This window comes from Psychromonas sp. SP041 (assembly GCF_000470315.2).
GTDB lineage: Bacteria > Pseudomonadota > Gammaproteobacteria > Enterobacterales > Psychromonadaceae > Psychromonas.
The window spans coordinates 1-50,590 of sequence record NZ_CBRF02000012.1 but is presented as its reverse complement, the minus strand read 5'-3'; the positions used below and the strand labels follow the sequence as shown (position 1 = coordinate 50,590).

The 50,590-nt window shown below is 36.3% G+C and carries 50 protein-coding genes, 1 tRNA gene and 1 rRNA gene; 17 read left to right on the top strand and 35 right to left on the bottom strand.

Annotated features, from left to right (window positions below; all coding sequences use genetic code 11):
- Positions 1-343 precede the first annotated feature (343 nt).
- The 7 genes from ybgF to ybgC are packed head-to-tail and all read right to left on the bottom strand — an operon-like array spanning position 344 to position 5,681.
- Complete coding sequence (gene ybgF / locus SP041_RS08495) at positions 344-1,087, bottom strand: tol-pal system protein YbgF (RefSeq protein ID WP_137297572.1); 744 nt, start codon at positions 1,085-1,087, stop codon at positions 344-346.
- A gap of 6 nt (positions 1,088-1,093) precedes the next feature.
- Entirely contained in the window at positions 1,094-1,651 is a 558-nt protein-coding gene (pal, locus tag SP041_RS08490; RefSeq protein ID WP_137297571.1) for a peptidoglycan-associated lipoprotein Pal, read from the bottom strand.
- Between the two features lie 28 nt (positions 1,652-1,679).
- On the bottom strand, positions 1,680-2,996 hold the full coding sequence (tolB, locus tag SP041_RS08485) for a Tol-Pal system beta propeller repeat protein TolB (RefSeq protein WP_137297570.1): 1,317 nt from the start codon (positions 2,994-2,996) through the stop codon (positions 1,680-1,682).
- Between the two features lie 9 nt (positions 2,997-3,005).
- On the bottom strand, positions 3,006-4,166 hold the full coding sequence (gene tolA, locus SP041_RS08480; protein WP_137297569.1) for a cell envelope integrity protein TolA: 1,161 nt from the start codon (positions 4,164-4,166) through the stop codon (positions 3,006-3,008).
- A complete protein-coding gene (tolR, locus tag SP041_RS08475) occupies positions 4,167-4,598 on the bottom strand; it encodes a protein TolR (RefSeq protein ID WP_137297568.1) in 432 nt (143 codons plus the stop codon).
- A 5-nt stretch (positions 4,599-4,603) separates the two neighbouring features.
- Positions 4,604-5,287, bottom strand: a complete 684-nt coding sequence (gene tolQ / locus SP041_RS08470) for a protein TolQ (RefSeq protein WP_137297567.1) — start codon at positions 5,285-5,287, stop codon at positions 4,604-4,606.
- Positions 5,277-5,681: a tol-pal system-associated acyl-CoA thioesterase gene (gene ybgC / locus SP041_RS08465; RefSeq protein ID WP_137297566.1), complete on the bottom strand. Its 405-nt coding sequence runs from the start codon at positions 5,679-5,681 to the stop codon at positions 5,277-5,279. The genes tolQ and ybgC overlap by 11 nt, the downstream gene beginning before the upstream one ends.
- A 328-nt stretch (positions 5,682-6,009) precedes the next feature.
- Here ybgC and cydD point away from each other — a divergent pair, with 328 nt between their 5' ends.
- A complete protein-coding gene (cydD, locus tag SP041_RS08460) occupies positions 6,010-7,821 on the top strand; it encodes a cysteine/glutathione ABC transporter permease/ATP-binding protein CydD (protein WP_137297565.1) in 1,812 nt (603 codons plus the stop codon).
- Entirely contained in the window at positions 7,821-9,623 is a 1,803-nt protein-coding gene (cydC, locus tag SP041_RS08455; protein ID WP_137297564.1) for a cysteine/glutathione ABC transporter ATP-binding protein/permease CydC, read from the top strand. The genes cydD and cydC overlap by 1 nt, the downstream gene beginning before the upstream one ends.
- 534 nt (positions 9,624-10,157) lie before the next feature.
- Here the strand turns inward: cydC and cydX are convergent.
- The 8 genes from cydX to SP041_RS08415 form a co-directional block, all read right to left on the bottom strand.
- Positions 10,158-10,274, bottom strand: a complete 117-nt coding sequence (gene cydX, locus SP041_RS08450; protein ID WP_137297563.1) for a cytochrome bd-I oxidase subunit CydX — start codon at positions 10,272-10,274, stop codon at positions 10,158-10,160.
- A gap of 14 nt (positions 10,275-10,288) precedes the next feature.
- Positions 10,289-11,428, bottom strand: coding sequence for a cytochrome d ubiquinol oxidase subunit II (cydB, locus tag SP041_RS08445; RefSeq protein ID WP_137297562.1), 1,140 nt, complete (start codon positions 11,426-11,428; stop codon positions 10,289-10,291).
- A complete protein-coding gene (locus SP041_RS08440) occupies positions 11,428-12,993 on the bottom strand; it encodes a cytochrome ubiquinol oxidase subunit I (protein WP_137297561.1) in 1,566 nt (521 codons plus the stop codon). Before SP041_RS08440 ends, cydB begins: the two co-directional genes overlap by 1 nt.
- Positions 12,994-13,873: 880 nt before the next feature.
- On the bottom strand, positions 13,874-14,884 hold the full coding sequence (gene ruvB / locus SP041_RS08435) for a Holliday junction branch migration DNA helicase RuvB (RefSeq protein ID WP_137297560.1): 1,011 nt from the start codon (positions 14,882-14,884) through the stop codon (positions 13,874-13,876).
- A 106-nt stretch (positions 14,885-14,990) separates the two neighbouring features.
- Positions 14,991-15,614, bottom strand: a complete 624-nt coding sequence (gene ruvA / locus SP041_RS08430) for a Holliday junction branch migration protein RuvA (protein WP_137297559.1) — start codon at positions 15,612-15,614, stop codon at positions 14,991-14,993.
- Positions 15,615-15,747: 133 nt separating this feature from the next.
- The gene (gene rarD, locus SP041_RS08425; protein WP_137297558.1) at positions 15,748-16,635 is read right to left on the bottom strand and encodes an EamA family transporter RarD; all 888 of its coding nucleotides are present in this window, start codon (positions 16,633-16,635) and stop codon (positions 15,748-15,750) included.
- A gap of 129 nt (positions 16,636-16,764) precedes the next feature.
- The gene (gene ruvC / locus SP041_RS08420; RefSeq protein WP_137297557.1) at positions 16,765-17,286 is read right to left on the bottom strand and encodes a crossover junction endodeoxyribonuclease RuvC; all 522 of its coding nucleotides are present in this window, start codon (positions 17,284-17,286) and stop codon (positions 16,765-16,767) included.
- Positions 17,287-17,494: 208 nt separating this feature from the next.
- The gene (locus SP041_RS08415; RefSeq protein ID WP_025562525.1) at positions 17,495-18,436 is read right to left on the bottom strand and encodes a LysR family transcriptional regulator; all 942 of its coding nucleotides are present in this window, start codon (positions 18,434-18,436) and stop codon (positions 17,495-17,497) included.
- A gap of 106 nt (positions 18,437-18,542) precedes the next feature.
- Here SP041_RS08415 and SP041_RS08410 point away from each other — a divergent pair, with 106 nt between their 5' ends.
- A complete protein-coding gene (locus SP041_RS08410) occupies positions 18,543-19,178 on the top strand; it encodes a carbonic anhydrase (protein WP_025562524.1) in 636 nt (211 codons plus the stop codon).
- Between the two features lie 83 nt (positions 19,179-19,261).
- On the opposite strand, the gene SP041_RS08405 is transcribed toward SP041_RS08410, so the two are convergent.
- The 3 genes from SP041_RS08405 to SP041_RS08395 form a co-directional block, all read right to left on the bottom strand.
- Positions 19,262-19,636 carry a hypothetical protein gene (locus tag SP041_RS08405; RefSeq protein WP_025562523.1) on the bottom strand — a complete coding sequence of 125 codons (375 nt, stop codon included), beginning with the start codon at positions 19,634-19,636 and terminating at the stop codon, positions 19,262-19,264.
- A gap of 200 nt (positions 19,637-19,836) precedes the next feature.
- Positions 19,837-20,253, bottom strand: coding sequence for an alternative ribosome rescue aminoacyl-tRNA hydrolase ArfB (arfB, locus tag SP041_RS08400; RefSeq protein ID WP_025562521.1), 417 nt, complete (start codon positions 20,251-20,253; stop codon positions 19,837-19,839).
- The gene (locus SP041_RS08395; RefSeq protein WP_025562520.1) at positions 20,253-20,870 is read right to left on the bottom strand and encodes a tRNA-uridine aminocarboxypropyltransferase; all 618 of its coding nucleotides are present in this window, start codon (positions 20,868-20,870) and stop codon (positions 20,253-20,255) included. Before SP041_RS08395 ends, arfB begins: the two co-directional genes overlap by 1 nt.
- A gap of 32 nt (positions 20,871-20,902) precedes the next feature.
- Here SP041_RS08395 and rrtA point away from each other — a divergent pair, with 32 nt between their 5' ends.
- Positions 20,903-21,505: a rhombosortase gene (rrtA, locus tag SP041_RS08390; RefSeq protein WP_025562518.1), complete on the top strand. Its 603-nt coding sequence runs from the start codon at positions 20,903-20,905 to the stop codon at positions 21,503-21,505.
- 176 nt (positions 21,506-21,681) lie between these two features.
- Here the strand turns inward: rrtA and SP041_RS21355 are convergent, their stop codons facing one another.
- From SP041_RS21355 to flgJ, 4 genes are all read right to left on the bottom strand, one after another.
- Positions 21,682-23,343, bottom strand: a complete 1,662-nt coding sequence (locus SP041_RS21355) for a flagellin (RefSeq protein WP_025562517.1) — start codon at positions 23,341-23,343, stop codon at positions 21,682-21,684.
- A gap of 301 nt (positions 23,344-23,644) precedes the next feature.
- Entirely contained in the window at positions 23,645-25,132 is a 1,488-nt protein-coding gene (gene flgL, locus SP041_RS08380; protein WP_025562516.1) for a flagellar hook-associated protein FlgL, read from the bottom strand.
- Between the two features lie 93 nt (positions 25,133-25,225).
- On the bottom strand, positions 25,226-27,235 hold the full coding sequence (gene flgK / locus SP041_RS08375; protein WP_025562515.1) for a flagellar hook-associated protein FlgK: 2,010 nt from the start codon (positions 27,233-27,235) through the stop codon (positions 25,226-25,228).
- The gene (gene flgJ, locus SP041_RS08370) at positions 27,228-28,247 is read right to left on the bottom strand and encodes a flagellar assembly peptidoglycan hydrolase FlgJ (protein WP_025562514.1); all 1,020 of its coding nucleotides are present in this window, start codon (positions 28,245-28,247) and stop codon (positions 27,228-27,230) included. Before flgJ ends, flgK begins: the two co-directional genes overlap by 8 nt.
- A gap of 198 nt (positions 28,248-28,445) precedes the next feature.
- Between flgJ and SP041_RS08365 the strand changes: the two genes are divergently transcribed.
- Complete coding sequence (locus tag SP041_RS08365) at positions 28,446-29,771, top strand: Na+/H+ antiporter family protein (RefSeq protein WP_025562513.1); 1,326 nt, start codon at positions 28,446-28,448, stop codon at positions 29,769-29,771.
- 213 nt (positions 29,772-29,984) lie between these two features.
- Here the strand turns inward: SP041_RS08365 and SP041_RS08360 are convergent, their stop codons facing one another.
- From SP041_RS08360 to SP041_RS08315, 10 genes are all read right to left on the bottom strand, one after another.
- Entirely contained in the window at positions 29,985-31,109 is a 1,125-nt protein-coding gene (locus SP041_RS08360; protein ID WP_025562512.1) for a flagellar basal body P-ring protein FlgI, read from the bottom strand.
- Positions 31,110-31,153: 44 nt separating this feature from the next.
- The gene (gene flgH / locus SP041_RS08355; RefSeq protein ID WP_025562511.1) at positions 31,154-31,831 is read right to left on the bottom strand and encodes a flagellar basal body L-ring protein FlgH; all 678 of its coding nucleotides are present in this window, start codon (positions 31,829-31,831) and stop codon (positions 31,154-31,156) included.
- Between the two features lie 13 nt (positions 31,832-31,844).
- Positions 31,845-32,633 carry a flagellar basal-body rod protein FlgG gene (flgG, locus tag SP041_RS08350; RefSeq protein ID WP_025562510.1) on the bottom strand — a complete coding sequence of 263 codons (789 nt, stop codon included), beginning with the start codon at positions 32,631-32,633 and terminating at the stop codon, positions 31,845-31,847.
- A 38-nt stretch (positions 32,634-32,671) separates the two neighbouring features.
- Complete coding sequence (locus SP041_RS08345; protein ID WP_025562509.1) at positions 32,672-33,418, bottom strand: flagellar basal body rod protein FlgF; 747 nt, start codon at positions 33,416-33,418, stop codon at positions 32,672-32,674.
- A gap of 228 nt (positions 33,419-33,646) precedes the next feature.
- Positions 33,647-35,017, bottom strand: coding sequence for a flagellar hook protein FlgE (flgE, locus tag SP041_RS08340; RefSeq protein ID WP_025562508.1), 1,371 nt, complete (start codon positions 35,015-35,017; stop codon positions 33,647-33,649).
- Positions 35,018-35,032: 15 nt separating this feature from the next.
- On the bottom strand, positions 35,033-35,728 hold the full coding sequence (locus SP041_RS08335) for a flagellar hook assembly protein FlgD (RefSeq protein ID WP_025562507.1): 696 nt from the start codon (positions 35,726-35,728) through the stop codon (positions 35,033-35,035).
- A gap of 10 nt (positions 35,729-35,738) precedes the next feature.
- Entirely contained in the window at positions 35,739-36,158 is a 420-nt protein-coding gene (gene flgC, locus SP041_RS08330) for a flagellar basal body rod protein FlgC (protein WP_025562506.1), read from the bottom strand.
- Positions 36,159-36,179: 21 nt separating this feature from the next.
- Positions 36,180-36,581, bottom strand: a complete 402-nt coding sequence (gene flgB, locus SP041_RS08325; RefSeq protein WP_025562504.1) for a flagellar basal body rod protein FlgB — start codon at positions 36,579-36,581, stop codon at positions 36,180-36,182.
- A 287-nt stretch (positions 36,582-36,868) separates the two neighbouring features.
- Positions 36,869-37,702 carry a protein-glutamate O-methyltransferase gene (locus SP041_RS08320; protein ID WP_025562503.1) on the bottom strand — a complete coding sequence of 278 codons (834 nt, stop codon included), beginning with the start codon at positions 37,700-37,702 and terminating at the stop codon, positions 36,869-36,871.
- A gap of 123 nt (positions 37,703-37,825) precedes the next feature.
- Positions 37,826-38,740: a chemotaxis protein gene (locus tag SP041_RS08315; protein ID WP_025562502.1), complete on the bottom strand. Its 915-nt coding sequence runs from the start codon at positions 38,738-38,740 to the stop codon at positions 37,826-37,828.
- Between the two features lie 98 nt (positions 38,741-38,838).
- On the opposite strand from SP041_RS08315, the gene flgA reads away from it, so the two are divergent.
- The 3 genes from flgA (at position 38,839) to SP041_RS08300 (ending at position 40,367) form a co-directional block, all read left to right on the top strand.
- Positions 38,839-39,528 (top strand): flagellar basal body P-ring formation chaperone FlgA, encoded by a 690-nt coding sequence (gene flgA, locus SP041_RS08310; protein ID WP_025562501.1) that lies wholly within the window; start codon positions 38,839-38,841, stop codon positions 39,526-39,528.
- 74 nt (positions 39,529-39,602) lie between these two features.
- Positions 39,603-39,923: a flagellar biosynthesis anti-sigma factor FlgM gene (gene flgM / locus SP041_RS08305; RefSeq protein ID WP_025562499.1), complete on the top strand. Its 321-nt coding sequence runs from the start codon at positions 39,603-39,605 to the stop codon at positions 39,921-39,923.
- 24 nt (positions 39,924-39,947) lie between these two features.
- Entirely contained in the window at positions 39,948-40,367 is a 420-nt protein-coding gene (locus SP041_RS08300) for a flagellar protein FlgN (RefSeq protein WP_025562498.1), read from the top strand.
- A gap of 140 nt (positions 40,368-40,507) precedes the next feature.
- Here the strand turns inward: SP041_RS08300 and SP041_RS08295 are convergent, their stop codons facing one another.
- The gene (locus SP041_RS08295; protein ID WP_025562497.1) at positions 40,508-40,981 is read right to left on the bottom strand and encodes an LPP20 family lipoprotein; all 474 of its coding nucleotides are present in this window, start codon (positions 40,979-40,981) and stop codon (positions 40,508-40,510) included.
- A 230-nt stretch (positions 40,982-41,211) separates the two neighbouring features.
- Entirely contained in the window at positions 41,212-41,970 is a 759-nt protein-coding gene (locus SP041_RS08290; RefSeq protein ID WP_025562496.1) for a FlgO family outer membrane protein, read from the bottom strand.
- Positions 41,971-42,179: 209 nt separating this feature from the next.
- On the opposite strand from SP041_RS08290, the gene SP041_RS08285 reads away from it, so the two are divergent.
- From SP041_RS08285 to SP041_RS08245, 9 genes are all read left to right on the top strand, one after another.
- Positions 42,180-43,337 carry a flagellar assembly protein T N-terminal domain-containing protein gene (locus SP041_RS08285; protein WP_025562495.1) on the top strand — a complete coding sequence of 386 codons (1,158 nt, stop codon included), beginning with the start codon at positions 42,180-42,182 and terminating at the stop codon, positions 43,335-43,337.
- A gap of 65 nt (positions 43,338-43,402) precedes the next feature.
- Positions 43,403-43,478 (top strand) — tRNA-Arg (locus SP041_RS08280).
- Positions 43,479-44,124: 646 nt separating this feature from the next.
- On the top strand, positions 44,125-45,090 hold the full coding sequence (locus SP041_RS08275) for a TRAP transporter substrate-binding protein (RefSeq protein WP_025562494.1): 966 nt from the start codon (positions 44,125-44,127) through the stop codon (positions 45,088-45,090).
- A gap of 42 nt (positions 45,091-45,132) precedes the next feature.
- A complete protein-coding gene (locus tag SP041_RS08270; protein ID WP_025562492.1) occupies positions 45,133-45,693 on the top strand; it encodes a TRAP transporter small permease in 561 nt (186 codons plus the stop codon).
- The gene (locus SP041_RS08265; protein WP_025562491.1) at positions 45,693-46,997 is read left to right on the top strand and encodes a TRAP transporter large permease subunit; all 1,305 of its coding nucleotides are present in this window, start codon (positions 45,693-45,695) and stop codon (positions 46,995-46,997) included. The genes SP041_RS08270 and SP041_RS08265 overlap by 1 nt, the downstream gene beginning before the upstream one ends.
- 4 nt (positions 46,998-47,001) lie before the next feature.
- Complete coding sequence (locus SP041_RS08260) at positions 47,002-47,550, top strand: winged helix DNA-binding protein (RefSeq protein WP_025562489.1); 549 nt, start codon at positions 47,002-47,004, stop codon at positions 47,548-47,550.
- Between the two features lie 18 nt (positions 47,551-47,568).
- Complete coding sequence (locus tag SP041_RS08255) at positions 47,569-48,324, top strand: 5-oxoprolinase subunit PxpA (protein WP_025562488.1); 756 nt, start codon at positions 47,569-47,571, stop codon at positions 48,322-48,324.
- Entirely contained in the window at positions 48,315-48,998 is a 684-nt protein-coding gene (gene pxpB / locus SP041_RS08250) for a 5-oxoprolinase subunit PxpB (RefSeq protein ID WP_025562487.1), read from the top strand. The genes SP041_RS08255 and pxpB overlap by 10 nt, the downstream gene beginning before the upstream one ends.
- 16 nt (positions 48,999-49,014) lie before the next feature.
- A complete protein-coding gene (locus tag SP041_RS08245; RefSeq protein ID WP_025562486.1) occupies positions 49,015-49,938 on the top strand; it encodes a biotin-dependent carboxyltransferase family protein in 924 nt (307 codons plus the stop codon).
- 532 nt (positions 49,939-50,470) lie between these two features.
- Here the strand turns inward: SP041_RS08245 and rrf are convergent.
- Positions 50,471-50,586 (bottom strand): 5S ribosomal RNA (gene rrf, locus SP041_RS08240).
- Positions 50,587-50,590: the final 4 nt, after the last annotated feature.

The following is a 50,590-nucleotide window of genomic DNA, read 5'->3' as shown; positions in this document are numbered from 1 at the left end:
ACGGCCCATATATAAACTATATGGCTTGGTTTTAATTTCTAATTCACTTTAAATTAAAAGTGCCTTAGCAGCTCTACCAACTGAACTAAACACCGATATACAAGATATACGGTTTGGTTTTAATTTAAGATCTATTTGAAAATTAAATAGATAAATAGCTCTACCAACTGAGCTTTTCATTAAAAGTTACAACATGAACTAAGTCACATGTCCCTCTCAACTGCGGCGTATAATATAGAAATTTTTTAATAGCGCAACAAAAAATTGCGACTTTTAATTCATCTGCCGAGAAATTAAACAATATATAATTCTCACACTATAAAATAGAATTATATGAATAAAATTAAAGCGCTTTAAGACGTTTATCCGCTAAGCTCGCAGCAGAAGAACTTGGGTATTCAGTAATCGTTTTTTGATAATATGATTTAGCAGAGTCAATTGCCCCTGAATATTCATCAATAATACCAATTTTAAGCAAAGCATCAGCGCGTTTATTCGATTCAGGATATTGCTCTGTCACGACTAAAAAAGCAGTTTTAGCTTCTTTACGCTTTTTCTCTTTATATAAAAGCTGTCCTAACCAATATTGTGCATTAGGTACATAGCTTGATTTAGGATGATCAATAACAAAGGCTTCAAAAGCAGTAATAGCTTGTTGATATTGTTTGTCATTAAGTACTAAATTTACAGCTGATTGGTATGCGCTTTTATCAGTTCCATCACCAGAAGATAAGTTAGAGTCTGGTACAGAATTAGATTGATTGGTTGAAGAGCCTTGCTGACGTTCATCTAACATTTGATAGAGATTACGTTGGCGGTCTTCTATTTGCTCTAATTGATTATTAAATACTTCAATCGAACCTTTGATTTGATTAACTTCTTGTCCAAGCTGATCAATTTGAGTTTGAAAACGAATTTGCATTTTATTGCGAATTGTCATCACACGGGTCAATTCATCCATGCGTTTGAGTAACTCAGCATTACTTGCTGTGCTAACAGTTGCATCAGAAATAGGTGCTGCAGCATAGATGGACGTAGAGAAAAAAGCGGCCAAAAGAATGGCCGCTGTAGTATTACGTTTTTTCATATAAAATTAGTAAACTAATTCTGCACGACGGTTTTCAGAACGAGCCATCTCATTATGTCCAAGATTAACTGGTTTCTCTTCACCGTAGCTTACAACTGTAATTTGACTTGCTGCAACACCCATGTTTTCTAGGTAAGTTGAAACAGCTAAACCACGACGTTCGCCTAGTGCGATATTGTATTCAGGTGTACCTAATTCATCAGCATGACCTTCAACCGTAATTGATTTGTCAGTGTTGTTTACTAAGTATTTTGCATGTGCATCTAAGATTAACGCGTACTTAGGAGAGATCACAGATTGATCGAACTCAAAGTTGATTGTAGTTTCTAAGATTGCACTTGTGTACATTTCAACTAATTTCTCTTCAGCAGTTAGTGCAATTGCTTGAATAGTATCAGTTTGTACAGCATCTTGAGCTGCTTGTTGTGCCGCTGCTGCATTTGCTGCTGCTTGATCAGCAATGCGTTGAGCTTCTGCATCAGCATCTGAAGTTGAAGAACAAGCACTGATAGCTAACATTGGTAAAGCAATCAATAAGCCTTTTGTGATCATAGAACGATTCATTTTATTTCCTTAGTACGTTTATATTAAATTATTGTAAAAATGGCGACCATGCTGGTGATTTAACTTCACCATTATTCGCTGGGATATTCGCTTTAAATCGACCATCCATCGAAACTAATGCTAAGCCCTGCTTATTTTTATAAACAGTGCTGTAAATAATCATACTGCCATTTGGGGCAATACTTGGAGACTCATCTAACTGTGTTTTAGTTAAAGTTCTTAACTCACCAGATTCAAGGTCTTGCACGGCAATCATATAATTTCCATTATGACGACTAACCATTACAAGATTATCACCATCAGGGGTAACTGTACCACCTAAATTAATATCTCCCTGCCAAGTAAGACGTTTTGTTTCACCTGTTGTGAGCGACACTTGATAAATCTGTGCTCTTCCCCCACGTTCAGAAGAAAATATAATAGAATTTCCATCTGGTGTCCAATTAGGCTCCGTATCTATGACACGATTATTTGTTAATCGTTTCAATGCTTTTGTTTTTATATCAAATGTATAAATTTCTGGCTGCCCGTCTTTCGACAATACTAAAGCTAATTTAGTTCCATCAGGAGACCAAGATGGTGAACCATTAATTTTAGGGAAAGAAGTCATTAACTCACGTTTTTGCGTATACAGATCTTGTACATAAATTTGAGAACGACGCTTTTCAAAGCTAACATAAGCTAGCTTACGTCCATCTGGTGACCAAGATGGTGACATAATTGGTTGCTTTGAACGTAAAACTAATTTTTCACCTTCTCCATCGTAATCCGATATACGTAATTGATAAGGATGAGAGCTACTTCTATCAATTGCAACATAAGCGATGCGCGTTAGAAAGGCCCCTCTTTCACCCGTTAATTTTTCGTAAACAATGTCACTAATACGGTGTGCGTATTGACGAAGTTGTGTTGTTGTTACTGTATTACGACGTTTATCCATAATAGGATCAAAATCAGGCATATTAACATTGCCAGTCAATATATCTAATAACTCAAAGGTAACAACATATTTACCAGAAGTCGTTTCATCTGGTTTAACTTCCCCCATCACAATCGCTTCTATACCGAGTTGTGTCCAAGCAGCATAATCAACATCTTTGCTGCTTGATGGTGTTTTAGGCATTTTCTCAATAGATAAAGGACTAAATTTACCACTACGTTGCAAATCTGCAGCAATAATTTCAGAGAAGTTTTGAGGCTTTTTACCTTTGCCTAACCATTTAAAAGGGACAACAGCGATCGGACGCGCACTGTTAACACCTTCTGTAATTAAAATTTCTAATCGAGCTGATGCGTTAAAAGAAACCGCTACCAGTATTAATGTCATCATAAAACGAGCAAGCATGGTCATTCCTTATAGTTCTGGCTCTAATGTAATATCAAAATCCCGAAATTGTGAACTAATTTCAGGGTCTTTAGGAATAGGTAAGGTCTTAGCTTGTAATGTTGCTCGGCGAGCTGAATCACACAATCTCTTGTCGCCTTTACTCATTCTTGCGCTAAGTACTAAGCCGTCTGGTGCTAATTTAATCGCTAAAGTACAAGTACTGCCTTTCATACTAGAGTCAACCTTCCAGTTTCGGCTTATTTTAGAACGAATCAACGCTTGGTATTTCGCTATTTCTGATGTTTGCTGAGCGCTTCTTGCACTTGAAAAGTCATCTGAAAATTCCGCTTCCATTTGTCTATCTAATTCTTCTTGTCTTAGTCGCTCTTTTTTAGCAGCAGCCGCTGCAGCTTTACGCTTAGCGTCTTTTTCTGCTTTAACCTTTGCATCTTTTGCCGCTTTTTCTTTAGCTGCTTTCTCTTTTTTAGCCTTTTCCTTCGCTGCTTTTTCTTTTGCTAATTTTTCTTTTTCAGCCTTCTCTTTTGCAACTTTTTCGTTTTCTGCTTTTTCTTTTGCAGCTTTTTCGTTTTCTGCTTTTTCTTTGACAGCTTTTTCTGCTGCAAGTTTCTCAGCGTTTAATTTTTCAGCTTCGACTCGCTCAGCTTCTTTTTTAGTCGCTAATGCTTTTTTCTCGGCTTCTTGTTTTTGCTTTGCTGCGTCTTCCACTTTCTTTTTTTCTGCTAAGACTTTTGCCGCTTCTTCTGCTTGCTTTTTCTCTTGCAATGCTTCAGCTGCCGCAGCTTTTTCTGTTTCAATGCGTTTAGTTTCTTGCTCTTTGCGTAATACTTCTTGTTGTTTACGCTCTACGGCTTCTTTTTCTGCTTTTATTTGATCGTCTTTCTTTTGTTGAATTAATGCTTCTTGGCGCTTTTCTTCGACTAATTCTTTTTCTTTTAACTTACGTTGGTCATCAGTTTTTTGTTGCTTAGCACGTTTTTGTTGATCTGCATTCTTTGCTAGGTCATCAAGCATCTGCTGATTAATAATAGTTGCATCAATAATCGAGACAACTTCTTTAGGCTTGTCTTTTGGCAAAGAAAATTCAACACTCATTAGCAATATGCCACCAATAATAAGGTGCAAAGAAAATGCGGTAATGAATGCAATAATATTTGTACTGTTTTTCATCTATTCGTCAGGCTCTGTCATTAAACCCAATGATGGCACACCAGCTTGCTGTAACAATACCATCAAGTTAACAACGGTTTTATAATCAACATCACCGTCACCTTTAACAATAAATTGAGTTCTAGGATCAACTAATAACTGTTCTTCAACTAATCGAGTCATTTCATTATTATCTAGCGGTGTGTCTGCATTTTCACCTGCACTCAAATAATATCGACCTTGTTTGTCTATAGAAGCAATTATCGGTGGTGTCGTTTCTTCTGGTAATGCTTCAGAAACTGCTTGTGGAAGATCCACTTTGACACCTTGGGTCACTAAAGGTGCTGTAACCATAAAGATAATCAGTAATACCAACATAACATCGATATATGGCACTACGTTTATTTCAGCTATAACCCGTTTACGCCTAGGTGAACGATAAGAATGTCGCATAATGCTTACTCACCTTCAGTCATAGCTTGACGTTGTAAAATAGAAGTAAACTCTTCCATTAAATTAACGTAAGAAGCTTCCAACTGTCCGACTTGTGTTGAAAATTTGTTGTACGCCATTACAGCAGGAATAGCGGCAAATAGCCCCATTGCTGTTGCAATCAATGCTTCAGCAATACCAGGTGCTACCATAGATAGAGTCGCTTGTTGAACTTCACCTAATGCGATAAATGAATTCATAATACCCCATACGGTACCAAATAAACCAATATAAGGACTAATAGAACCGATGGTTGCAAGCGCAGGTAAACCCGCTTCTAATTCATCCATTTCACGAGACAATGTCACTCGCATTGAACGATGAGCACCTTCAATAACACCATCAACATTACGACCAGGCATGCGATGTAGACGAGAAAATTCTTTAAAGCCCATGTAAAATATTTTTTCACCACCATTAACTCGTTCACTACGAGCGGCAGTTTCTTTGTATAAACGGCTTAAGTCATGACCAGACCAAAAACGTTCTTCGAAATGTTTGAGTGTATTTTGGGCTGCTTTAAGCATTCTTGAACGAGAAAAAATCAACGTCCACGAATAAATAGACATGCCTAATAGCAATAACATTACCGACTTTACAAGCAAACTTGCTTGTAAGAATAAACCTAAAAATGACATATCAGCGTGCACGGGTAATTACCTCAATTATTTCTGTTGGAATAGCGGTTGGTTTCATTTTTTGCAAATTTACGCAAGCGATTAGAGTATCTGCTTGACAAAGAAGTTCCCTGTTTTCATTAAAAACTTTTTGCTGAAACATTAAACTCGCCTTGCGATGAGATAGAACCTCTGTCTCAACGCTTAAAAGTTGGTTAAAGCGAGCAGACTTAATACAATCCATATCAACTTTCTTAACCATAAACGCAATATTTTGTTCTAAAAGTGTATCTTGTTGGATATCAAATTCACGCAAGAATTCGGTTCGGCCTCTCTCAAAAAACTTTAAGTAATTTGCATAGTAAACAACACCGCCTGCATCTGTATCTTCATAATAAATTCGAACTGGTAATTTTGAAGTTAACACATTTTTCCCATTTGTTAGTATGAATTGAAGTAAATAATAGGTTATTTTTTCTTAAATTAAAAATCATATCAAACACTGATATAACAAGTACTTTTTATCCCTGTGTTAACTTATCTAACTACTCAGAAATAAGGTCGATAGAATAACTTAACAGTCATTAATTATAATATTTATAAAAGCCGATATTTCACCTAAAAGAACCTCTTCACTGTAAACTAATTCAAGTTGAATTTAATAGGTGCACTGAGTATTGTATCTGGATAAATAACGGGTCTAAAACATAACATTATATGTGACAATAATTATAACACTATAACGAGCTATATAAATGGATATCACCTTAGAAAAAAAACTTACAAAATGGTTAAAAGAACAAAAAAAATCTTGCGGTTTTTTTCTCAATTTAACTATTTTTGTAGGTGTATTAACTGGCTTTTCTCTTATATTACAAGCTTACCTTATTGCCACTATCATTCATGGAATGGTTATATTAGAACAACCTAAGATAGCATTCAGCGATGAGTTTATAATGTTATTATGTTTAATTCCAATCAGAGCTATTTTAGTGTTCGCGCGTGAACGCACTAGTTTCGAAGCGGGAAAACGTCTTCGCTTACAAGTTCGTAAACTGGTATTAGATAAACTCTGTGAATTGGGTCCCGCATACATTAAAGGCAAACCAGCAGGAAGTTGGGCAACTATTGTATTAGAGCAGATAGAAGACCTACAAGACTTTTATGCCCGTTATTTACCACAAATGTTGTTAGTAGGCTTCATCCCCTTAACGATATTAATTGCCGTTTTCCCTCTCAATTGGGCTGCTGGGTTAATTTTATTAGCGACCGCGCCACTTATTCCTATCTTTATGATCTTAGTAGGTAAAGGTGCTGCTGATGCAAACCGTAAAAACTTCAAAGTGTTAACACAATTAAGCGGACATTTTATGGATCGCTTGAAAGGTTTAAAAACACTTAAATTATTTAACCAAGGTACGGTCGAATTAAAAAACATTGAATCTGCATCAGAGTCATTTAGAGCAGGCACCATGTCAGTCTTACGTTTAGCATTTTTAAGTTCGGCAGTATTAGAGTTTTTTGCAGCAATTTCTATTGCAGTACTGGCCGTCTATTTCGGATTCAGTTTTTTAGGAGACCTAAATTTCGGACATTACGGTGAAAGCATCACGCTTTTCACTGGCATTTTTATATTGATGCTAGCGCCAGAGTTTTACCAACCGTTACGCGATATGGGCGCTCATTACCATGCAAAAGCACAAGCGATTGGTGCCGCCGAAGCCCTCAAAGAATTGATTGAATACGAGATACCAGTACCGCAACAAAACATCAGTAAGATACAAAACCAAATTAATCTTAATGATCCACTTACATTGCAAGCAAATCAACTCTGTGTTTATAGCTTTGACGGTACTCAACTTGTTGGTCCAATAAGCTTTTCCTTACAACAAGGTGAAAATATTGCATTTGTTGGCCCCAGTGGCTCAGGTAAAACTAGTTTAATGAACGCTCTGTTAGGCTTTCTTCCTTATCAGGGATCTTTGCTGATTAATGGTGTTGAACTGAATACAATTGATAAAGCACAATGGCGAAAAAATTTAGCTTGGTTAGGTCAAGACCCACAACTTTTTTATGGCAGTATTAGAGAAAACATCTCGATGGGTGACACCTCTTTATCAGATGCAACAATACAAGAGTCGTTAGAAAAAGTAGGTATATGGGACTTTATTAATGAAAAAGAATTAAGCCTAGATTACCTCATCGGTGAGCAAATGGCGGGTCTTTCAGTTGGCCAAGCTCAACGTATTGCATTAGCGCGAGCTTTAACTAAAAATGTTCAACTATTTTTATTAGACGAACCGACAGCAAGTTTAGATCAACATAGTGAGCAAGTCATCTTTAATACTATTGCTAAAGCGACACAAAATATGAGCAGTATAATGATAAGCCATCGTCTCGACCAATTACAAAACATCTCAAAAATAATCGTATTGGATAAAGGAAAGATAGTACAACAAGGAAACTTTGAAACCCTCAATAAAACGGAAGGTTTATTTAAAAAAATGCAACTAGATATAACAGATATTAACTCCCTTACTTCAATCAAAACAAAGGGAGCAATATAATGAAAGTGCTACTTCCTTTTATTCTGCTTTTCAGAAAACAATGGTTAATGATGTCTGTTGGCTTAGTGTTAAGTATTCTAACGTTACTAGCAGGTATCGGTTTATTGTCTTTATCAGGGTGGTTTTTGTCTGCTTCAGCTATTGCAGGGTTAACATTACTGGCTACACAAAGCTTTAATTACTTCACTCCTGCTGGCGGTGTACGCTTTCTATCGATACTACGAACAGTGAGTCGTTACGGTGAACGTTTATCAACACACCAAGCCACGTTTAAACTGCTGACTCAACTGCGGGTATGGGCATGGAGTAAGTTATTACCACTTAGCGCGTCAAACATGCAAGGTAAAAGACAAGGCGAGATACTAAATCGACTAGTCTCTGACATAGATGCATTAGATCATTTATATTTACGTTTACTCACCCCCTTATTTAGTGCTTTTTTTGTATTGATTGCCATGTTTCTGTTTGTTGCTTGGTTCGACATTCAAATGGCATTGATATTATGTATTAGTTTATTAGGACTCTGGTTAGTATTACCGGTACTTTTCTACTTTTTAGGACGCCGACCAGGGATACTTCAATTAGAAAGTAAGCGCCAATACCGAGTGCAATTATTAGCATTTATACAAGGCTTTTCAGAAATATCTTTATTTGCTGCCACAGATCGCTTTCGTAAACAATTAACACAGTCCGAGCAAAAATTATTAGCTAATCAGCAAATGGTTGCTAATGTCATGGCATTTAGCCAAGCGCTATTAGTTTTATGTCATGGTTTTATCGTACTTATTATTTTATACATAGCATCATCAGGTTTTGGTGAATATCAACCACCAGGAGCGATGCTCGCTATGATTGGTTTTATGGCATTAGCGAGTATTGAAATATTATTGCCTATTGCAGGCGCTTTCCAACACTTATCTTCTTGTATTAATGCGGCAACAAGAGTGAATGATTTATTAGAACAAACACCTGATATTGTTTTTAATGAACAAAGTACACATCAGATCAGGCAAGGTAATATTAACCTTAGCAATATTAACTTTAATTACACAGATGAAACGAACAACAGCGCAACATCAAGGGTATTACACAATATAAATCTATCAATTAAAGCAGGAGAGAAAGTCGCTTTATTAGGACGAACAGGTTGCGGAAAATCCACTTTATTATCACTCATCACAAGAGAGTGGTTACCTAACACTGGCACAATAGAAATTGATCATCTAGTCACCGAACAATACTCTCAAATAGCATTAACCTCGGGTATTTCTGTCGTAAGCCAACGAGTTTATATATTTTCAGGCACCTTACGAGAAAACTTAATACTTGCCCAACCAGAAACAGAACAGCAAATATTTAAAAATGCTGCAGAGCAAAAAATAGCACGAGATATTAATGATAAAAAACTACACTCAATACTTAACACTGTAGGTCTTAGTAATTTAACAGAAGGAGATCAACCTTTTGAGACTTGGCTAGGTGAAGGCGGTAGACAGTTATCTGGCGGTGAACAAAGACGTATTGGTGTCGCACGGGCACTGTTACACGATGCACCGATATTGTTGCTCGATGAACCCACTGAAGGATTAGATAAACGCACTGAACGCGATATATTAAAACTATTATTTGAATTCGCTCAAGATAAAACACTTCTCATGATCAGTCATCGTTTAACAGCAATGAATAAAATGGATAAAATTTACTTAATGGAAGATGGCACGATACGTAATAGTGGCTCGCATAACGAACTCATACAAACAGATGATTATTATGCAAGTTTACATAACCAGTTAATCCGTTAAGTTAGTTTTATTGTGTACGAAGCTGTCACTCATTAAGCAGAGTAAATAACTTCAGTTATGGATAAGAAAAGCGATATAACACCGCTATTTTATCGGATTTCTGCGTTAAATTATCTATCAATAACCCGTTATTGCTTCAATAATTCGCTTGAACCACGCAAAACTAACGGCACTGACTAGTAAAAAATAGTACCTTATGATTTTAAATGTAACCTTCTGGTTTTAAATGAAACTCTGCTTCCATTAACCAGAATTTAGGTTAATTAGTTAATGTTATTAGGATAAATAGCGGTTTAAATTAAAAAGCTAATGAGGAATTAACGAGTAAGAATAGTTATTTATTTTGTACGGTATATGGAATAACTAAGGATTGATTAACAAGATAAAGTCGCCTAACGACTTGTTTGATTGAGATTTAAACTTGTATTTCAATAACGAATTACTTAAATAAAAAATGCGGTTGTCCCATTAAAAACAACCGCACTTTCTTAACTAACATTGACTCGAAATAGAGACATCGAGTCAATGTTCATATTACTCTTTTTCTTGCTCTTCTTTTTCATTAGCTTCAGTTTGTTCGTACCATAATCCATTAATAATACCTAATGAACAAGCCAGTAACACACCTAAAATCCATGCAAAATACCACATGATATAACCCTCAATTAATATGCTGAATGTTTATATTTAGTTAAAAACTCTTTACCTACACGTCCAAACATTTTGATATAACCAAAACTCGTATATAGTAAAATAATAGGCAAAAATATTGCCGCTGCTATAGTCATTATACCTAACGTAATTTCACTTGATGTTGCATCCCAAACAGTAAGGCTATGACTTGGATTTAAACTCGAAGGCATAATAAATGGGAACATGCTAACTGCACATGTTAATAACACGCCAAATTGCGTAATACTCGTTGCAAAGAATGCAAAGCCACTTCGTTTAAAGAAACTCATTACAAAAGCAATCAACGGAAAGGACAAACCAACAAGTGGTGCAATCATTGTTAGTGGGTAATCACTGTAGTTTTGTAACCATCCACCAGGCTGCATTTCTACCACTTTGACTAACGGGTTAGAAACACCATCAAAATTAATAGCAGAAGTAATCACAAAACCATCAAGTCCTTTCGCTACCCAAACACCTGCAATAGCAAATAATACCGTCACTGTTGGTGCAATAATCAATGTCACTTTACGGGCACGTTCATACAACGCACCTTCTGTTTTCATTTGTAACCAAGTAGATCCTTGAAGAACAAATAAACACAAGGTGAGCACGCCAACTAACAATGCAAATGGGTTCAATAAAGCAAAGAAACCACCTTCATAATTAGCACGTAAAAATTCATCGAAGACAAAAGGAACACCTTGTAAAAGATTACCAAAAGCCACACCAAAAATAATAGGAGGAACCGTACTACCAACGAAAATCCCCCAATCCCAACTCGTTTTCCAACGAGGGTCAGCGATTTTACCTCGATAATCAAAACCAACCGGTCTGAAAAACAAAGCAAATAAGGTGAGCATCATAGCAACATAGAAACCAGAAAAGGCAGTTGCATAAACGGCAGGCCAAGCGGCAAAAATAGCCCCTGCAGCTAACACTAACCAAACCTGATTACCTTCCCAGTGCGGTGCAATACTATTGATCATCATTCGGCGTTCATCATCACTTTTACCGATAACAAGTAAAAGTGTACCAACCCCCATATCAAAACCATCGGTAACCACAAAACCAATTAGCAATACGCTAATCAACACCCACCAAATTAATCTTAACGTTTCGTAATCAAACATTATTTTAACTCCTGTTGATTTTCAAGCTGCTCAAAATGATACTTTCCTGTTTTTAAACTGCTTGGACCAAGACGTGCAAAACGAACCATTAAAAAGACTTCAACAATCAGTAACACTGTATAGAAACCTATAATTGAAATGATACTAAACCAAACCTGTTCTACGGATAAAGACGACGTAGCCATATGAGTTGGTAGTACTTCTGCTATTGCCCATGGTTGACGACCAAACTCAGCCACAAACCAACCCGCTTCAATCGCAATCCAAGGTAATGGAAGACCGTATAAACAAATTCGATTAAACAGTTTATTTTGACCAATACGATTTCTAGCCGACTGATACAATGCAAACAAGAAGATACCTAACATCGCAATGCCCGCTCCCACCATTATTCGGAATGCAAAGAACATAGGAGCAACGCCTGGAATACTGTCATCAACCGCCATTTTTATTTGCGCTTCTGTCGCATCAACTACATTTGGAGCATAACGTTTAACCAGTAAACCATACCCTAGGTCGACCTTAGTCTGTTCAAAAGCCTTAATATTTTCTGGTGTGTTATCACCCGCACGTAATTTTTCAAGTAACCCATAAGCGACCATACCATTACGAATTCGCACATCATGCTCAGCCATTAATTCTATTAAGCCTTTCACTTCTCCATCAAGAGAACGTGTTGCAATAATGCCTAAAGCATAAGGAATTTTAACCGCATAATCAGTACGTTGCTCTTCTTGGTTTGGTAAACCTATCAGAGTAAATGCCGCTGGTGCAGGGTGAGTACCCCACTCAGATTCGATTGCAGCTAATTTCACTTTTTGTACATCACCCACTTCATAGCCACTTTCATCACCTAGGATAATCGTACATAAGATACCTGCAGTACCGAATGCCGCAGCAATCGCAAAAGAACGTTTAGCAAAGGGTAAGTCACGACCTTTTAATAAATAATATGAACTGATTGCTAACACAAACATCGCACCAGCAACATAACCAGACGCCACTGTATGTACAAATTTAACTTGTGCAACGGGATTGAATACAACCTCAGCAAAACTAGTCATTTCCATTCGCATCGTTTCATAATTGAACTCAGCACCCACCGGATTTTGCATCCAAGCGTTAGCCACTAAGATCCACAATGCAGACATACTCGACCCAAAAGCAACAAAGAAGGTTGCAGTAAGATGTTGTAATTTAGAAAGCCTATCCCAACCGAAGAAGAACAAACCAACAAAGGTTGATTCTAAAAAGAATGCCATTAAACCTTCAATTGCTAGTGGTGCACCGAATACATCACCTACGTAGTGAGAGTAATATGCCCAGTTAGTACCAAATTGAAACTCCATGGTTAAACCTGTTGCCACTCCCAACGCAAAGTTAATAGCAAATAACTTCCCCCAGAATTTTGTCATGTCCTTATAAATTTCTTTCTTGGTCATCACATAAAGTGACTCCATGATCAACAAGATCCATGATAAACCAAGGGTTAAAGGCACAAATAAAAAGTGATACATCGCGGTCATTGCAAATTGGAACCGGGATAGATCAACTAGATCGTCCATTGTATTCTCCTAAACTTATAAATTGATAATAGGTAAAACGGCTAATAAAAGACTACTTTATTACTCATTTTTATCAGTAATTGCACATTGTTTATTGTTTATTGTTATTAGAATCTAACGTGTTCTTCGGTTTGATTTAATCGGATTCTGATTAATATGTTATCAAGGTGCTGCTTTGAACTTCACCCAAAAAATAGCGTGGGTCAAAGGCGACGGGGGCAGAAAAATAGAAATGTATAAGAGTAAAAATTGCTATCACTTTGGTGATTAACACAGAGGTTAATTCTCGAACCAAAGAAAGAGAAAAAATTATGTTTTGAGGCAAAAGTTTTTTTAACATTTTTGACTACCTATAAAATCTACAATTAGCAAAACAGTTTTTTAAGATTATTTTGTTAACTTTATGTTGCAATATAAGGTAAATCCTTTCACCCATTAACGCCTTTAACACAGGCGTTTAACTCGGTTTTAACATCTTCAATAAATGACCAAATGTTAGTTATTTATACTGCTAATGTTGATCTTGATCAACCTAAAACATAAACTTAAAAATTAAATAAAGATTTAAAACCAAGATAAAAACACTAAAAATAAAAATCAGAAGAGACTATTTGATAGCCTAATGTTAGAAGTGAGTAAGAGAGAAATTAAAGCTTAAAGTGGGACAATTATTTTAAAAGAATGCTTTATAAAAAATGATAACAAAGCATTCAAATTAACACTGTTGGCATGCTGAGAATAAAACTGTTTTTAAGCGAACCATTAAGCAAGTAAGTGACGATTATTTATCACAGCTACTTGCCGTAGCTACTTATGAAAGCCACTTATCACAGCTATTTATTACAGCTATTTATTACAAGAATAAATAACGATGAGATGACTACGATACAGCAGGTTTATCGAACCCAAAGTGTAAATAAGTACGGTTAGTCGCAATTCGACCACGTGGAGTACGTTGTAAAAAACCTTGTTGAATCAAATAAGGCTCTAATACATCTTCAATTGTTTCTTTTTCTTCACCGATAGCAGCGGCTAAATTATCTAAGCCAACCGGTCCACCTTGGAAAGTATCTAAAATAGACATTAATAGCTTACGATCCATGTAATCAAAGCCTTCTTTATCGACTTCTAGCATATCTAATGCTTGTTGAGCGATATCAGCGTTAATCACAGCAGCTTTCTTAACTTGAGCATAATCACGCACTCGTCGTAATAAACGATTAGCAATACGCGGTGTGCCACGAGAACGGCGAGCAACTTCAACCGCGCCAGTCTGATCCATGATCAACTCTAAATGCAAGGCACTACGCATTACAATTTTAGTGAGTGATTTTAAATCGTAATATTCTAATCGTTGCACAATACCAAAACGGTCACGTAATGGTGATGTTAATGAACCCGCTCTTGTCGTTGCCCCGATTAATGTAAAAGGGGGTAAATCTAACTTAATAGAGCGTGCTGCTGGGCCTTCGCCAATCATAATATCGAGCTGATAATCTTCCATCGCTGGATATAATATTTCTTCAACAATCGGGCTTAAACGATGAATCTCATCAATAAAAAGCACATCATTTTCTTCAAGGTTAGTTAACAGTGCCGCTAAGTCCCCTGCTTTTTCTAAAATGGGTCCAGATGTCGTTTTAATATTAACTTCTAATTCATTCGCTACGATATGCGATAACGTCGTTTTACCTAAACCAGGCGGTCCAAAAATAAGCAGATGATCTAAGGCTTCATTACGCTGGCGTGCCGCTTCAATGAAAATTTCCATTTGTGCGTTTACTTGCGGCTGCCCTTCATAATCAGCTAATAGCTTAGGACGAATAGCCCTGTCTATTAAATTATCATCGGTTTTTTGAGTACCTGAAATAAGGCGGTCTTCTTCAATCATGTATTACTCTATTAGTTTAAAAATAAGCATTTACTAAAACAAAAATGGTGACAGTAAGCTCACATTTAAAACAGAAATTTATAGTGATGTTATATCGTGAGACAGTCTACATCATATTCTTTAATGAACTACGGATAAGGGCTTCACAATCCATCCCTTCTTTATAAATTTGCTGTATGGTTTTTTCCGCTACTGCAGGTTTATATCCTAAAGCAATCAAAGCACTAATTGCTTCGTCTTTTGCATTGCCGCTTACAAAGGTATTTTCGAAATCATTAGTTAATGACAATCTATCTGATTCTGGTGTTAATAAATCACTTCCACCCCAGTTTTTCAGGCGATCTTTCATCTCAACCACTAAACGCTCAGCCGTTTTTTTACCGACCCCAGGTAGCTTAACTAAGGTTGTCACCGCATCGTTATTAATACACTGAACAAATTGATTCGCCGACATACCAGATAAAATAGCTAATGCGAGTTTAGGGCCAACACCATTTACTTTAATTAACTCGCGAAACATCGCACGCTCATGTTTATCAGCAAAGCCATAAAGCAGTTGTGCATCTTCTCGAACAACAAAATGCGTATAAACAGTCGCTTCTTCACCCACTGCAGGTAATGGATAAAAAGAACTCATTGGTAATTGAATCTCATAACCAACGCCAGCCACATCGAGTAAAATCTCTGGAGGCTGCTTTTCTAGTAAAATACCACGTAATAATCCAATCATACTGTTCCCTGCTTTGTCATTAATGAACAAAATCTATATAAGCTAAAGACGAATATTCATAAGCATAAAAAACAACTGACTAAATATCCAGTGTTTTATGCTAAGTTAGCTAATTTAAAGCACCTAGTTTGTTTTATTTAAACCACTTAATCAGTTTATTCTCAAAAAGAAAAAGTAATATGCCAGACCAAATGCAGGCGAAGGTAAACATTTTAATGAATGAAATGGGTTCATCATAAAGTAGTACGGCAAATAAAAATAATAACGAAGGTGCTAAATACTGGAAAAATCCTAACGTAGATAAAGGTAACCGTAATGCCGCTTGACCAAAGAAAATTAAAGGCATCGCCGTTACAACACCCGCTAACATTAACCACACATTAAGTGACCAATCATTATTAAATAAGTTAGACGTATCGCTATGTGTTATTACCATTAAATAGAAAGCGGCAATCGGTAACACCACCATTGTTTCTAAAAACAATCCTGTGATTGCTTTCACTTTTACTTTTTTACGTAATAACCCATAAAGTGCAAAACTAAATGGCAATACTAAAGAGACCCAAGGCAGTTCACCCAATTGCCAAGCTTGTGCAGCCACACCAATAAAGGCCAAAAATACTGCAAACCATTTTAAACGAGACAAACGTTCGCTCAGGAAAATAAGCCCTAACATGACGTTTACGATAGGATTAATAAAATAGCCTAAACTTGCCTCTAGCATTTTCCCATTATTAATTGCCCAAATAAAAACAAGCCAATTACAGCTTATTAATAACGAGGTCATGGTTAACATGAACAAGCTTTTATAAGAACGACAAACAGAAATGACATTCGGCCAGTCTTTTAAATACGAAACTAATAAAGCAGTCACAACGACCGACCAAATAACACGATGAGCGAGAATTTCATAAACAGGAATAAAACCTAAATGCTTAAAATAAAGCGGTGCAATGCCCCACATTAGATAAGCACCTAATGCGTAAAAAATGCCTAATTGTGATTCAGATAATTTGTTCATGGTTTCTCGATAAACAACGGAATACGACTCATCCATAATGAGATAAAGGTATTAAGTTAAGGTTATAAGTTGAGGCTCTAAATTAAAAATGAAGATAAAGGTTAACCCACTATTTAAAATAGTTATGAATTAACGGAAACGTCCACGTACCGTTTTTTTAACTTGCCCTGCCATCGCCACTAATGACTGTGCCGTATGAGCGTGACATATTGCCACTGCTAACCCATCAGCAGCATCTGCTTGTGGTCGGCCAGATAAGTTTAATATTTGCATGACCATTGATTGCACTTGCTCTTTACTTGCCGCTCCCGTTCCAACAACGGCTTGTTTAATTTGTCGCGCTGAATATTCACATACGTATAAATCAGATTGCGTTGCAGCAACCATAGCCGCTCCCCTAGCCTGACCAAGCTTTAAGGCCGAATCTGGGTTTTTAGCCATAAACACTTGTTCAATAGCAAATTCAGAAGGATTATATTGTTGGATAATTTCAGCTATACCATTAAAGATCATATTAAGCTTAGGCGCGAGAGTGTCACCCTTAGTGCGGATACAGCCACTTGCAATGTAAATACATTTACTGCCTTTCTGTTCAATAACACCATACCCAGTGATTCGAGATCCGGGATCAATTCCTAAAATAATACTCAATAAAAATCCAACCTATTTAAAACAAACTATAATAATTATCTTCTTAATCATCAATTAGTAAGCACATATTATTACGCTGTATTTAAAGATAATAAAAATATAAAAATGAAGACAATATAGTGACTCAACAAGACTAAAAAAGCCACCTTAGATACGCAATCAAAAAGTGGCTAAAAATAAACAAAGCAGACAAAATTAAAGGATAAGATTAATCTTTTTTAACAAAATGATGCGCTAAAAATCGATTACATAATGCAGGCACATTTTCTTCTGGTGATAACACAAAATCAACAAATGCTTGAGCAATAGGCGATAAGTGTTTGCTTTCATGATGCACTAAAGACCAGCTTCTTTGTAATGGGAAGTTTTCGATATTTAACTCAACCAATACACCTGTCGCTAACTCTAATGTCACACTATGACGTGAAACGACTGATATGCCTAAATCTGCCATTACTGCTTGTTTAATGGTTTCACTATTACCTAGCGTCATATTTACTTTCAGCTGTATATCATTGGCTTTAAGCACTTGTTCGAAGGCTTTACGCGTACCTGAGCCTTGCTCTCTATGAATAAAAGCATGGTTAGCTAATTCTGCTAAGGGAGTATTTTTTTGTTTTGCTAAAGGATGTTGTGGATTAGCAATGACTATAATCGGGTTATCTACGAATGAATGTTTTGCAAGAGCCATTGTTTCAGGTACTAACCCCATGATCACTAAATCGTCTTTATTATCCTGTAAACGTTTAATAATTTGTTCTCGATTAACAATATCAAGATGAAAATTAACCTTAGGGTGTCGTTTATGGAAAGCCCCCAATAAATGTGGCGTGAAATATTTAGCACTGGTTACCGCCGATAAACGAAAATCACCTGCTAACTCCCCTTTTAAACTGCTTAACGTCATATCAATATTATCAAAGCTGACAAACAGTTCGTCACAAAATAGCTTTAGTTCTTTACCTGCAGGCGTGAGGTATAAGTTTTTACCAATCTTTTCAAATAAGAAAATATCTAAATTATTTTCTAATTGTTTTAATTGAATACTGACCGCTGGTTGGGATAAACCTAGCTTGTCTGCTGCTTTGGTATAATTCATTGAAATAGCAACTTGGCGGAAAACTTTTAACTGGTGAAGAGTAGCGCGCATAAACCTATCATTAACCTTTATTTATGGTAAAAATAAAATATATTAATTTTTGTTAATGTAGTTTATCCTTTATTATCTGCAACATGTCAATAATAAGGAAAATTCAATGTTAGCTACTGATAAATTAATTGCAGGCTACCAACGCTTTCGTGAAGGATACTATAAAGATCACCAAGAGAAATTATCTAGGTTATCAGAAGAAGGTCAATTCCCTAAAATAGCGATAGTGAGTTGTTCAGATTCACGTGTAGAGCCAACGCTAATATTAGATTGTGAACCAGGTGATTTATTTGTTATTCGTAACGTGGCAAATTTAGTGCCTCCTTGTGAAGATGACGATAATTATCATGGTACCAGTGCCGCATTAGAATTCGCTGTAACCAGCTTAGAAGTTGAAAGCATTATTGTACTAGGTCATACACAATGTGGTGGCATAAAAGCATTGATGGATGGTGCGGGTCAAAAAGTAGATAAAAGCTTCATATCAAAATGGATGATGCAGCTTGAAAATGTACGTGATGACATTATTGCAGATACAGAAGTGAAAAATAATCATGAACGCTATGATTGCTGTGAAAAGAAAGGTATTCAACAATCACTAGAAAATCTAATGACTTTCCCTTGGATCAAAGAGCGTGTTGATGCAGGTGAACTAAAACTTCACGGTTGGCGTTATGACCTTTCTAGCTCAGAATTATGTGCACTAGAAGAAAAAACAGGTCGTTTTTTTAAAATTAGCTAAATTAACTTTGCAACTTGTGTAAAGAGTAGAGTCGCTACTCTTTACACATTTAATCGTCATCAAATGAATAGGTTAAAAAAAACTTAATCGTCATAACCATCATCGTAACCATATCCACTATCTGAGTCATACTCGTCTTTATCAGCATTAATATATAAGCCATCTTCTAGCTCTTCAAAGCCCGCTGGCATCTGCATAACAAATTCATCAGCATCAACATCGAATGTAGCGACCACTTCAGGCATCTCATCAGTTTCAACATGAATGAAACGATACTGCTCACCTGATTGATTTGCATCTTCCCAAATGAAATCATCCGCATCTAATGTAAATTCTTCTTCAGTATCTTCATTGCGAATTGCATAAAAACCCATTAATGCCATAACTAACTCTTCCTTATCAAAAACATTTAAAAATAAACGATTAGTGTCTGACGACAACTTAATGACATCATTCAACGACGCACCTTACACAATAATTTACCCTATACAAAAGCCTACACCATAAACGTGACTGTCTGCTTATTTGACAAAGCAGCAACAGGCTAAAACGTAAACGGTATTGCATTAAAATATGTTAGGCAATTTATTCTGTCAAAAAATGAATGGATAATACAAACTAAATTTTAAAAGGCTATCAATTTATTAACATTAACAGCTTAATCGACTACCTTACCTCTTAATGCTTTATTATTACCATTACGCTTTTTGTCATCCACACGGCGCTTCTTAGCATTACGAGAAGGTTGTGTTGCTTTTCGTGATTTTTGTATTTTAACAGCACTTAAAATGAGTTCTTTTAATCGACTTAATGCTTCATCGCGATTTTTTTCTTGAGTACGGTGTACTTGTGCTTTAAGTACGATCACGCCATCTTCAGTAATACGATGATCAGATAAAGCTAACAAACGTTGTTTATAAAACTCAGGTAATGTGGAGCTTTTAACGTCAAAACGTAAATGTATCGCTGAATTAACTTTATTAACGTTCTGTCCACCAGCACCTTGAGCGCGAATAGCGGTTAATTGTAACTGCCAATCGGCAATAATTACCCCTGCAGATATTTGTAATGGCATTAAGACTTATTCTCCTTGAGCGGATCTAGGTAATGTTTTTGATAGATATCTGCTGGCATATTTGAAATTTGGAAATCAATCATCTTATTGAACACGGCTAATAATGGAATATATTTTTCTGTGTCATTAGAGAGTTCAGATAGTAAATAATACCCGGCTTCAACGGTCGATAAACCATCTTCTCTTGGTGATTTACGAAGTCGATAATTACTTTTATTTTCAATGTTAATCATGACCTTAGGTAAACGCTGTAAAAAAGGATTGGTCATTAACAATTTGTACGCTTTTTTCCAGCTACCATCGAGTAAAATGAACTGTGAATCTTTATTAATTTGTTGAGTTTGGTGTAACGCACTAATTGAAGTCGCTTGCTCATCAGGAAAGACTAAGAACGTATTATTTAAATCAAACACAGAAGCGTCAAAAGAATGTCCAATAGTCAACTTTACCTTAGATAAGGACAAATCGAGAATACGCGCTGTGCCAATCGCTTTGTTTTGTTCACTCGGATCTTGCAAAATATGCAAAAAGTGTTGATTATCAAGCGGACAAATCGATGCACAAATACACGCAGATAATGCTTTGCTACACTGATGACAAAATGCTCTTTTACTCATGACTTGTTTCTACTTCTTTTAAGGTTTTCTAAATGCGTGCTGTATTAACCCATACTGTTATTATTTTGACGCTCAGTACACTGCTGTTTATTTTCCAACCAGACAGTCATCAATGGTTTGCATATTATCACAGCGCAATTGAAAAGGGCCAATTGTGGCGATTAGTCACTGCTCACTTTTGCCATACTAACGGTTACCACCTGTTACTTAACGGTATAGGGTTAGTTGTGGTTGTTTCGTTATTTTTTGACACCTACAAAAAACAACGTTTGTTACCTCTCTTATTATTCAGCGCGCTGTTTATTAGCTTGTGCTTATTTTTTATTGAGCCAACAACACAGGGTTACGTTGGTCTCTCTGGTGTATTACATGGCTTATTTGCATTCGGCGTGTGCGATGAACTGAGAAAGAAGGATAAATGGGGCATTATTCTAGGTGTTGGGTTTATCGCAAAAATAGCTTTTGAGCAATTTAATGGGCCATCTGCGAGTACTGAATCGTTAATTGGTGCAACAGTCTTAATTAATGCGCATTTATACGGTGCTATTGCTGGAGTAGTTTATTTTTTATGTGCTCAGATTTGGCATGTTAGTAAAGTTAAGTATGTAGTAAAAAATAACATAACGAATAAATAAACTGAGTTAAGCTTTGACTCGTAATCTGAACCGAAGTTATCAATAGCGACTAAAAACAAAAAAGGCAGCCGAAGCTACCTTTAAATGGCCGAACAAGGAGATCATGAGAGTAAAAACCAAGAATACTCAGCCATCTAACTCATTCAATAAAAACCTAATAAATCGTTAATACTAAATTATTGTTGTAACAGCGACAGTACGTTTTGAGTACTTGCGTTTGCTTGAGACAATATTGATGTTCCAGCCTGCTGTAATATCTGCGCTTTACTCATATTCGATGTTTCAGCTGCAAAATCAGCATCTTGAATACGAGAGTTTGAAGCAGATAAATTTTGCGATACATTTTCTAAATTAGAAATGGTTGAATCTAAACGGTTTTGAATCGCACCTAAATTAGCACGTGATGCCGAGATGGTATCTAAGGCCGCATCAACTTTATTAATAGTATTTGATGCACTCTCAAACGTTGAGACATTAGTACCTAATGAATCAATCACTTTACCGCCCATTTCTAATCCAGCAGTGAACCCCATTGCAGTCATTGCAGTCTCACGCTCGAGTTGAGTGCCTGCATTAGACGAAATTTCAACGCCTCTTCCTGGCTCTGCTGAGTAAGTAGTGCCTGTTAGTTTTACGCCTGTTTGATCAGAGTAAGAGTTGATATAATCTTCAAAAACTGCTGCTGGAGGAGGAGTTGGGATATCAACGCCATTAATCGACATAGCAGATCCTTCGGCAAAAGCAGCAGGAGCTGCATTTGCTACAACAGAATCGGCACCATTAGCAGCGACAAATCCCATCGTCGCAATTTCGGTCCCAGTAACTGCGATAGGGCTATTATCTTCACTATCTAAAGCAAGGTAACCACCATAAATACCTGTAGCTATACCTGACTCACCTGTCGTTCCGCCGATAGTAATTGTTTGACCAGTATCATTGGTCATGATGAGTTCACCATCATCTCCTTTAGACGCAATAACGCCTTCGACATCACGGTTAATCGTCTCAACAAGATTATCCATAGAAGAGGTCGCGGGTAAGGATACAGGACCACTATCACCTACTTGCACAGTCATTAGACCCGTTGTAATACCAGTCACACTAGTACTTTCGTGATCTCCTTGTATAACGTTATATGCACTTGCTGTCACGCCAGTTTCAGCTGATGTTAAATTGATTGCCTTAGCAATTTCAGGAGCGGTATCATCCGCAGGTTTAGGAATCGCGACACCATTAATTGCAGCAGCAGTAATCGAATCACCAGTCAGCGAGGCCGTCGTATCAATACGCCCCCCATTTAAATCCGTTTTATTTAAACCTCCGTTCAAACCCAGGTCATTTGCCGTTACAGAAGCAATTTCAAATGTTAGTGTTTGACCTGAATTAGCACCAATTTGCAGTGTTGTTGACCCTGATGACCCATCTAATAATTTTTTACCATTAAATTCAGTTGTTTCTGCGATACGATCGAGTTCGCTATGTAATTGGTCGACTTCTTCTTGAATCGCGATTCTATTTTCAGAAGAGTTTGTATCATTTGCTGATTGCACAGATAGTTCACGCATACGTTGTAAGATATTAGTCATTTCATCCATCGCGCCTTCAGCTGTTTGCGCCATTGAAATTCCGTCATTTGAATTACGTACTGCTTGGGTTAAACCTGTAATTTGTGATTGCATTGAAGTTGAAATAGCAAGGCCTGCTGCATCATCTTTCGCACTGTTAATACGAAGACCCGATGATAAACGTTCCATTGCCTCATTTTGCATTGATTGCGATTTATTAAGCTGACGCTGTGCATTCAACGACATTATATTTGTATTAATAACTTGAGCCATGATGTGTTCCTTTTATCTCTTGGTAATCCTAGTTAGGAAAATGTGGCAATTGAACTAAACAGTTATTTATTGCCGTCAATTTTTACTCTCGATAATAACAATGCGATTAATGTGCCAACTTTGATGTGAAATTTACATGTTAAAAATCAACTGCTTAAATTAAAATAAATAGTCATAAAAATGTCTCTCTTTATTTTTTTTAAGGTTAGCTTTTATAAGCACAAAAAAAGAGGCAATAAATTGCCTCTTTTAATAATTGATTTAATAGATTAGTAAGTTATAACGGTAAGTAGAAATAAGCTTAAATTAAATTAAATAAACTTAATTGCTGTAATTGAACGAAGGTTTGCTGTGACACTTCCAACATGCTGTATTCCTGTTGGTATTCACTGATTGCGGCAGCCATATCTAAATCTTCCAAATTAGACAGCGTTCTTTGAATAGTTAAATTAAAATCCAAGGTTGATTCATACTGATTATCAATGGTTCTTAAACGTGCGCCTACCGAGCTTTGTGTACCTGTAACATTATCTAATGCACCATCAATTTGTAATAAGGACATGCTAAAGGCTGTATTTCTTTGTGCTTCTGCCGTTTGATCGGTTCCGGGAATACGTAATGCTTCAATAGCACTTTGAATAGTAGCAAAGATATCTTTTTCTTCACTCTGGCGTAACGTGAAAGTATCCCCATCCTCAACTTCACCTTTCACTTGCGTTTTAATACCATTAAATGAGATAGCTTGATCTTCTTCATAAGGTGTTGGTGCTACAAATTGTGTGAATTGAAAGCTATCACCATTTTTTGGCAAGCCATCAACTTCAATGGCAATACCATTAATATTGAGTGTTTGAGCTTCTGCATTGTTTCCATCGTAAATTGAAGATGATAGCTGCCCATTTACTTCAATTTGAAATTGGTTAGTGCTTGTTCCTGTCTCTATAAAATTAATGGTAACAGGCCCATTTATAGCTGGGTCAACACTATTTATATCAGCAGCATCTAAATCGACACTACTAATACTAATATTGGCACTCCCTGATACTGTCGTTTCTTTTAAACCATAAACAGAATATTCAGGACCCGTTCCCGTATCATTAATGGCAATAGTATAATCCTGATCAAGAAAATCACGTGCTGCATTTTCGTCAATAATATTACCTGAACTAATAACACCCGCACCGGTGTTATTAGCATTAAGTTCAGAAACAAAAATCCCATTACCTTCAGCAACTTCCATAAAGATTTTAGATCCAGAGTCATTTGCTTGAACTAAAACGCCAGCACCAATTCGATAATCATTCTCACCACTATCACCATGATACTCTATCTCTCCAAATTCATTTTTTTGAAACGGTTGTGTATCAACTTCATAACCCGCATAAATAAATTGATTATTACCATCTTTGGTATTCGCAACTCCCATCAATTCATCACGTAAACTTTCTAGCTCAATAGCGACGGCATTACGATCTGATTCATTTAAGGTACCGTTACTACCACTGACCATTAACTCTCGTACACGTTGCAAAATATAAGTGCTTTGAGTTAATGCAGTGTCAGACAGTTCATTGGCTGATTGGGCTGTTTCACCATTACTTATATATTGTTCGCCAATCGACAAGTCTTGTTTTAAACGTTGAATAGTTGCAATAGCAACGGGATCATCACTACCATTCATCACACGTTTAGTACTTGATAGATGAAGATTTTTTTCACTCAATGAGGCTTGTTGCTCCATCATTGAGCTAGTATTACGCATAAAAAACGTTTGTGATGAAATTCGCATGCTGTCTCTCTTATTTCTTTTGAGCTTACGCCCCTCTATGCTTACAAAAGCAAGAATCACACCAATAAATAATCGCCAATAAAACTTAAAGGGTTAACGTGAGGCTTGTAATAAGCTGTCAAAAATTTCATTTGCTACCGTAATAACTCGCGCAGCAGCACTGTAATATTGTTGATACATTAATAAATTAGCTGCTTCTTCATCCATATTGACACCGCTGAGGCTCTGAATTCGTTCAAAAGATTGATCTTTTAAAATGGATGCTGATTGCATAGCAACATCTGCATTAGCTGTTTTCGCTCCAATCTCAGATAACATATTGTTATAAACATCTTGAAAGCTTGATTTGTTACCGTTCATTATTTTAGCGCTTTGCAAATCAGTAATGGCTAACATATTGCGGTTATCACCATCTCCTGTTTCATTAAAGCTTAAAATAATTTCGTCATTAGCAGCGGGGGATCCAGATTTCATTTCCACTTCAACACCACCAGCAATAAATGTGGCTTTACCAGTGAGCGGATCAACAGGAGTAGTCAATTCCGCGGTATTAACTTGAATACCGTCTTTATCAAATAAATTATAAGCGATTTCACTATCTGTAGTATTCGCTGATATTCTAATAGTAAGTGGATTATCTTCATCCATATAATGGCTATCGGATCTATTACTGATCGCGCTAACACGAAACTCAGCCGTCCCCGTATTATCAGAATTTAAAGAAGCTTTAATTTCAGCGTCTGCCGCAGCTATTTTTTCTGCGTCATTTTCTAGAACCGTTGCTTCCATCGCACCATGGCGAGTTGGACGTAATGTAAACTCTTTTCCTTCTTCTAAAGGCTGGATGATTGAGTCAATGCCAACGCTAATTCCAGCACCAGGAATAGAAACACGAGCTTCCGTAGATAAATCAGCAACAGACACCTCTTGAGAAGTTCCCGTTGTATTATTAGTTACAATAAATGAAAGTGTGCTGCCTGCAGTATATTCACTTACTTTTAATGTAAACTCATCAGCAGACAACTCACTTAAGTCGTCAATACGGACACTTAAGACCGCTTTTCCTAACCCATCATCGTGACTTAATACGCGGTTTTGCATTGATTCAGTACTGTTAATATCATTAAAAATATCAGCACCGACTTCTCCATTTAAAGTTTGACCTTCTTTTTGCTGTTCATTAATAGCATGAGTCAAACCAATGACACTTTGCCCTAATTGATTCATTGCTACTTCGAGATCATTATCTCGGCTATTAAATAAAGCAGCGACTCCACCACCTAATTTATTGCCATTAATCGTGGTAGCTTGACCATTAAAATTTAAAGCTAATTCTTTACGCGTAGGATCTGGGTCGCCATCGACAGCAATCACCGATTGGGACACTGTCCCCATGACTAACCCTTGTCCACTACCAATATAAATATTGACCATGTTATTATCAGCTTCAACGACTGAGGTATTTACATATTCACTTAATTCAGTAATAGCGAGGTTGCGTTTATCCAATAAGTCATTAGCAACACCGCCACTTGCAGAGCCTGTCACAATCGATATTTGAGAATTTAAGCTAGCAATACTTTGTGCTAACTCTGTAATCACATCAGATGAATTATCAATTTCAGCGTTAATACTTTCGTATTGTGTTTCTAAATGACTATAAAGTGTATTGTATTGACTCACCATACTAGAAGCATCTTGTAGGAATACATTTCTAGCCTCTAGTAAGCTTGGGTTATCCGCTATGCTACTTAAAGACGAAAACATATTTAAAACGGATGTTGTTGCTGATGTATTATCACTTGATAATAATAAATCCATTTGGTTAGCTTGTGTATAGGTTTGCTCATAATAAGCATAACTTGATGTATTGATTACATTTTCAGTAAAAGCAAACTGATCATAAGCACGGTCAATACTGCTTACTACAGAACCACTTCCAATAAAGTTTGTGCTTAATCGTTGTGCACCTGCCGCAGAAGTATCAACGGTTTGACGAGAGTAACCTTCTGTACTTACATTACTAATGTTATGACTGGTTGTAGTGAGACTTGCTTGTGAGCTATAAATCCCCGAAAGTCCAATTTGTAATAGATCAGCCATTATCATCTCCCGCAACAACTGATTGGAAGTTGTTACTATTCATAATTTGTTTAATTTTTTCCGCATATTTAGGATCCGTTGCATAACCTGCCTGCTGTAATTCCTCAACATAACGTTCCGCGTTATCGCCTTGCTGTAAAGCCTGCTCATAACGTTTATTATTACTAATGAAATCGGTGTAATCTTTAAAGCTTTCTTGCAGCCCTTGGTAAACACGAAAGTTTGAACGACGTTGAACACCCACCCCATCTTCAACTTCTAAACTGTTTTTATTAACACTTTCACCTTTCCAACCACCATGTGATTTAATATTAAAAAGGTTGAAGCTGCTTTCTTGTCCTGGTGTTTGGAGAATTTTTTGTCCCCAACCTGTTTCTAAAGCAGATTGAGCGACGAGTACTTCTGGTGATACACCTAATGCCTTAGCGGCTTTTTTAGCATAAGGTAATAACGTTTGAATAAATGAAGAGGGAGAACTAAAGTCGATTTTTTGATTTTCTGCGGTAATATTTATAACAGGATTGTCGACTGTAGCTTTAACTGTACTTTGATTTAATTGAGTTTGCGGTGAGCTTTGCACTTGATCAGGCGCTTTAAAGTTATTATTAATAACTTCAGGCTGTAAACTTAACATTTGTTTATCTTCATGATTCGGCATGGTTAATTGCTCTTGATCGACAGATTTAGGACGAACCATTGAAGCCGGATCTAACTGCCTAACTAATGCGTCTGCCAACCCTAACGTACCATGACGACTAATATCGACAGCTAATTGCTTGTCTTGCATATCGGTATAAAATTTTGTTTGTTGATTATTAAAAGGGCTTTCTGTTTCAAAGGCTTCATTAGCTTGTCGCATAGACTTAATCAACATGCTCGCAAACATTGACTCAAACTGATTCGCAACTTCTCGAATTGTTTCTTTGTCATTTGTCTTAGTTTTTTGACGTAACTGCTCCAACCCTTGTAGATCAAAGTAGTTACTTGCCTGCGTTACTGTTTGATTGCTCATTAACAACCCCTATTATCATCATTACATAGATAAAGCAAAATAAGTGCCAAAAGTTAACTAAAGACCAATAAGCAACCATTTCCTGATTAATAATAAAGTAGCAGCAGTTTTTGCAGTAAAACCTCAACGTATCAAGTAGAATGCCTGCGATTTTTCCTCGGTACCCTTCACCTATTTATAAAATTATAAGGAATTAATATGCTTAACCCTGTTTTACTGGCGGTATGTCTAATGCTAATACTGTCAATGATGCGAATAAACGTAGTAATTGCGCTAACACTAAGTGCACTAGTAGGCGGTTTGACAGCAAATTTATCATTAGCCGAGACAATTTCAGCTTTTGAAAGTGGGTTAGGTGGCGGTGCAACAATTGCTTTAAGTTATGCTATGTTAGGGGCTTTTGCCGTCGCTATTTCTAAATCTGGTATTACAGATTTATTATCACAAGCCATCATTAAACGTTTAAATGGCAAACAAACACAGCAAACATCAACGGTTATAAAATATATTGTTTTCACGGTTATTTTATTAATGACTATTTCATCACAAAACATTATCCCCGTTCATATCGCTTTTATTCCTATCTTAATTCCGCCTCTATTAGGTGTATTTAATAAGTTGCGTGTTGATAGACGCTTAACAGCTTGTATTTTAACCTTTGGCTTAGTAACCCCTTATATGGTTTTGCCGATTGGATTCGGTGGTATTTTCTTAAATAATATTTTATTAAAGAACTTACATGACAACGGTTTAGACGTAACAGGAAACCAAGTAGCAAGTGCAATGATTTTACCTGCAATGGGGATGGTTGTTGGGTTATTAATAGCCGTACTTATTAGTTACCGTAAACCCCGTATTTATCAAGAAAAAAAAGAGAATGTAGCCGCAGTTAAATTTAAAACCTTAAATATGCGTCATATAATCGTCGCGTTAATTTCAATTGTGGCAACGTTAACAGTTCAATTAATGACAGGCTCAATGATTGTTGGCGCATTAGCTGGCTTTATTGTCTTTACGTTAGGTGGTGTTATTGCGTGGAAAGAGACACATGATGTATTCACTAAAGGTGTACACATGATGGCTATGATTGGTTTTATTATGATTGCAGCGGCAGGGTTTGCAGCAGTAATGAAAGCTACAGGTAGCGTTGATACATTAGTACAAGCGTTGTCTTCAGGTATCGGTGAGAATAAATCGTTAGCGGCTTTATTAATGTTAATTATTGGTTTATTGGTAACAATGGGTATTGGCTCATCTTTTTCAACTATTCCAATCATTGCGACTATTTATGTACCACTTGCTATCGCCTTTGGTTTCTCGCCTATGGCAATTATTGCCTTAGTGGGTACAGCTGCCGCATTAGGCGATGCAGGTTCACCCGCATCAGATTCAACACTAGGTCCGACATCTGGACTTAATGCAGATGGTCAGCACGATCATATTAGAGATACCGTTATCCCTACTTTTTTACATTACAACCTTCCATTAATTGCATTTGGTTGGATAGCCGCTATGTCGTTATAAATTAGATTAATGTTTATGTCCGTATTGCATCAAAAGGACATAAACAAATTGCAGGATGATCTATTAGCGCGAAAAAAAGGGAAAGCCATTGGCCTTCCCTTTTTACATTTATCAATTTAATTACTTTAATTATATTAAAAACTGCAATAAATGTTCTATTAAAATAAAACAATTAAACAATTAAACAATTAAACAATTAAACAATAACTTACATTAAATAATAATTAATTCGCCTTGTAATGCACCTGCTTGTTTTAGCGCTTCTAGAATAGCCATTAAATCTCCAGGTGCTAAACCAACTTCATTAACAGCTCTCACTAGATCATTTAAGTTAATACCAGGATCAAATTGAAACATGCGACTGTCTTCTTGAGTAATATTGATGGTGCTGTTATCAACTACCTCTGTATTACCATTAGCAAATGCATTAGGTTGAGAGACCGTTTTATTTTCACTGATAGTGACACTAATGCCACCATGAGTTATCGCTGTTGGTAATAAACGGACATCCTGACCGATGACTATCGTACCAGTACGAGAATTAACAATAATTTTTGCACTTGCTCTTGCTGGTTCAAACTCTAAATTTTCTAATGTTGATAAATATGATACTCGTTGCGATACATTGCGAGGAGCTAATACACTAACAGAAGCGGCATCCAATAAACTTGCCGTATTTGGTCCGACTAAATTATTAATCGTATCTGCCATTATTTTTGCAGTAGTAAAGTCAGCCTCATGTAAGTTAAAAGTAATCGTATCACCTTGTGAGAATGGAGAAATAACCTCACGTTCAACAATTGCTCCATTAGATATACGCCCTACTGTTGGGGTATTAATAACAACTTTAGAACCATCGGCCCCTTCTGCACCTAACCCTCCAACTACTAGGCTACCTTGTGCTAAGGCATAAACTTTACCATCAACTCCTTTTAAGAAAGTTTGTAATAATTCACCACCTCGTAAACTTTTAGCTTCCCCAATGGCTGACACAGTAATGTCAATTTTCTGACCTCGTTTTGTAAAGGCTTTTAACTCTGCAGTAATAGCGACAGGCGCTACATTTTTAATATTTAAACTTTGCCCCTGTGGAATATTGATACCAAAATTTCTTAACATGGTTGCAAATGCTTGTTCAGTAAATTTACTGCTTTTTTCACCTGTACCAGGTAACCCCACTACTAAACCATAACCTACTAATTGGTTACTGCGAACGCCCTGTACACTCGCAATGTCTTTAATACGTGCAGCATCAGCGACATTAACAAATAAAACAAATGCTAAAACAAGGCATGTAGTGAAAAAGAATTGTACTATCTTACTTAATGATAATTGCATATTGCTCTCCTGCTTATACGCGAGTAACTGGTACGATAAAGCGTTTAGAATGGCCAATAAGGACCATTAAAGAATGACGTTAACCATCCTTGTCGTTGGGTATTTGCGAAGTCACCTGTACCGCCATATTGAATACGAGCATTAGCAACATGGGTCGACGAAACAGAATTATCTGAACTTACATCTTCAGAACGAATAACCCCTTTAATACGAACAAACTCTTCACCGTTGTTTAACATTAACCATTTTTCGCCACGAATTTCTAAATTGCCATTACTTAAAACACGTGTAACGTTAACGGTAATGCTGCCCTGTAAACTATTACTTTGATCAGTATCGGAGTCACCAGAGAAAGCACTGTCTTGAGTAATACCACCTCCTAGGCCAAATGCCGGAATTGAATTCCCTCCTGGTAAAGCAACAGTATCTATATTGACATTATAGCTGTTACTTTTGTCTAAGCTTGTGCCTACTTTTTTCTTAGCAGATGTCGACTCTTCTAAATAAACAGTAATAATATCGCCAATACGATGCGCTTTAATATCTGAATATAAGTTATTCGCATAACTATGTTGGAATAAAGATCCTGTAGGGACTACATTTAAATCGGCTTCTACAGGTTCGACTGGCGTATACTCAGGATCATTTTTTACTTGTTCATTAGGTAATGAAGTACAACCTACTACGCTCAACATTGAGAATAAAATAAGAATGTTTTTCATAGTAATCACCTATTTATAATTGTTGGCTAATGTAAGATAACATTTCATCTACAGCCGAAATCACTTTTGAGTTCATTTCATAAACTCGCTGGCTTTCAATCAAATTAACTAACTCTTCAGTTACGTTTACGTTTGATGTTTCAAGCATACCTTGGCGTATAAAACCTAAACCATCTCCACCAGGAACACCTTCGATTGGAGCACCTGAAGCACCGGTTTCAGAATATAAGTTCTCACCTAATGGTTGTAGACCAGATGCATTAATAAAGGCACTGACATTTATTTGTCCTACTACTTGATTCTCAGCTTGACCTGCAACATTGACCGACACTTCCCCCTCTGAACCAATACTGATTGATTGTGCATTATCTGGGATTTGTATTTGAGGTACCAAGGGATAGCCTGAACCAGGTGTTACAAGAGTACCTTCTTCATTAAGCATAAACTCTCCATTTCGAGTAAATGCAGAACTTCCATCAGGCATTTCTATTTCAAAGAAACCACGACCATCGATCATTAAATCTAATGAATTATTAGTAGTTAATGCATTACCTTGTTCAAAATTTTTCTGAACAGCGACCACTTTTGCACCGGAACCAATCATTAAACCTGAAGGTAGCTTGGTATCTTGCGTTGCATTGGCACCTGGTTGATTAACATTTTGATATAATAAATCTTCAAAAATAGCTCGGCTCTTTTTAAAACCAACAGTACTAGCATTGGCTAAATTATTTGAAATTGTTGCAACGTTAGTTTGCTGTGCATCTAACCCTGTTTTGCTGATCCATAAAGCGGAATGCATAACCTTCTCCTTAATTTTGACTCATCTAACTAAATAACTTAAACAACTTTTAATAGAGACTCTGAACTTTCATCTATCTCTTCCGCTTTTTTCATCATTTTTATTTGCATTTCAAAGCTGCGTTGTAAGTTAATTAGACTGGTTAATTCACTGCTTAAGTTAACATTTGAGGCTTCCAAAGCACCGTTAGTTACAACGACCTGATTAGAGAACGCTGTCTGTTGCCCATCGATGCGACGAAATAGTCCATCTGAACTACGCATTAAATCTTGAATGTTAGGATTAACTAATTTTAATTGAGCGATATCTTCAAATCCATCAGGTGGAGCACCTTCAGGACGAACTTCAATCACACCATCTTTACGAATATTAAATTTTTCAATCGGCCCAGGAATAAATATATTATTGCCAGTGTTATCCAAAACTTCATTGCCGCTCGCATCAATTAAAAAGCCATCTGCTGTTATATTAAAATCGCCACTACGAGTTAAACCTTCATCACCAGTATCAGATTTAACAACAAACCAACCTTGCCCTTCAATCGCAACATCAAGTTCACGTCCTGTAGTATGTACAATACCGCTGTCAAAATTTTGTCCTGGTGACTCTGCTAATGCAAAAACACGAGTAGGTAACCCCTCACCATGTACTTGCATACTACGAGCTTGCTCAAAGCTAGCTTTAAAACCTGTTTTACTGGCATTTGCCAAGTTATTACTGTGAATAGCTAACGCATTCATGGTCTCTTTAGCGCCAGACATTGATACATAAAGAAAATTATCCATTTTAATTCCTTAACTATTAACTGTTGGTTAATAACAGTGGCAAATATTATTTGTCGTTTATTCTATAAACAGATAAATGCAATGCTTGTGCCAACAAACAAAGGCAAGGAGTTCTTCATTGAAATAGGTGGAAAGATAATTGAAATAAAGAGGTTATAAAGTAAAAAGCAGAAATAAAAAATGCACCTAAAAAGGTGCATTTAAAAATGAAATATAAAAGTTAATGAATTAACGAATTTGTAAAATCGTTTCTTGTAATGAAGAGCTAATTTCTAATGAACGAGAGTTCGCTTGGAAATTACGTTGTGCAGTAATCAAATCAACTAATTCAGTGGTTAAATCAACATTAGATTGCTCTAATGCTCCTGAACTAATACTACCAAATGAACCCGCTCCAGCTTCACCAGCAAGCGGCTCACCTGAGTTTTGTGATTCATTCCAATTTGAACCATTTTGTGCCAAACCTTGCTCATTTCTAAAACGAACCATTGCCACTCGAGCGAGAGGATCTGACGTACCATTACTGTAAGTCGCTTCAATCAATCCGTCACTACCAATTTCAATCCCTGTTAAACGCCCGACAGTTAACCCATCTTGATCTAATGCAGTCACCTCAAATGCAGCAGAGAATTGAGTAGGATCCTGATAATTAATAGTAATGGCTTGCGTTCCATCAGCACCAGCTGAAAGCACATTAGCGCCACCAACACCTAATGCTTCAAAAGCAAGCTGTGCTGGATTACTACCTTCATAGGCACCATTTTCATCAAAATTAAGAACAATGCCATAATGCTCTTCCCCGTCTGCTGTATAACTTGCAGAAACACCCGTCGCATCATCAAAAGAACCATCTTCATTTGTATCGACTAAATAGTTGACAGGCGTCGTACTTTCAACCGGTTTACCGTCAACAGTAACAAAAGAAACCCATTGGTTGGTTCCTTCAGCAGATGTATTTTCAGGTTTCACATAATAGGTATTTAAAATATGCGCTTCGCCTAATGAATCATAAATAGTTACTGACGTGGCATTATTATAAGTATCTGGATTATCAGGATCAAAATCAGCAAGTACTTTTGATTCATCTCCAGCAGGTAGATTAAGGCTAATATTAACTAATTCAGTCTTCACTGGTGTTCCAGCCGTTTCTGGAAGTTTAATTGGTTCAGTCGTTGCTAAGCTTAACGATGAAGAGCTACCATCTAGATTCACTGGAAATGCTTGTAAATAATTACCGCTATTATCAACAATATAGTTATCTGCATTTAACTTAAAAGTACCAGATCGGGTATAACTTAAGTTATTGTCATCAACACCTGGTGAGGTGGCAAAAAATCCACTACCTGTGATAGCTAAATCCAGAGGGTTATCAGTGAACTTTAAGCTACCTTGATGGAACTGTTGAGCAACCGCTGAAACCGATGCACCATCGCCAACTTTCGTTTTACTATTAGAAAACAAAGAGTTCGCATAAACGCTATCAAACTCCGCTCGAGACTCTTTAAAACCAACCGTCGCTACATTTGCAATGTTATTTGACGTTGTATCTAGATCTGTCTGTGCAGCTGAAATTCCGCTTAGTGCAATATTAAATGACATAGTTATTCCCTCTAATTATATATTTTCTGCAACTTCAATTGCATCAGAAAGTTCAATTCCGCCTAAACCTTTGAGGTTTAAATAGACGCTAGCTGAACCGCCACCAAGACTGACACTTTCAACATGTGCATAACTTGCTGTTGTCAATTCTTCGCCATTACCATTTACTGAACCATAAGCATTAAAAGTATACTTGCCTTCTGGAGCAGGCTGACCTTGTGAATCTAAACCATCCCAATCAAAACGTTGATTACCAGCACCAACATCACCAATATCAATCGTTCGAATGACACTACCCGTACTATCTTCAACTGAAACTAAAGTACTGTAGGCACCTGTTGTGGTTGTTAATGAACCAGAAGCTGTTCCACCTTCCGATAAATAAGTTTCATTACTTGGAATCAATACTTTTTTGCCCACTAAAGATGATGCTTCTAAAGCTTGACTCGAATTCAATACTTCTTTAATACCTGCAAATTCAGTTCCTAACGTTGCAATACCTTCCGCAGTAGTAAACGAAGACATTTGAGATATCATTTCTGCATTTTCTACTGGTGAAAATGGGTCTTGGTAAGCAAGCTGTTGAGATAGCAAAGAGAAAAAATCCTCTTGGTCTAGTTGTTGATCTGAATCTATTTCAGCATTAGCTGTAGCTTGAGCCTCAGTTAACGGTGCAGTTAAGCTTATTCCTGACGAAGTTATAGTCGGCATCTAATTATCCTTATCCTTTACCAAGCTGTAAGGTGCTGCTTAACATTTGTTTCGCCGCATCAGCAATTTGTACGTTTGTTTGATATGAGCGGGAAGCACTGATCATATTCGCCATTTCTTCCATTACATTCACATTAGAATGGTAAATAAAGCCATTTTCATCAGCTTTAGGGTGATTAGGTGAGTATTCTTGGTTTAATTCTGCAGTACTTTCAACAATACCTTGTACTTTTACACCAACACTACTATCTAACCCACCCATCGCACGGTTTAGCTCTGCAGCAAATACAGGGTGTCGAGCTTTATAGGTTTCATCAATATTGCTACTAACACTGTTTGCATTAGCCAAATTACTGGCAGTCGTATTTAAACGCACAGATTGCGCACTCATACCACTTCCTGCTACATCTAATACTTTCAATAAACTCATAATAATTCTCCTGACACGCTATTATTGGCCTTTTATCGCTTTGCGAAGCCCTGATATACTGCCGTTTAAAAAATCTAAAGTAGCTTGGTACTCTAAGCTATTTTTCATAAATAAATTACGTTCAACTTCCAAATCGACAGAGTTACCATCACCAGTATCTGGTTGATTCGAAGTACGATATAACAAACCACTTTGTGCCATTGAACTTGAGAAACCTGCATTATGGGAACTATTAGTACGACTTAGAGACATACCCGTACCTGACTTTGCTGCATTCAAGGCATCTTTAAAGTTAATATCTTTAGCCTTGTAATTAGGTGTATCGGCATTTGAGATATTAGAGGCTAAAATTTCAGTACGTCGAGCTCTTACTCCCAATGAATACTGGTAAATGCCTAATGCTTTATCAAAGTTAATTGCCATAAGTTTCTCCTTTGTTTATGTAAATGCAAACGATGTGCCAAAAGAAAAGCAGTAAGTAAGGATTACAATAAAAAATGGCAATATGGGCTTTTAAAAAGGTTATTTTTCAATATTAGAATTCAAAAAGGATAAAAAAATAGCAGCGGAGCCTAGGAAGATAAAGATATTAGTCGAAATGGAGGAGAAGAATAGATTTTAATCTATTCAATATTAAATGGAAGAAATAAAGAGGCAATAATTGCCTCTTTATTTCTTCTCAATCAAAAAGACTTATTAAATCTAAGTCTTTATTTAGCTTTTAATCTATAAATAATACCTGGATTACAGCGTACCATCTCAAATTTATCGGTTAATCCGTTTAATGACTCTGAAGCACCAAGTATAAGGTAACCGTCAGGATTCAAAGCACTAGCAAATTGATTTAGTATTCGAGACTTAACATCATTTGAAAAATAAATGAGTACATTACGACAAAAAATCAAATCAAACTTACCAAGCACTGCATAACTCTCTAATAAATTCAAACGCTTAAAAGAAGTCAATTTTTTGACCTCTGGCTTAATCTGCATTTTATTTATAAAACCATCAACCGAGATAAAAAACTGACGCTTTCGATCTACCGATAGACCTCGAGATAAAGCCAATGAATCATACTGCCCTAGATTACATTGATTGAGCATTGAATCCGATATATCTGTCCCAATGATTTTTATATTTAAATTATTCATTGGTTTTATTCTGTCATATTCAATTGCAGACATAGCAATTGAATAGGCTTCTTGCCCTGATGAGCTAGCCGCTGACCACACCTTTAAATTTCTTTTCGTTTTAAGAAATTCAGGAAATAACTTAGTGGTTAACAATTCAAAAGGATAAACATCACGAAACCATAACGTTTCATTAGTCGTCATTGCATCGACAACAGAATTGCGTAACTGATGATTGTGACCAGTAATTACCTTTTCAACTAAATCCGATAAACTCGGGAAATTAAATTGAGCCACTAATGGCGTTAAACGACTTTTTACAAGGTATTGTTTATTTTCACCTAATACGATGCCGCACTGCTTCTCTAAAAAATGAGCAAATTGCTTATAAAGATCATCAGAAAAAATTCTCACTAAATATTACCCATATTTCATTGTTACTCTTTAAATAGACAAACTTCACTTTATCAAAAAAAACAAGATAAAATGGAAAATTGGTGACAATGTCACCCGTTATAATTGGTTACATATCAACCTTTATTCGACATCTAAATTAATCACTTTCTGGACTGCAATGGCTAGTTCATCTGGATTGAATTTTGCAATAAAATCATTTGCACCTACTTTTTCAACCATAGCTTGATTAAAAATACCACTCAAAGAAGTATGTAAAATAATATACAAATCTTTCATATCAGGGTGCGATTTTATTTCTGATGTTAACGTATACCCATCCATTTCAGGCATCTCTACATCTGAAATCATTAATGCATACTTTTCAAATACTGGCTGAGTTTTAGCGACTTCATTTAATGCTTGAAGCGCCTCTTTACCGTTTTTAACCAAATCACATTCGAGACCAAGAGCGGTGAGTGTACGTTGAATTTGCTTACGAGCAACAGAAGAATCATCTGCAACTAAAATACGTTTATTTTTTATATTTTTGATAGTGACTTCTGTTGTTACTTCTGTGTTAACAGGTGCAATTTCATCAAGTACTTTTTCAACATCTAACACTTCCACTAAACGATTATCAACTTCAGTCACTGCCGTTAAATAACTGTATCGACTACTGCCTGTTGGAGGCGGTAAAATATCCTCCCAGTTAATATTAATAATACGTTCAACCGACCCCACTAAAAAGCCTTGAACAGATCGATTATATTCAGTGACAATAATAAAACGATTTTCAATATCGTCTATTGCTCGCCCTCCTGTTGCTAAATTTAAATCAATAATTGAAATGGCTTGTCCACGAACATAAGCAACACCACGAATTGCACCATTTAATTTAGGTAAGACAGTGAGAGGAGGACACTGTAAAACCTCTCTTACTTTAAATACGTTAATACCGTAACGCTGGATTCCTCCTAACTTGAAAAGCAATAGTTCAAGCCTGTTTTGCCCTACCAACTGAGTTCGTTGATTAACTGAGTCTAAAACTCCTGCCATATTCCATTCCTTTTTGTTATGGTTATTTTTGAAAAAATAGTTTTATAATTTTTATTGCATTAATTTGCATAAAAATTAATTTAAATAAGGTTACTAAATTGTTTCGATTTATTTTAATGGTACTAAGTTTGACCTCTTCTTACAGTCTAGCAGATAATAACTACTCTAAAGAGATAGAAAAATTTGCTGAAGCACTCGTTTTTGACAAATATCAAGAAACATTTGAAATAACAGGAGAGCAAAAACTGTATATAAAGGCAATATCTATCACGGATCGTCTGACATTCTCTAAATGCCTAGTTCCTCTACAAGGACATATCGTAGGCGATAAAATAAAAAGTAAAACAGCAGTTAAAGTATCTTGTAACGATGTAACCCCCTGGGATTTATACATTCGAGTAAAAGCGCAAACGTTAATCCCTTTAATTGTTAGTAGCCGGCCCATTAGTAAAGGTGAAGTACTAAGCAATAAAAATATAGAACTTATTTATAAGGATAAATCACGTGTTAGGGGTAGCACCTTTACCAATGCTCAAGCCTTGAGAGGAGTTCGTTTAAAAAGAAATGTATCTTCTAAGAAAAGCATTCATCATAGAGATATCTGTTATGTGTGCGAAGGAGATAAAGTGACTATTACCGCTAACAAGTCGGGGTTAATAATAAAAGCCTCGGGGATTGCATTAAGCGATGGTAATATAGGTAGCACTGTAAGAGTTGAAAACTCACGAACACAACGTATTGTCGTTGGTACCGTTTACGCTCTAAAAGAAGTACAAGTAACTTTTTAAAAATACTTTTTTTAACTAAAGTTATTAATATTTCTGCCGATACATTAATTATGTAGACTAATTGGAATTCGACTATGAGTATAAATATCAACCGTCAAGCACCTCAAAGTAACCTTAATATAGAGCAAAATAAAGCTCAAAAGCAAGGTAATGCGAATGCACCAGACAATACAAATAAAGTAAATTCGAATAAAGACTCTGTGCAATTAACATCACAAGCAGTGAGTTTAAATAACATGCAAAAGCAAACGTCTAGTGAATCACAAGTAGACATGAAACGTGTTGAAACGCTCAAAGCGGCAATATTAAATGGCGATTATAAAATTAATTCAGAGCAATTAGCCAAAAATATTGGTAAGTTTGAAACAGACTTTAATAAGGCATATTCAAGTTAATGCCATAACTTAAAAGAATATAAAATGCTGACAGAACAACTTTCACAACTATTAGAATCCATTCAAGTATTACAAAACCTACTTGAAGAAGAGAAATTGTGCTTAAAAGAAAAATCCTTTGAAAATCTCAATACACTTCTTTTTAACAAAAAAAAATTATTACAAAAAATTAATAGTAGTAACCAAGCTATCAGCACAAAAGATAACTTAATCGTTATAGAACAAGATCCAGCCTTATCCAGTTTAAAACAAGAAATTGTAAAGCGATTAACAGAGTGTCAAAAAAATAACGAGATAAATGGACGCTTAGTTGAATTAAGTATGAAAAGTAATAAGCATTTGATGCAATTACTTACCCAAGCCAAAGGGAAAAATAGCATTACCTATGACCAAAAAGGCTTATTAAATAGTGGAAGTTTGTTAGGTAATAATATCGAAGCTTAACCATTATCTATTTATATATTCAAACATAAAAAATGTGAGCCACTTAACTCGTATTTTAGATTTTATTTCATTACCTCGAACAAATTACACTCAGATTAAAATCAAAAAGTTAATAAAGCCTACTTAAATAATAAAATAGTTTAATAATAAACTTGGCTTTGTACTTTTATAACGTCATCAGAATCTGCAAATGCTGCGTCTTTTAAAAATGGTAATGTCGTCATGTTTAATCCCAATTCAGTAATATATAAATCACTCTCATGATAAGTTCGTAATACTTTAGCTCCCCTGACAAGGCCTTTTACTTTTGTTTTGAGTTTACCGCTTTGTAATTGATAATCTTTCACACTACTCTCTGAAGTTAGCATCACACCATAAACCTGCTCTGCTAATTCTTTATAAGCTTCTAGTTTGGAAGCTTTAATTGCATTTAACATTTTAATATCGTCAGTTGAGCCATTTTGAGCAGACATAGTTGCATAACCTACCGAGACAAACTCGTATTCATCAACTTTTTCAACAGGTTCATTATGGGCAACACAACCTGATAGCGTCAACAGAGCACCAAACAATATGTTCAATGATCTATGACCATATTGATTTAATCTAAGCATCGCTAGCTCCTGATAGTTTTAAAGTGGCAAGAATTGCCTATTAATAAATATTTATAGAAATAAAAGAAAGCAATAAACATACCTAAATTTAAAGTCATAAAATAGAATTAAAGAAATATAACGATATTAATACAATGTATAAAGTATTTAATATATGCCTATAAAATAAAAGGTTAATAATAGAAAACAGGTCGATGCCTGTTTAATTAGAATAAGGTTTATATTAATTATTACTCAACTAATCGAACCAGTGATTGATTGCCATCACGTTCACTATTACGTGATATATAACGTTTAGGAGTATAATCATAACGCCCGTCAACAAAGATCTTATGTGGAATAAAAGCACTACTTGTTGATTCAACTACATTATTAATAGCATTGACGATACGCACATTCACAATGACGCCTTCCTCATTACGAGATAAAGTCCCCGTTAATATTCGACTTACATCTACATTTTTTTTAAGGTTTTTCCAATTTCTTGTCATACCAAACTCACCATCATTAGTGACTTTAATATTCCCCATTAATTTATAATCAATTACACGTAACTTTCTAATGTGCAACTCATGAAAAAATTGTTCTGAAATAGTCTGCCCTAACCAACTCGTATTATTATGATCATTTAAATCAACCAAGGACGTTAACGCAATAGATTCACGGCCAAAAGGAACCTCATAATTAAAAAGCAATTGATCTGCCATTTTACTGACAACCTCTGACAATATAAGTGACTTTTTACCATTGAATGTATAAAGGTGACCATATCCACTAGAGTCTGTCTGGACATCTGCTTGGTCGCTACCTTCATTATTAATACCACCATTACTGAAAGAATGAGCGACATAATAATAAAGGTAATTATCATTCGCCCTTGCTTCCTCTATCGTCACAATAGCGGCAGACTCTTGATTCAATGGAGAATCAGGTGATGTACAGCCTTGTAACATCACAACTAATGTAGAGATAACTAATAATTTTTTCATTAAAATCCGCCTTGATAATAAATTTCATCCTAAAATATTATCGGCAATAACATTCAAAACTTTAGACAATTAATCATAAAGAGGTAATAAAATAACTAATTATAAAGTTGGTTTAAATTTTGCTTTATTCTTATCACAACAGCAATTGTAAATAATAATAATATTTTAATTCATCGCCTTTAAAAACGATTAAGCCTATGAGATTTCCAATGAAAAAAATGATATTTGTTGCATTACTTTTATTATCAACTAATACCAATGCACAATGGTTCCAAGCTAGTGCAAACGCGGTCATTATAAATAAAGATATTGAGCAAGCTCGAGAACAAGCGATTAAAAAAGCAGTTAAAGATGCACTTTTATTCTCAGGAGGTGCAATATCTAGTTTGCAACAAGTAAATCAAGGTGTATTAGTTGAAAATAAATTGATACTCAATTCAGGTGGGGAGATTAAAGCCTTAAATATCATAGAAGAAAATCAAAAAGATAATGTGTTAACAGTAAACTTAAAAGTTAATATTATTCCACAATCAGAGCAGTGTTTTGGTGGGCAATTTCCTAAATCACTCGTCATTAGCCGTTTTGCCATGAATGTCCCCCAGCAAGCCGTCGATGGACAAATTTATGACTTACATAAGAAAGTAAGTAACACTTTATTTAACCAGCTATCGCTAAGTCCTAACTTATTCAATATACGTGGTTATATTGATAAACCTTTAAAGGTCGGTGAAAAATACAATAATAGAAATCTAACGGATACTTTAAATAGCATATCAATTCAAACAGATAGTCAGTTTTTGGTATTTGGCGAAATTAATGATTTATCAGTTAAGTTTGAAAGCAAAACATCATTGAATTATTGGATTACAAATCCAGATCGTCATTTCTATATAACTATTTATTTATACGATGCACTACAAGGAAAACTTATATTTAGTAAGCAATACCGTCAAAAGATAACTTGGGAATATGGAAAAGAGGAACGGGTAGATTTAAATAGCAAACTCTTTTGGGAATACAGCTATGGCCAAGCTATATTAAACACTTTAGGTCAGGCCAATATAGATATTTCTCAACACATACAGTGTATTGTCCCACGAGCTCGTATCGTAACGGTCGAAAGTAATAATATAAGAATAAATCTTGGTAAGAAAAATGGTTTACAAAAAGATATGCTAGTTGAGCTTTCTTATTCAAGTAACTTTAAAGATCAATTTGGTATACAAAGACAATCTTCAACTATTGCTAAACAAGCAATGCAAATAATAGAAGTATATGAAAATAGTGCAGAATTAACGACTTTAGATGATTACCCTTTAAGTAATATTCAAATCAATGATATTGCGACTATTAAATCAATACAGTAATTATGTATAATATATCCTGTATTAATTATACGACAACTCATTTTATATTATAGATGAGTTGTAATCTCTCTATAGCTCAACAGGATAGAGCACCCGCCTCCTAAGCGGATGATCGGGGTTCGAGTCCCTGTGGAGAGACCATTAAAAATAACAAGTTAAAAACACAAAATACACATAAAAACTGCAGTTAATTGTAAACTTTTCTTTTTCAAGATTTAAAAGTATTTCTATTTATAAAAAGTAAAAGGTAGGGAAAGTCGCCCCAACACCTGCGATATAAGCTATCCCCAATAAAACCAAGGCTTAGCAATTCATCCCCCCTTGTTATCACCGCTAATTAGCCGCCACACAAAAAATCCATAAAACTAACTTTGATAATCAGCGACAAAAACCATCCTCGTAATGGTTAACGTTATTATGAATTTATTAAAAAATAATTGCACAATATTTAACGAATGGTTTGGATAAATAATGTCTAAAATTGCACTCATTTGGTGTCTATCGCCCCAAAGAAGTGTGCTGATCTCACCTTAGGCTGAATAAGCTAAACTTATCCTTCCCTATGTTTAATGTATTAGATGAAAAACCATAAAAAATATAACAATATAAATCAATACCTTGAGTGTATTACTAGTAACAATAATCACCTAACATTTAGGAATGTGCTCTATGTCGCTTCATTTGGTATGTAATGTGCAATGATGTAAATAGGATGTAAATTGAATGTAATTTACATGCAATATGTAATTGGATTGTTATTTTTTTTATAATTGATAAGGGATAATCTATGAAAATGTTCAAATTGGCAGCACTCACGTTTGCAGTAATCAGTTCAACAAGCATCTCCGCAGCAACACGTTGGGATATGGCAACGCCTTATGTGGATGCAACACATCATACTCAAAATAACATTCAATTTGCTGATGATGTTAAAACCGCAACGAATGGAGAATTAGAAATTATCATCCATTCAGGTGCTTCGTTAATTAAGCATAAAGAAATCCCTAAAGCAGTCCGTAGCCAGCAAGTCCCTATCGGCGAAGTTTTTATTGGGATAATGGGTAATGATGCTCCTATTTATAAATTAGATAATATTCCTTTTTTAGCGACTGACTTTGATCAAGCCAAAAAACTATACGCAGTATCTAAAGCAGCGCTTGAAGCTAAATTAGATGAAGATGGTTTGATGTTATTGTATTCAGTGCCTTGGCCACCACAAGGTATTTACAGCCAAAAACCCGTCAATAAAATCGAAGACTTTAAAGGAGCAAAATTACGATCTTATAGCTCCACCCTTTCTCGCTTAGCAATCTTATTGGAAGCCTCTCCAACAACGGTACAGACGGTTGAAATTCCTCAGGCATTCTCAACTGGCATTGTGAATATGATGATCACATCACCAACGACAGGTGTCAGTAGCCAGTCTTGGGATTACGTCAATAATTACACCGATGTTCAGGCATGGATCCCAAAAAATATGGTTATTGTTAATAAACGTGCTTTTAGACGTTTAGATAAGCCATTACAAACAGCGCTTTTAGCTGCTGCAGAAAAAGCTGAAGCGCGTGGTTGGGAAATGACCATACGAGAAACCAAAGAGAAAACGGCTGAATTAGCTGCACACGGAATGACAGTAAGCGAACCGAGTGAAGTATTGATGACTGAACTTAAAAAGATAGGTGAAGATATGACAGCAGAATGGGCAGAAGAAGCCGGAAGTAAAGGTGTCGCTTTGTTAAAAGAATACAAGTAGCACATTTACCTTTACTAATAATCCTTTAAGGAGAGCCTGATAATGAGAACAGTGTTAGATAAACTCTATTTTTTTTCTGGTGCATTATCAGGACTTTGCATTGTCGCCATTTGTGCCGTCATTTTAGCGCGGGTTGTCGGTAGATGGTTTAGTATTGAAATCCCATCTAGTGATGATTTTGCTGGTTTTTTATTAGCAGCAGCCAGCTTTTTAGGATTGGCTTATACCTTCCGTGGTGGTGACCATATCAGAGTTAATTTATTTATCTCTAGGTTACCAATCTCTTTAAACCGTTGGATAGAAAGGTTTATTTTAATACTCGGTTCAATACTGATTATTTACCTCACCTGGCAACTGGTATTCATGGTATTAGAATCACATGAATATAATGACCTCTCATCTGGCTATATTCCTGTGCCCCTTTGGATTGTTCAATTACCGTTAGCGTTAGGTATGGTTACCTTCAGTATTGCGATTATTGACCAAACCTTTTGCCATTTATTTTTAGGTCAAATGCTTCCAAAATCAGAGGAAGAAGCATTAGCTGATAGCGAACAAATCGATATTACTACCACAGACTCATTGAACACGGAGCGTCAATAATGAATGAGATGATGATTGGATTTATTTTACTGTGTGTTTTATTTGCTTTATTAGCCAGTGGCTTTTGGGTTGCCTTTACACTGATAGCCGTCTCGATTGCGGGAATGGTCTTGATTGGCAATGATAACTTCGGTTTATTATTTGGAACTTCAACTTGGGCATCAGTGTCCGACTGGTCTTTAGCGGCTTTACCTTTATTTATTTGGATGGGCGAAATACTGTTCAGATCGAATCTATCAAAAGATTTATTCAAAGGCTTAACACCTTGGTTGACTGGTGTACCCGGCAAGCTATTACACGTTAACATTTTGAGTTGCGGTATTTTTGCAGCGGTATCAGGTTCATCTGCTGCAACAGCTGCAACAATAGGTAAAATGACATTACCTGAACTTAAACGTCAGGGTTACGACGATAAAATGGCCATCGCAACGTTAGCTGGATCTGGCACGTTAGGTTTGCTCATACCGCCTTCTATCATTTTAATTGTTTACGGCGTTGCCGCTGAAGTGTCAATTGGTCGTTTATTTATGGCTGGCGCATTACCCGGCATCATGCTGGTTATTTTATTCATGGGGTATACGGCTTTTTGGTCTTACAGAAACCCTGATAAATCGCCACAAACAGAAAGAAAATATACGTGGACTGAAAAATTTTCATCATTGTTACGTTTGATTCCTATTGGCACGCTGATATTTTTTATCATCGGTTCAATCTATGCAGGATTAACAACCCCAACTGAAGCCGCAGCCTTTGGTGTTGTCGGTTCACTCATTTTAGCGGCGACCAGTCTTTCATTATCGATGAAGACGTTTATTGATAGTTTAATGGGCGCAGTTAAAACCTCATGTATGATTATCTTTATACTGGTAGGTGCCGCTTTCTTAACCATGGCAATGGGCTTTATTGGCATACCGCGCATGCTGGCAGAAAATATAGCATTGCTAGAGTTATCACCTTATATGCTGCTTTTCATACTAACCATTATGTTTATTATACTGGGCTGTTTTTTAGATGGTATTTCTGTTGTGGTATTAACCACCTCGATTGTATTGCCTATGGTGCTTGAAGCGGGAATCGACCCACTTTGGTTCGGTATTTATATTGTACTTGTAGTAGAAATGTCCCAAATAACCCCGCCAGTTGGTTTTAATTTATTCGTGATTCAAAGTCTAACTGGACGAGATATACTTTTTGTCGCCAAAGCAGCCTTACCTTTTTTCTTTTTGTTACTTTCCGCTGTTTTAATCGTTACGATTTTCCCACAAATTGTCACTTGGCTACCACACACAATGTCTAGAGGTTAACAACATGGTCAAAGAAACCAATACTAATACCGAAACCAATAAAGATAAAAATGACTATGTCCCTATTTTGTTATCTTCACATTTAGCTGGCGAAAATGCACAAGCATTAAGTGAATTCGAATATGGTTTAGTCATGGTTAATAATGCATTTCAACGTTGGATGCAGTCATGTAGCACAGCTTGTGAACAACATAATTTGAGTACTTTAGATAACCTCGTTATTCATAATATTTATCATCGTGATCGTGCAAAACGGATCACTGATGTCACTTTTACATTAAATTTAGACGACAGCCATAACGTTTCTTACTCTGTGAGAAAGTTAGTTAAAAGTAATATGTTGCAACATGAAAAACGTGGGAAAGAGACGTATTACAGCGTCACACCTTCTGGTAAAAAATATTGCTTAGAGTATGCAAAAATTCGTGAAAAATGTTTGATTCAAGCACTTGATCATCTGTCTGTGGATAGCTCACTGAGTGAGGTGGCAAAATTATTGCGCACTCTTTCAGGTGTGTATGCGCAAGCTTCTCGTGCAGCAAGTTCACTATAACAAAATAAGGAAAATTCAATGCTAATTAATTGTGATATGGGTGAAAGTTATGGCATTTGGGAAATGGGTCAAGATAAAACGATAATGCCTTTTATTGACATGGCGAACATTGCTTGCGGTATGCACGCATCTGATCCCAGTGTAATGTTAACCACAGTGCGATATGCGAAAGAGCACGGAGTCAGAATAGGCGCTCATCCTGGTTACCCAGATTTACAGGGTTTTGGACGACGCTTTATAGAAATGCCTGCTGAAGAACTAAAAGCTTATGTTATTTATCAATTGGGCGCTTTAAATGGCATCTGTCAAAGTGAAGATGTGGCTATTAGTTATGTGAAACCACATGGTGCGCTTTATAACGCTATGATGAAAAAAGATGACATTTACATTGCGTTACTGGAAGCCATTGCGAGTTATGACATTAAGTTGCCTTTAATGATAATGGCGGTGCCTGATCACCTTCATTACACCACTTTAGCTGAGCGGTATGGCGTTGAATTAATATTCGAAGCCTTTGTTGACCGTACCTATCTTGCAAATGGACGATTAACTCCGAGAAGCCTACCCGGCGCCTGCCATGACGATTTAGAAGTTATCTGTGCGCAAGCGATGAAGCTCATTACAGATCATTCGATAACCAGTATCGACGGTGAAGAAGTTAACATTAAAGCAGATACGTTATGTATTCATGGTGATGGAAAACTTGCCGCTGATATTGCAAAAACCTTAAGATTACGAATCATTGAATACACAGAGTCAATAATATGCAAGTAAAGCTAGTTAATGAGAATAGCCTTATTATCTATTTTGCAGAATCAGTCAGTATAGAAACGGCTGATTTTATTAACTATGCCTACCTGCGATTAAATGAAGATCTGGCTGAAGTCATTGAAAGTATTATCCCTTCTTATGCTTCTATTTTAATAAGTTGTAATTCACGGAAAATAGGATTGCAAGCATTTTTAAGGCTCGTTAATACAGTATTAAATAATTTAGATCCAAACAATATTGCTGACTTTAAGCCTAAGCAAATTGAAATGCCTGTTTATTATGGGGAAGAAGTTGCTTTAGATCATGAAGATATATCGCAACATACCGGATTAGCATTCTCAGAAATAATTAAACTGCATACTAGTGAATGTTACCGTGTTTTCGCCATTGGTTTTGCACCAGGTTTTGCTTTTTTAGGCAATGTACCAACCGAGATAGCAATGCCGCGTAAGAAGAGCCCAAGAACAAAGGTACCAAAAGGCAGTGTTGCTATTGCAGACAGGCAAACCGCTGTTTATCCTAACCAGTCTCCCGGTGGTTGGCAGATTATAGGGCGTACGCCAATTAATTTACTGGATATTACAGAAAATAATCTCAGTAAGTTTTCAATGGGTGACCAAGTTAGATTTAAAGCAATAGATAAACAAACATTTCTAGCCATGGGTGGCGTACTTTAAAGGTGATAAGCAATCAATGACATTACGAATTAAGCAAGCTGGTGCATTAAGTTTAATACAAGACCTAGGACGCTTTGGTTTTCAAGATGTAGGCGTTACATCTGGTGGTCCAATGGATAATCATGCATTTTATTGGACGAATCGATTATTGGATAATCCCCCTAATGCTTCTCAAATTGAAATAACCATGGGCCCTTTTGTTGCTGTGTTTGAACAATCTACCACTTTCTCGCTTTGTGGTGCCGAGGTTGTTGCAAAATTAAATAACCAAATAATTAGTAACTGGTATTCATGGGTAGCAAAATCAGGTGACGTATTAACCCTAAGTTTCCCTAAAACAGGTCTACGTACTTATCTTGCCGTTGCAGGCGGTTTTGATGTACCTAAAATGCTTGGAAGTACTAGTACCGTTGTTAGAGACCACTTTGGCGGGATAACGCAACAAGGCGATAAGTTACGTGATGGCGATGCACTGCCTTATCAACCAAACGTATCTTCATATTGTCGTGGTGTACTAAAACAATTTATCCCTGATTATGCTGGGACCATTAAAATTGGTGTGCTACCAACTTATCAATTTGATCAGTTTGATGAGAAAGCGATAAATACATTTTTTAGTCAGGTTTATACCGTTACGCCCTTAATTGATAGAATGGGTTATCGACTTGAAGGTGCGACGATTAATTTCCCCCAACAACATTTCATTTCTGAAGGCATTGTGCCGGGCTCTATTCAAATCCCAGCGAACGGTCAACCAATCGTATTAATGCGAGATAGGCAAACCATAGGTGGCTACCCGAAAATAGGCTGTGTATGTAACAGAGATCTCAACTTACTTGCACAAGCGACTCCTGGCACAAAGATACAGTTTTTCTTGCAAGATTTATTCGAAGCTGAGGCAGAACTCCAACAAGAACAACATTATTTTTATAGAGTTTAAAATGAAATTGTCACATATGGAACTGAGTCGAATAAATATTACAAAAGATATCTTAACCTAAATTTAGAACGTGACTACTTCAATCCCATTCTATAAATGAAGGGTCTTGTAAAAGTAGATAATACCAAAAAAATTAATAAGGTGATCATTCTTGCTGGTTAAAATCCCCCCTAACTGAGTTTTGAAGTGAGAACAACTATCTTCTACAACTCACGCCTTATTAGTGTTAATTTTTCCTGCGCAATTTCTGATCACTTATTTAATTCCATTGGTATCAGATTGGTCCAATCTCTTTTGCAGAGATATTTTTCTACTCTCGAATCATTTAACCACTAAAACGAAAAAATCCCTGCTGACGTCAGTCAACAGGGATTATCGTATTAGGCGCTTGGCAATGGAAAGGTATCGCAGAGCTCTACCGCTCGTTACACATTGCTGTCGTAATACTCGCCCTACTTTCTACGTAGTTCATAAATCAACAGAATTAAAAAAACCCAGTAAGAAAAGACTTACTGGGTTCGTTTAATTAGGCGCTTGGCAATGACCTACTTTCACATGAGGAGACCTCACACTATCATCGGCGCAGCTGCGTTTCACTTCTGAGTTCGGCATGGGATCAGGTGGTACCACAGCGCTATTATCGCCAAGCATA

Coding starts and splice junctions, on each gene's coding strand:
- ybgF (WP_137297572.1), bottom strand. CDS start 1,087: ATGAAAAAACGTAATACTACAGCGGCCATTCTTTTGGCCGCTTTTTTC.
- pal (WP_137297571.1), bottom strand. CDS start 1,651: ATGAATCGTTCTATGATCACAAAAGGCTTATTGATTGCTTTACCAATG.
- tolB (WP_137297570.1), bottom strand. CDS start 2,996: ATGCTTGCTCGTTTTATGATGACATTAATACTGGTAGCGGTTTCTTTT.
- tolA (WP_137297569.1), bottom strand. CDS start 4,166: ATGAAAAACAGTACAAATATTATTGCATTCATTACCGCATTTTCTTTG.
- tolR (WP_137297568.1), bottom strand. CDS start 4,598: ATGCGACATTCTTATCGTTCACCTAGGCGTAAACGGGTTATAGCTGAA.
- cydD (WP_137297565.1), top strand. CDS start 6,010: ATGGATATCACCTTAGAAAAAAAACTTACAAAATGGTTAAAAGAACAA.
- cydC (WP_137297564.1), top strand. CDS start 7,821: ATGAAAGTGCTACTTCCTTTTATTCTGCTTTTCAGAAAACAATGGTTA.
- cydX (WP_137297563.1), bottom strand. CDS start 10,274: ATGTGGTATTTTGCATGGATTTTAGGTGTGTTACTGGCTTGTTCATTA.
- cydB (WP_137297562.1), bottom strand. CDS start 11,428: ATGTTTGATTACGAAACGTTAAGATTAATTTGGTGGGTGTTGATTAGC.
- SP041_RS08440 (WP_137297561.1), bottom strand. CDS start 12,993: ATGGACGATCTAGTTGATCTATCCCGGTTCCAATTTGCAATGACCGCG.
- ruvB (WP_137297560.1), bottom strand. CDS start 14,884: ATGATTGAAGAAGACCGCCTTATTTCAGGTACTCAAAAAACCGATGAT.
- ruvA (WP_137297559.1), bottom strand. CDS start 15,614: ATGATTGGATTATTACGTGGTATTTTACTAGAAAAGCAGCCTCCAGAG.
- rarD (WP_137297558.1), bottom strand. CDS start 16,635: ATGAACAAATTATCTGAATCACAATTAGGCATTTTTTACGCATTAGGT.
- SP041_RS08415 (WP_025562525.1), bottom strand. CDS start 18,436: ATGCGCGCTACTCTTCACCAGTTAAAAGTTTTCCGCCAAGTTGCTATT.
- SP041_RS08410 (WP_025562524.1), top strand. CDS start 18,543: ATGTTAGCTACTGATAAATTAATTGCAGGCTACCAACGCTTTCGTGAA.
- arfB (WP_025562521.1), bottom strand. CDS start 20,253: ATGCCATTACAAATATCTGCAGGGGTAATTATTGCCGATTGGCAGTTA.
- SP041_RS08395 (WP_025562520.1), bottom strand. CDS start 20,870: ATGAGTAAAAGAGCATTTTGTCATCAGTGTAGCAAAGCATTATCTGCG.
- rrtA (WP_025562518.1), top strand. CDS start 20,903: ATGCGTGCTGTATTAACCCATACTGTTATTATTTTGACGCTCAGTACA.
- SP041_RS21355 (WP_025562517.1), bottom strand. CDS start 23,343: ATGGCTCAAGTTATTAATACAAATATAATGTCGTTGAATGCACAGCGT.
- flgL (WP_025562516.1), bottom strand. CDS start 25,132: ATGCGAATTTCATCACAAACGTTTTTTATGCGTAATACTAGCTCAATG.
- flgK (WP_025562515.1), bottom strand. CDS start 27,235: ATGGCTGATCTATTACAAATTGGACTTTCGGGGATTTATAGCTCACAA.
- flgJ (WP_025562514.1), bottom strand. CDS start 28,247: ATGAGCAATCAAACAGTAACGCAGGCAAGTAACTACTTTGATCTACAA.
- SP041_RS08365 (WP_025562513.1), top strand. CDS start 28,446: ATGCTTAACCCTGTTTTACTGGCGGTATGTCTAATGCTAATACTGTCA.
- SP041_RS08360 (WP_025562512.1), bottom strand. CDS start 31,109: ATGCAATTATCATTAAGTAAGATAGTACAATTCTTTTTCACTACATGC.
- flgH (WP_025562511.1), bottom strand. CDS start 31,831: ATGAAAAACATTCTTATTTTATTCTCAATGTTGAGCGTAGTAGGTTGT.
- flgG (WP_025562510.1), bottom strand. CDS start 32,633: ATGCATTCCGCTTTATGGATCAGCAAAACAGGGTTAGATGCACAGCAA.
- SP041_RS08345 (WP_025562509.1), bottom strand. CDS start 33,418: ATGGATAATTTTCTTTATGTATCAATGTCTGGCGCTAAAGAGACCATG.
- flgE (WP_025562508.1), bottom strand. CDS start 35,017: ATGTCATTTAATATTGCACTAAGCGGAATTTCAGCTGCACAGACAGAT.
- SP041_RS08335 (WP_025562507.1), bottom strand. CDS start 35,728: ATGCCGACTATAACTTCGTCAGGAATAAGCTTAACTGCACCGTTAACT.
- flgC (WP_025562506.1), bottom strand. CDS start 36,158: ATGAGTTTATTGAAAGTATTAGATGTAGCAGGAAGTGGTATGAGTGCG.
- flgB (WP_025562504.1), bottom strand. CDS start 36,581: ATGGCAATTAACTTTGATAAAGCATTAGGCATTTACCAGTATTCATTG.
- SP041_RS08315 (WP_025562502.1), bottom strand. CDS start 38,740: ATGGCAGGAGTTTTAGACTCAGTTAATCAACGAACTCAGTTGGTAGGG.
- flgM (WP_025562499.1), top strand. CDS start 39,603: ATGAGTATAAATATCAACCGTCAAGCACCTCAAAGTAACCTTAATATA.
- SP041_RS08300 (WP_025562498.1), top strand. CDS start 39,948: ATGCTGACAGAACAACTTTCACAACTATTAGAATCCATTCAAGTATTA.
- SP041_RS08295 (WP_025562497.1), bottom strand. CDS start 40,981: ATGCTTAGATTAAATCAATATGGTCATAGATCATTGAACATATTGTTT.
- SP041_RS08290 (WP_025562496.1), bottom strand. CDS start 41,970: ATGAAAAAATTATTAGTTATCTCTACATTAGTTGTGATGTTACAAGGC.
- SP041_RS08285 (WP_025562495.1), top strand. CDS start 42,180: ATGAAAAAAATGATATTTGTTGCATTACTTTTATTATCAACTAATACC.
- SP041_RS08275 (WP_025562494.1), top strand. CDS start 44,125: ATGAAAATGTTCAAATTGGCAGCACTCACGTTTGCAGTAATCAGTTCA.
- SP041_RS08270 (WP_025562492.1), top strand. CDS start 45,133: ATGAGAACAGTGTTAGATAAACTCTATTTTTTTTCTGGTGCATTATCA.
- SP041_RS08265 (WP_025562491.1), top strand. CDS start 45,693: ATGAATGAGATGATGATTGGATTTATTTTACTGTGTGTTTTATTTGCT.
- SP041_RS08260 (WP_025562489.1), top strand. CDS start 47,002: ATGGTCAAAGAAACCAATACTAATACCGAAACCAATAAAGATAAAAAT.
- SP041_RS08255 (WP_025562488.1), top strand. CDS start 47,569: ATGCTAATTAATTGTGATATGGGTGAAAGTTATGGCATTTGGGAAATG.
- pxpB (WP_025562487.1), top strand. CDS start 48,315: ATGCAAGTAAAGCTAGTTAATGAGAATAGCCTTATTATCTATTTTGCA.
- SP041_RS08245 (WP_025562486.1), top strand. CDS start 49,015: ATGACATTACGAATTAAGCAAGCTGGTGCATTAAGTTTAATACAAGAC.